55 protein-coding genes and 1 tRNA gene (2 of these 56 running past the window's edge) are annotated in these 57,671 nt (G+C 61.7%); 17 read left to right on the plus strand and 39 right to left on the minus strand.

From position 1 onward, the window contains the following. Positions 1-149 carry the beginning of an oligoribonuclease gene (gene orn / locus BM194_RS01340; protein ID WP_092842834.1) on the minus strand. The gene continues 433 nt to the left of window position 1, outside the view, so 149 of the gene's 582 nt are visible here — the first part of the coding sequence; its start codon is at positions 147-149; its stop codon lies off the left edge, out of view. A 138-nt stretch (positions 150-287) separates the two neighbouring features. Here orn and rsgA point away from each other — a divergent pair, with 138 nt between their 5' ends. The 3 genes from rsgA to asd all read left to right on the plus strand — a co-directional run bounded on the left by rsgA (position 288) and on the right by asd (position 3,181). Further along, positions 288-1,301 carry a small ribosomal subunit biogenesis GTPase RsgA gene (gene rsgA / locus BM194_RS01345; RefSeq protein WP_092842835.1) on the plus strand — a complete coding sequence of 338 codons (1,014 nt, stop codon included), beginning with the start codon at positions 288-290 and terminating at the stop codon, positions 1,299-1,301. A gap of 83 nt (positions 1,302-1,384) precedes the next feature. After that, a complete protein-coding gene (locus BM194_RS01350) occupies positions 1,385-2,215 on the plus strand; it encodes a sulfurtransferase (RefSeq protein ID WP_092842836.1) in 831 nt (276 codons plus the stop codon). A gap of 120 nt (positions 2,216-2,335) precedes the next feature. After that, a complete protein-coding gene (gene asd / locus BM194_RS01355) occupies positions 2,336-3,181 on the plus strand; it encodes an archaetidylserine decarboxylase (protein ID WP_092842837.1) in 846 nt (281 codons plus the stop codon). 6 nt (positions 3,182-3,187) lie between these two features. Here asd and epmA read toward each other — a convergent pair whose 3' ends face one another. Beyond that, complete coding sequence (gene epmA / locus BM194_RS01360; RefSeq protein WP_092843041.1) at positions 3,188-4,159, minus strand: EF-P lysine aminoacylase EpmA; 972 nt, start codon at positions 4,157-4,159, stop codon at positions 3,188-3,190. Positions 4,160-4,360: 201 nt separating this feature from the next. Continuing rightward, on the minus strand, positions 4,361-4,927 hold the full coding sequence (gene efp, locus BM194_RS01365; RefSeq protein WP_092842838.1) for an elongation factor P: 567 nt from the start codon (positions 4,925-4,927) through the stop codon (positions 4,361-4,363). 119 nt (positions 4,928-5,046) lie between these two features. Here efp and epmB point away from each other — a divergent pair, with 119 nt between their 5' ends. After that, positions 5,047-6,078 (plus strand): EF-P beta-lysylation protein EpmB, encoded by a 1,032-nt coding sequence (epmB, locus tag BM194_RS01370; protein ID WP_092842839.1) that lies wholly within the window; start codon positions 5,047-5,049, stop codon positions 6,076-6,078. Positions 6,079-6,097: 19 nt separating this feature from the next. On the opposite strand, the gene BM194_RS01375 is transcribed toward epmB, so the two are convergent. From BM194_RS01375 to BM194_RS01405, 7 genes are all read right to left on the minus strand, one after another. Then, positions 6,098-7,249 (minus strand): MFS transporter, encoded by a 1,152-nt coding sequence (locus tag BM194_RS01375; RefSeq protein WP_177223304.1) that lies wholly within the window; start codon positions 7,247-7,249, stop codon positions 6,098-6,100. 42 nt (positions 7,250-7,291) lie between these two features. Further along, a complete protein-coding gene (gene leuA / locus BM194_RS01380) occupies positions 7,292-9,001 on the minus strand; it encodes a 2-isopropylmalate synthase (protein WP_092842841.1) in 1,710 nt (569 codons plus the stop codon). 376 nt (positions 9,002-9,377) lie between these two features. Beyond that, positions 9,378-9,626: a TIGR02647 family protein gene (locus BM194_RS01385; RefSeq protein ID WP_092842842.1), complete on the minus strand. Its 249-nt coding sequence runs from the start codon at positions 9,624-9,626 to the stop codon at positions 9,378-9,380. Between the two features lie 76 nt (positions 9,627-9,702). Further along, positions 9,703-10,035, minus strand: a complete 333-nt coding sequence (locus tag BM194_RS01390; protein ID WP_143097555.1) for a protealysin inhibitor emfourin — start codon at positions 10,033-10,035, stop codon at positions 9,703-9,705. Then, positions 10,032-11,096, minus strand: a complete 1,065-nt coding sequence (locus tag BM194_RS01395; RefSeq protein ID WP_092842844.1) for a M4 family metallopeptidase — start codon at positions 11,094-11,096, stop codon at positions 10,032-10,034. Before BM194_RS01395 ends, BM194_RS01390 begins: the two co-directional genes overlap by 4 nt. A 41-nt stretch (positions 11,097-11,137) precedes the next feature. Then, positions 11,138-12,013 carry an alpha/beta hydrolase gene (locus tag BM194_RS01400; protein ID WP_177223305.1) on the minus strand — a complete coding sequence of 292 codons (876 nt, stop codon included), beginning with the start codon at positions 12,011-12,013 and terminating at the stop codon, positions 11,138-11,140. Positions 12,014-12,086: 73 nt separating this feature from the next. Continuing rightward, positions 12,087-14,261 (minus strand): TonB-dependent siderophore receptor, encoded by a 2,175-nt coding sequence (locus BM194_RS01405; protein WP_244890840.1) that lies wholly within the window; start codon positions 14,259-14,261, stop codon positions 12,087-12,089. A gap of 179 nt (positions 14,262-14,440) precedes the next feature. On the opposite strand from BM194_RS01405, the gene BM194_RS01410 reads away from it, so the two are divergent. Then, a complete protein-coding gene (locus BM194_RS01410) occupies positions 14,441-15,436 on the plus strand; it encodes a helix-turn-helix transcriptional regulator (RefSeq protein WP_177223306.1) in 996 nt (331 codons plus the stop codon). A 12-nt stretch (positions 15,437-15,448) separates the two neighbouring features. Here BM194_RS01410 and BM194_RS01415 read toward each other — a convergent pair whose 3' ends face one another. The 6 genes from BM194_RS01415 to pgi all read right to left on the minus strand — a co-directional run bounded on the left by BM194_RS01415 (position 15,449) and on the right by pgi (position 25,051). Beyond that, positions 15,449-17,128, minus strand: coding sequence for an HD domain-containing phosphohydrolase (locus tag BM194_RS01415; RefSeq protein ID WP_177223307.1), 1,680 nt, complete (start codon positions 17,126-17,128; stop codon positions 15,449-15,451). An 86-nt stretch (positions 17,129-17,214) separates the two neighbouring features. Further along, complete coding sequence (gene serB / locus BM194_RS01420; protein ID WP_092842848.1) at positions 17,215-18,438, minus strand: phosphoserine phosphatase SerB; 1,224 nt, start codon at positions 18,436-18,438, stop codon at positions 17,215-17,217. Positions 18,439-18,522: 84 nt separating this feature from the next. Then, a complete protein-coding gene (gene parC / locus BM194_RS01425; protein WP_092842849.1) occupies positions 18,523-20,775 on the minus strand; it encodes a DNA topoisomerase IV subunit A in 2,253 nt (750 codons plus the stop codon). A gap of 7 nt (positions 20,776-20,782) precedes the next feature. Continuing rightward, a complete protein-coding gene (parE, locus tag BM194_RS01430; RefSeq protein ID WP_092842850.1) occupies positions 20,783-22,663 on the minus strand; it encodes a DNA topoisomerase IV subunit B in 1,881 nt (626 codons plus the stop codon). 29 nt (positions 22,664-22,692) lie between these two features. After that, positions 22,693-23,355, minus strand: a complete 663-nt coding sequence (locus BM194_RS01435) for a YqiA/YcfP family alpha/beta fold hydrolase (RefSeq protein WP_092842851.1) — start codon at positions 23,353-23,355, stop codon at positions 22,693-22,695. Positions 23,356-23,383: 28 nt separating this feature from the next. After that, positions 23,384-25,051, minus strand: a complete 1,668-nt coding sequence (gene pgi / locus BM194_RS01440) for a glucose-6-phosphate isomerase (protein ID WP_092842853.1) — start codon at positions 25,049-25,051, stop codon at positions 23,384-23,386. A gap of 122 nt (positions 25,052-25,173) precedes the next feature. Between pgi and cmoA the strand changes: the two genes are divergently transcribed. Continuing rightward, a complete protein-coding gene (gene cmoA / locus BM194_RS01445) occupies positions 25,174-25,917 on the plus strand; it encodes a carboxy-S-adenosyl-L-methionine synthase CmoA (RefSeq protein ID WP_092842854.1) in 744 nt (247 codons plus the stop codon). 1 nt (position 25,918) lies between these two features. Beyond that, positions 25,919-26,911 (plus strand): tRNA 5-methoxyuridine(34)/uridine 5-oxyacetic acid(34) synthase CmoB, encoded by a 993-nt coding sequence (gene cmoB, locus BM194_RS01450; RefSeq protein WP_092842855.1) that lies wholly within the window; start codon positions 25,919-25,921, stop codon positions 26,909-26,911. A 54-nt stretch (positions 26,912-26,965) separates the two neighbouring features. Here the strand turns inward: cmoB and BM194_RS01455 are convergent, their stop codons facing one another. The 7 genes from BM194_RS01455 to BM194_RS01485 form a co-directional block, all read right to left on the minus strand. Next, complete coding sequence (locus BM194_RS01455; RefSeq protein WP_092842856.1) at positions 26,966-27,445, minus strand: 20S proteasome subunit A/B; 480 nt, start codon at positions 27,443-27,445, stop codon at positions 26,966-26,968. A gap of 236 nt (positions 27,446-27,681) precedes the next feature. Continuing rightward, complete coding sequence (gene cysN, locus BM194_RS01460) at positions 27,682-29,109, minus strand: sulfate adenylyltransferase subunit CysN (protein WP_092842857.1); 1,428 nt, start codon at positions 29,107-29,109, stop codon at positions 27,682-27,684. Continuing rightward, on the minus strand, positions 29,109-30,020 hold the full coding sequence (gene cysD, locus BM194_RS01465; RefSeq protein WP_092842858.1) for a sulfate adenylyltransferase subunit CysD: 912 nt from the start codon (positions 30,018-30,020) through the stop codon (positions 29,109-29,111). The genes cysN and cysD overlap by 1 nt, the downstream gene beginning before the upstream one ends. 188 nt (positions 30,021-30,208) lie before the next feature. Beyond that, the gene (locus BM194_RS01470) at positions 30,209-30,943 is read right to left on the minus strand and encodes a phosphodiesterase (RefSeq protein WP_092842860.1); all 735 of its coding nucleotides are present in this window, start codon (positions 30,941-30,943) and stop codon (positions 30,209-30,211) included. 35 nt (positions 30,944-30,978) lie between these two features. Next, a complete protein-coding gene (locus BM194_RS01475) occupies positions 30,979-31,422 on the minus strand; it encodes a DUF1249 domain-containing protein (protein ID WP_092842862.1) in 444 nt (147 codons plus the stop codon). Between the two features lie 4 nt (positions 31,423-31,426). Continuing rightward, positions 31,427-32,056: an NUDIX domain-containing protein gene (locus BM194_RS01480; protein WP_092842864.1), complete on the minus strand. Its 630-nt coding sequence runs from the start codon at positions 32,054-32,056 to the stop codon at positions 31,427-31,429. 129 nt (positions 32,057-32,185) lie between these two features. Beyond that, on the minus strand, positions 32,186-32,824 hold the full coding sequence (locus tag BM194_RS01485; protein ID WP_092842866.1) for a tetratricopeptide repeat protein: 639 nt from the start codon (positions 32,822-32,824) through the stop codon (positions 32,186-32,188). Between the two features lie 123 nt (positions 32,825-32,947). On the opposite strand from BM194_RS01485, the gene greB reads away from it, so the two are divergent. After that, positions 32,948-33,481: a transcription elongation factor GreB gene (greB, locus tag BM194_RS01490; RefSeq protein ID WP_092842868.1), complete on the plus strand. Its 534-nt coding sequence runs from the start codon at positions 32,948-32,950 to the stop codon at positions 33,479-33,481. Positions 33,482-33,493: 12 nt separating this feature from the next. Here greB and BM194_RS01495 read toward each other — a convergent pair whose 3' ends face one another. Together BM194_RS01495 and BM194_RS01500 are read right to left on the minus strand one after the other, a co-directional pair. After that, on the minus strand, positions 33,494-34,489 hold the full coding sequence (locus BM194_RS01495; protein ID WP_092842870.1) for a class I SAM-dependent methyltransferase: 996 nt from the start codon (positions 34,487-34,489) through the stop codon (positions 33,494-33,496). Then, a complete protein-coding gene (locus tag BM194_RS01500; RefSeq protein WP_092842872.1) occupies positions 34,486-35,265 on the minus strand; it encodes a methyltransferase domain-containing protein in 780 nt (259 codons plus the stop codon). The genes BM194_RS01495 and BM194_RS01500 overlap by 4 nt, the downstream gene beginning before the upstream one ends. Before the next feature lie 147 nt (positions 35,266-35,412). Between BM194_RS01500 and BM194_RS01505 the strand changes: the two genes are divergently transcribed. The 3 genes from BM194_RS01505 to BM194_RS01515 all read left to right on the plus strand — a co-directional run bounded on the left by BM194_RS01505 (position 35,413) and on the right by BM194_RS01515 (position 38,647). Further along, a complete protein-coding gene (locus tag BM194_RS01505; RefSeq protein WP_092842873.1) occupies positions 35,413-37,482 on the plus strand; it encodes a putative bifunctional diguanylate cyclase/phosphodiesterase in 2,070 nt (689 codons plus the stop codon). Positions 37,483-37,573: 91 nt separating this feature from the next. Beyond that, a tRNA-Arg gene (locus BM194_RS01510) sits at positions 37,574-37,650 on the plus strand. 253 nt (positions 37,651-37,903) lie between these two features. Continuing rightward, on the plus strand, positions 37,904-38,647 hold the full coding sequence (locus tag BM194_RS01515) for a sulfite exporter TauE/SafE family protein (RefSeq protein ID WP_092842875.1): 744 nt from the start codon (positions 37,904-37,906) through the stop codon (positions 38,645-38,647). Positions 38,648-38,846: 199 nt separating this feature from the next. On the opposite strand, the gene rloA3 is transcribed toward BM194_RS01515, so the two are convergent. Both rloA3 and BM194_RS01525 read right to left on the minus strand, forming a co-directional pair. After that, the gene (rloA3, locus tag BM194_RS01520; protein WP_092842878.1) at positions 38,847-39,416 is read right to left on the minus strand and encodes a retropepsin-like aspartic peptidase RloA3; all 570 of its coding nucleotides are present in this window, start codon (positions 39,414-39,416) and stop codon (positions 38,847-38,849) included. 82 nt (positions 39,417-39,498) lie between these two features. Next, on the minus strand, positions 39,499-40,542 hold the full coding sequence (locus BM194_RS01525) for a CNNM domain-containing protein (protein ID WP_092842880.1): 1,044 nt from the start codon (positions 40,540-40,542) through the stop codon (positions 39,499-39,501). 258 nt (positions 40,543-40,800) lie between these two features. Here BM194_RS01525 and BM194_RS01530 point away from each other — a divergent pair, with 258 nt between their 5' ends. The 6 genes from BM194_RS01530 to BM194_RS01550 all read left to right on the plus strand — a co-directional run bounded on the left by BM194_RS01530 (position 40,801) and on the right by BM194_RS01550 (position 43,960). Next, positions 40,801-41,058, plus strand: coding sequence for a hypothetical protein (locus BM194_RS01530; protein WP_092842882.1), 258 nt, complete (start codon positions 40,801-40,803; stop codon positions 41,056-41,058). Positions 41,059-41,215: 157 nt separating this feature from the next. After that, on the plus strand, positions 41,216-41,461 hold the full coding sequence (locus BM194_RS01535) for a hypothetical protein (protein ID WP_092842884.1): 246 nt from the start codon (positions 41,216-41,218) through the stop codon (positions 41,459-41,461). A 546-nt stretch (positions 41,462-42,007) separates the two neighbouring features. After that, a complete protein-coding gene (locus tag BM194_RS01540; protein WP_092842886.1) occupies positions 42,008-42,427 on the plus strand; it encodes a hypothetical protein in 420 nt (139 codons plus the stop codon). A gap of 162 nt (positions 42,428-42,589) precedes the next feature. Then, positions 42,590-42,739 (plus strand): hypothetical protein, encoded by a 150-nt coding sequence (locus BM194_RS20565; protein WP_166670955.1) that lies wholly within the window; start codon positions 42,590-42,592, stop codon positions 42,737-42,739. Positions 42,740-42,926: 187 nt separating this feature from the next. Then, positions 42,927-43,430 carry an Hsp20 family protein gene (locus BM194_RS01545; RefSeq protein WP_092842888.1) on the plus strand — a complete coding sequence of 168 codons (504 nt, stop codon included), beginning with the start codon at positions 42,927-42,929 and terminating at the stop codon, positions 43,428-43,430. A 215-nt stretch (positions 43,431-43,645) separates the two neighbouring features. Continuing rightward, the gene (locus BM194_RS01550) at positions 43,646-43,960 is read left to right on the plus strand and encodes a hypothetical protein (protein WP_092842890.1); all 315 of its coding nucleotides are present in this window, start codon (positions 43,646-43,648) and stop codon (positions 43,958-43,960) included. Positions 43,961-44,411: 451 nt separating this feature from the next. On the opposite strand, the gene BM194_RS20570 is transcribed toward BM194_RS01550, so the two are convergent. The 12 genes from BM194_RS20570 to BM194_RS01605 all read right to left on the minus strand — a co-directional run. Further along, a complete protein-coding gene (locus tag BM194_RS20570; RefSeq protein ID WP_177223308.1) occupies positions 44,412-44,561 on the minus strand; it encodes a hypothetical protein in 150 nt (49 codons plus the stop codon). A gap of 130 nt (positions 44,562-44,691) precedes the next feature. Continuing rightward, the gene (locus BM194_RS01555) at positions 44,692-46,698 is read right to left on the minus strand and encodes a sensor domain-containing diguanylate cyclase (RefSeq protein WP_092842892.1); all 2,007 of its coding nucleotides are present in this window, start codon (positions 46,696-46,698) and stop codon (positions 44,692-44,694) included. Positions 46,699-46,819: 121 nt separating this feature from the next. After that, entirely contained in the window at positions 46,820-47,620 is an 801-nt protein-coding gene (locus BM194_RS01560; protein ID WP_092842894.1) for an ABC transporter permease, read from the minus strand. A 10-nt stretch (positions 47,621-47,630) separates the two neighbouring features. Further along, a complete protein-coding gene (locus BM194_RS01565; RefSeq protein WP_092842896.1) occupies positions 47,631-48,518 on the minus strand; it encodes an ABC transporter permease in 888 nt (295 codons plus the stop codon). After that, the gene (locus tag BM194_RS01570) at positions 48,502-49,671 is read right to left on the minus strand and encodes an ABC transporter ATP-binding protein (RefSeq protein ID WP_092842898.1); all 1,170 of its coding nucleotides are present in this window, start codon (positions 49,669-49,671) and stop codon (positions 48,502-48,504) included. Before BM194_RS01570 ends, BM194_RS01565 begins: the two co-directional genes overlap by 17 nt. A 143-nt stretch (positions 49,672-49,814) precedes the next feature. Continuing rightward, entirely contained in the window at positions 49,815-50,933 is a 1,119-nt protein-coding gene (locus BM194_RS01575) for a substrate-binding domain-containing protein (protein ID WP_092842900.1), read from the minus strand. Between the two features lie 314 nt (positions 50,934-51,247). Continuing rightward, entirely contained in the window at positions 51,248-52,411 is a 1,164-nt protein-coding gene (locus BM194_RS01580; RefSeq protein WP_092842902.1) for a porin, read from the minus strand. A 503-nt stretch (positions 52,412-52,914) separates the two neighbouring features. Then, positions 52,915-53,688 carry a ProQ/FINO family protein gene (locus BM194_RS01585; RefSeq protein ID WP_244890841.1) on the minus strand — a complete coding sequence of 258 codons (774 nt, stop codon included), beginning with the start codon at positions 53,686-53,688 and terminating at the stop codon, positions 52,915-52,917. A gap of 35 nt (positions 53,689-53,723) precedes the next feature. After that, on the minus strand, positions 53,724-54,281 hold the full coding sequence (locus BM194_RS01590) for a dihydrofolate reductase (RefSeq protein WP_092842904.1): 558 nt from the start codon (positions 54,279-54,281) through the stop codon (positions 53,724-53,726). Then, on the minus strand, positions 54,278-55,051 hold the full coding sequence (locus tag BM194_RS01595; protein ID WP_244890844.1) for a thymidylate synthase: 774 nt from the start codon (positions 55,049-55,051) through the stop codon (positions 54,278-54,280). Before BM194_RS01595 ends, BM194_RS01590 begins: the two co-directional genes overlap by 4 nt. A 139-nt stretch (positions 55,052-55,190) precedes the next feature. Further along, entirely contained in the window at positions 55,191-56,021 is an 831-nt protein-coding gene (lgt, locus tag BM194_RS01600; protein ID WP_092842907.1) for a prolipoprotein diacylglyceryl transferase, read from the minus strand. 37 nt (positions 56,022-56,058) lie between these two features. Further along, positions 56,059-57,671, minus strand: the 3' portion of a protein-coding gene (locus tag BM194_RS01605; protein WP_177223309.1) for a response regulator. It continues 565 nt past the right edge of the window; 1,613 of the gene's 2,178 nt are visible here — the last part of the coding sequence; the start codon falls outside the window, past its right edge; the stop codon is at positions 56,059-56,061.

Genomic DNA, 57,671 nt, shown 5'->3' on the forward strand with positions numbered 1-57,671 from the left:
ACCGGCCCTTCGGCGATCAGATTCAGCTCGCCATCGGTGATCAGCGTCGCTACCTCGATGATACGTTCCTTGTTCGGGTCGAGGCCGGTCATTTCCAGATCGATCCATACCAGCAGGTCCTTGCGTGGCGCATCGGGCTGTTCGGGCATGCGTAACTCCTGCAATGTACTAATAGCTTCGTGAATTGACGGTAAATGCATAAAAAGCCAGCCTCGACCGGTGTCCCGGGCGGACATGACGGAGCGTGCTGGTTACAATGCCCCCATTGTACGCCCAGCCGAGGTTGCATGAGCAAACGCAAGCTGTCGCGCCAACAACGTTGGCGTATCGAAAAGATCCAGGCCGAGCGCGCCGCCCGGGCCGAAAAGCAGGCAGCCCGCGAAGCGGGCTCGCTGGAAGCCGGTGAATATGGCCCCGAAAAGCCTGGGCGGGTGATTGCCCACTTCGGCCGCACGCTCGACGTCCAGGCCCCCGACGACACCATGACCCACCGCTGTCACCTGCGCGCCAATCTCGAGGGGCTGGTGACCGGCGACCGGGTGATCTGGCGCCAGGCCCAGGATGGCAGCGGCGTGGTCGTGGCCCGGGATTCTCGCGATAACGTGCTCGAGCGTCCCGACCCTCGTGGGCAACTGAAGCCGGTCGCCGCCAATATCGACCAGATCCTCATCGTCTTCGCGGCCGAACCCGCCCCCTTTGCCAATCTGATCGACCGCTACCTGGTAGCAGCCGAAGCGACCGGCATCACGCCGGTGCTGGTACTCAACAAGGTCGACCTGTTGCCCGAGGATGGCGGCGAGCTGGGCGCCCTGCTAGAGCGCTACGCAGCGCTGGGCTACGCCGTGGTACGCGCCACGACGCGGACAACGCATGGCCTCGATGCCCTGCATGGCCGCCTACAGGCCAGGACCTCGGTGTTCGTCGGACAAAGCGGGGTCGGCAAGTCCTCACTCATCGATCGTCTGCTGCCGGACGAGGCCTTGCGCATCGGCGCGCTCTCCGAGGACTCGCGCAAAGGCACGCATACCACGACCACGGCGCGCCTGTACCGGCTGCCCGCCGGTGGCGAACTGATCGACTCGCCGGGTATCCGCGAGTTCGGGCTGACCCATCTCGATGAACAGCAGGTGACCGAAGGCTTCGTCGAGTTCCGCGATGTGCTGGGCCACTGCCGCTTTCGCGACTGCCGCCACCGGGACGAGCCTGGCTGCGCCCTGCTCGACGCGGTGGGCCGTGGCGATATCGCCGAAGCGCGCTTTGCCAGCTATCGCCGCATTCTGGACAGCCTGAAATCGTCGTGAGCAGGCTCGCCATTCGCCGGAACCGCGCGGGTTGTGCCATGATCGATGCCAATACCCGAATGTCCGCGCAAGGAGAGTCACTCATGAGTTCGGAATCCAACCTCCTGCCGTTGATCGTCGAGCCGGAACAGCTGGCAGAGTACATCGACGACGCCCAACTGCTGATCATCGATGTGCCACTGAAGGCAGAAAGCTATGCGGCAGGCCACGTTCCCGGCGCGGTGTTTCTCGACCACCGCCGCCTGCTGCACGGTACCGGCGAGGTGCCCAATGACGTACCCGACGAGGCGGCCCTGTCGGCGCTGTTTTCCTCGCTGGGCCTGACCCGGGACACCCACGTGGTGGCCTATGACGACGAGGGCGGCGGCTGGGCAGGCCGGCTGCTGTGGACCCTCGAACTGATCGGTCATACCCGCTATTCCTACCTTAACGGCGGTATTCATGCCTGGCGTGCCGATGGCCTGCCTCTATCGACGGAAGAGCACGTAGCGCAACCCAGCGATTATCAGGCAGAGTATCTTCATTCCCAGGCCTTGATCGAACGCGAGGAACTCCTCGAGCGCTTGGGCGAGAAGACATTAGCCGTCTGGGATGCGCGCGCTCCCGAGGAGTTCCGGGGCGAAAAGGGCAAGAACAAGCACCTGGGCCACATCCCCGGTGCCGTCAACATGGAGTGGACTGATGCCATGGATCGTGACCGTCAGCTGCGCATTCGCGATTATGCCGAGCTGATCACCGAACTGGAGGCTCTGGGGCTCACGCCTGACATGGAAGTAATCACTCACTGCCAGAGTCATCATCGCAGCGGATTCACCTGGCTGGTCGGCAAGGCCCTGGGCTTCGACAGAATGCGCGCCTACGCCGGTTCATGGCAGGAATGGGGCAATCGCGACGATACACCGGTCGAAAGATAGCGTCGACAACCATCGTTTGCCGGAGCTTGGTCGTACCGTTTTCCGCAAACGCATTGGCACCTTGCCTCCCGAGCCCGCTGCGACTATGGTGGCGGGCTGTTTCATCATGGATACCGAGCCGTGGATCGCGATCAGCTGTTTTCTCTCATCCAGTATCCCTTGCCCCATCACCTGATTTCCCGTCTGGTGGGACAACTCGCCGAGTGCCGTACGCCCTGGCTGAAGAACCTGCTGATCGAGCAGTTCATTCGCATTTTCGACGTCGACATGAGTCAGGCGAGCGAGCCCGACCCACGCGCCTATGACTGCTTCAACGCTTTCTTCACCCGCGCCATGCGTGACGACGCTCGCCCCATAGGTGACGGCCTGGTCTCGCCCACCGATGGCGTGCTGTCGCAGTCGGGACGCATTGAGCACGGCACACTGATCCAGGCCAAGGGCCAGGCCTACTCGCTGACCGCCTTGCTGGGTGGTGACTCCCGGCGCGCCGAGCCGTTCCGCAACGGCAGTTTTGCCACCATTTATCTGTCGCCGCGTGACTATCACCGCGTACACATGCCGCTCGGCGGCACGCTACGTGAAATGGCCTATGTCCCGGGGCGCCTGTTCTCGGTCAACCTGGCCACGGCGGCCAACGTTCCCGGCCTGTTCGCCCGCAACGAGCGCCTGGTGTGCATCTTCGATACCGAATTCGGCCCGATGGCCATGGTGCTGGTCGGCGCAATGATCGTGGCGGCCATCGAAACCGTGTGGGCGGGTCAGATCACGCCCAAGTCGGGGCAGGTCCAGACGACCCGCTACGACGAAACCATTGAACTCGCCAAGGGCGCCGAGATGGGACGCTTCAAGCTCGGCTCCACCGTGATCCTGTGTTTTCCCGGAGCGGTCGACTTTCGCGAGGACCTGGCAATCAACGACAGTATGGTCAGCATGGGTCAGCCACTCGGCCAGTTCCACGACAGCTGATTGCTGTCAGGCCCTGGGCGTGGCAAACGCCATCACCTCGGCCACTCTCGACTTGCCTAGCGCCAGCTGGATCAGCCGGTCCATGCCCAGCGCCACGCCACACCCTTCCGGCATACCGGCCTGCAGGGCCGCGACCAGTCGCCGGTCGCTATCCACCATCGGCTTGCCGAGACGCTCACGCTCGCGATTGTCCTCGGCGAAGCGTCTGGCCTGCTCAGCGGCATCGGTCAGCTCATGGTAGCCATTGGCCAGCTCCAGCCCCTCGACATAAGCCTCGAAGCGCGCCGCCACCTCGACGCCGTCCTCGGGGTCGTGGCGCCACCTTGCCAACGCGGCCTGGCTGGCCGGATAGTCGATGACCATATCGATACCGCCACGGCCCAGCCCGGGCTCGATAACCAAGCTCATCAACAGATCCAGACAGCCATCGCGTTCACTCTCACGCATGTCGATCTGACCATGCCGGGTCGCCAACTGGCGCAGCGTGTCGAGCGGCGTCGAAAAGGGGTCGACCTGCAACGTCTCGCGGAACAGGTCGCGATAGCGGCGCTGACGACACGGCCCGACGCCGGGAAGCACTTGACGGATCAGCGCATCGGTCTCGCCAATCAAGCCATCCAGGGTAAAGCCGGGGCGGTACCACTCGAGCATGGTGAACTCGAGGTTATGCCGCCGCCCCACTTCGCCATCGCGAAAGCTGCGCGCCAGCTGGAAAATCGGCCCACTGCCGGCGGCCAGCAGACGCTTCATGTGGAATTCCGGCGAGGTCTGCAGCCACAGCCGCTCACGCCCTGCCGGCGTGGCTGCTTCCAGGCTCAGCGAATCGAGATGAACGTCGGTACTCCCGCCATGCCCCAGCACCGGCGTCTCCACCTCCAGCACCCCGCGCTCGGCAAAGAACGCCCGCACCCTCGCCAGCAAACGCGCCCGCTCGCGCAGGGTCTCGATGCTCGCGGAAGGCTGCCAGTCATCAGCCATGTGTATCACCTCCCCCTGAAACCAGAAGGCCACGCTCTCAGCGTGGCCAATCATGCTAACGCGGACTCACTTTGCCCAAAGCCTCTCCAAGCGAAGCTCAGGCAAGGCGAATCCTGGTGAGGCGGCGGAGTTTAGCAGCGCTAAATGAGCATAGACGAGCCAGGATTCAACACCGCATGAGCGAGCACAGGAAGGCTGTCTTTAGGCTCGCGAGACATATTCGCCAGAGCGCGTATCCACCTTGAGCACCTCGCCCTGGTTGATGAACAGCGGCACACGCACCACCGCTCCGGAGGACAGCGTCGCCGGCTTGGAGCCGCCCTGCGCCGTGTCGCCCTTCAGGCCAGGGTCGGTCTCGACCACTTCAAGCTCGATGAAGTTGGGTGGCGTCACGCTGATGGCATTGTCGTTCCACAGCGTCACGGTGTAGGCCACCTGCTCCTTGAGCCACTTCTCGGTGTCGCCAAGGGCCTTTTTCTCCACTGCATACTGTTCGAAGGAGCCATCGGTCTTCATGAAGTACCACATGTCGCCGTCGTTGTAGAGATATTCCATCTCCAGGTCCATGACGTCGGCGCCTTCCAGCGATTCACCGGACTTGAAGGTGCGCTCCCAGACGCGACCAGTGATCAGGTTGCGCAGCTTGACTCGGTTGAAGGCCTGGCCCTTGCCAGGCTTGACGAATTCGTTCTCGACGATGTTACAAGGATCGCCGTCCAGCATGACTTTCAGACCGCCCTTGAATTCATTGGTAGAATAGTTCGCCATGATTCCTCGCTGAAGATTTCGTCGCCCGGCCTGTCGGTCGGACGTGCATGAACTGACTCGCGAAGCGCCCCCTGCCCCGGCAAGGAGCCTGCGACCTTCGCATTGATATAGTGTGGCGCATGATAACCCGAAGCCCCGACCTTTTGCAGAGCGTTATACCCACAGTGGCGAACGACGCTCGGGACTGGCAGACACAGCTCGCCCAGGCCATCCGCGACCCGCGCGAGCTGGTTGCCCGCTTGGGTCTGGACAATCATTGGCTACCAGGCGCCAACCAGGGTCACGCGCTGTTCGAGGTACGCGTTCCCGAGGCGTATCTGGCACGGATGCGTCCGAATGATCCCCAGGATCCACTCCTGCGCCAGGTCCTGCCCGTTACCGCCGAGACCGACAGCGTCGTAGGCTTCGTCAGTGATCCGCTGGAAGAGGCCGTGCACACCCCCAGGCGCGGCCTGATCCACAAGTATCATGGCCGGGTGCTGCTGATTGCCAGCCCGACCTGCGCCATCAACTGCCGCTACTGCTTTCGGCGCCACTTCCCGTATGCCGAGAACTCGCCATCCCGCGCCCAATGGGAGGAGACGCTGACGTACCTGCGCCGTGACCCCAGCATCCAGGAGGCCATTCTGTCCGGTGGTGACCCTCTGGCGTCCAGCGACAAGCGCCTGGCCTGGCTGGTCGAGCGTCTCGGCGAGATTCCGCATCTGCGTCGGCTGCGCATCCATACCCGGCTGCCAGTGGTGATCCCCGACCGGGTGGATGACGCCCTGCTCGCCTGGCTTCAAGCCACCCGGCTGCAGACCGTCATGGTACTGCACATCAATCATCCCAACGAGATCGACGCTGCCGTCGTCGATGCCTGCACGCGCCTGCGTGGCGCGGGGGTGACGTTGCTTAACCAGAGCGTACTGCTGCGTGGCGTCAACGACGATGTCGAGACGTTGGCGGCACTCTCCGAACGGCTGTTTTCCGCCGGGGTGCTGCCCTACTACCTGCATGTCCTCGATCCGGTAGCCGGCGCGGCGCACTTCGATGTGCCTGACAGCGAGGCGCTCACACTGGTCGATGAACTACGCACACGCCTGGCCGGCTTCCTGCTGCCGCGCCTGGTTCGCGAAGTACCGGGCGAGGCCAGCAAGACTCCCCTATGAACGAGGATTGTGGCCCCGCTCAGGCATGCCGAATGATCGGGGCAAAGACGATCACCGACAGCATGGCCACGATCAGCATCGCCAGCGCCGTGGACAGGTTCGTCCACTGTGCCACGAAGCCGATCAGGGGCGGCCCGGTGAGCAACCCGGCATAGCCCAGCGTGGCCACGGCAGCGATTGCCGGGCCACGACGCATGGTTCGGGAGTTGCCCGCGGCACTGAACAGGATGGGAATCATGTTGGCCAGCCCCAGGCCAATGATGCCGAAGCCGACCAGCGCCACCCAGAACGCCGGCGCCAGCAAGGTCAGCGCCATGCCGCTCGCTGCCAGCGTCGCACTCAGCCGGGCTGCCGGAACGCGACCGAGACGTGCCACCACGCGGTCGCCCGTTAGCCGACCCAGAGTCATGGTCAGCGAGAAGCTGGCATAGCCCATCGCCGCCAGCCCCGGCCCCAGCGAGAAGGCATCGCGCAGGTAGACGGCACTCCAGTCATTCATCGCGCCTTCACAGAACAGCGTGAACAGCGCCAACGCGCCGACGCCCAGCAAGGCGCCACGCGGCAGCACGAAATGCGGGCCGCTCGCTTCGCCCTGGCCGCGCAGCGATACACGCAGCGCCGGGACGCAGGCCAGCAGCAGTACCACAGCTAGCGAGGTGACGTGGGTCCACGGCGCCACGCCCATCTCCAGCAGCAGCCCGCCCCCCCCGGCCCCGATCAGCCCGCCCAGGCTGAAGAAGCCGTGGAACGACGACATGATCGGCCGGCCGTAGCGTTTTTCGATATCCACCGCCTGGGCGTTCATGGCGACGTCCATGCTGCCGTTGCCCAGGCCAAACAGGACCAGCGCTGCAAACAGCGTGGGCAAGGACGGCGCGACGATCGGCCCGATCAGCGCCAGGCAGTAAATCGGCGTGGCCACCGTGACGACGGTACGGCTGGTATAGCGCTCGATGAACTGTGCGGTAAGCGGCATGCTGACGATGGCACCGATGGCCACTCCCAGCAGGGCAATGCCCAGCCAGCCGGGACTGAGGTCGAGCCGGGACTGGAACAGCGGAATGTGTGGCACCAGGCTGGCCGTGACCAGCCCGTTGATCAGGAACAGACCGAGCACGCCGCGGCGCGCCAGGCGCGCATCGCGGTCGTCGGCAACAGCTAGCTCAGACAAGGTTCGGCATCCTTTCCGAAAAGATACGCCTCCCGGCATCGATTACTTGAGCGTTTCGGCCGTGACGTTGGGCGCCGCTTCCTTGTGCGTGGCCAGGTGACGATTGAGCGCCCCCATGACGGCTTTCATCGAGGCACTGGTGATGCTCTCGTCGATGCCGACACCGAACACCGCCTTGTCGTCGATGCGCACCTCGACGTAGGCGATGGCTTCCGCCTCGGCGCCCTGCCCTCGCGAGTGCTCATGGTAGTCGATGATCTCGATACTCACGCCATGTGCGCCAAGCGCCTTGATGAATGCGGCCAGCGGGCCATTGGCGGTGCCATGGATCGTTTCGCGGCTGCCACGTTCCTCGATGACCGCCTCGAGATGCACACGCGGGCTGTCCGGTTCGGAGGACAGACGATGATTGACCAGGGCATACGGCGACGTATTGTCCAGGTACTCGTCGGCGAAGGCTTGGTAGATCATTTGGGAGGTGATTTCCTTGCCGGTACGCTCGGCGACTTCCTGCACCACCTGGCTGAACTCGATGGACAGCCGGCGCGGCAGCTCGATGCCGTGCTCCTCTTCGAGCAGGTAGGCAACCCCGCCCTTGCCGGACTGGCTGTTGACACGAATGACCGCCTCGTAGCTGCGCCCCACATCGAGCGGATCGATCGGCAGGTACGGCACCTCCCACATGGCGTCGGGATGCTGGCGCCGCTCGGCCATGCCCTTCTTGATGGCGTCCTGGTGCGAACCCGAGAACGCCGTGAATACCAGGTCGCCCACGTAGGGGTGACGCGGGTGCACCGGCAACTGGTTGCAGTGCTCCACCTCGCGCATGATCGGCGTGATATTCGAGAAATCGAGCTGCGGGTGCACGCCCTGGGTGTAGAGGTTCATAGCCAGGGTAACGATGTCGACGTTGCCGGTACGCTCGCCGTTGCCGAACAAGGTACCCTCGACACGGTCGGCGCCGGCCATCACCGCCAGCTCGGCAGCCGCCACCCCGGTGCCGCGATCGTTGTGCGGGTGCACACTGACGATCAGACTGTCGCGTTTGGCGACATGGCGACAGAACCATTCGATCTGGTCGGCATAGTGATTGGGCGTGGCTATCTCCACCGTGGCCGGCAGATTGACGATCATCGGCTTGTCGGAGGTCGGCCCGTAGGTGGCCGCCACAGCGTCGACGATCTCGACGGCGAATTCGAGTTCGGTGGAGGTGAACAGCTCCGGCGAGTACTGGAAGGTCCAGTCGGTCTCGGGACACTCCGCCATGCGCTGCTTGATCAGCGCGGTGGCGTCGGTGGCGATCTTGATGCACTGCGGCTTGTCGACATTGAACACCACACGGCGGAATACCGGGTCAGTGGCATTGTAGACGTGAACGATGGCCTTCTTGGCGCCCTTGAGGGCCTCGAAGGTGCGTTCGATGAGGTGCGGGCGGGCCTGGGTCAGCACCTGGATACTCACGCCGTCCGGCACCAGATCGTTGTCGATCAGCTCGCGCACGTAATCGAAATCGATCTGCGAGGCCGAAGGAAAGCCCACTTCGATCTCCTTGAAGCCGATCTTCACCAGCATCTCGAAGAAGCGACGCTTACGCTCGAGATCCATGGGATCGATCAGCGCCTGATTACCATCGCGCATGTCGACACTGCACCATATCGGCGGCTGCGTGAGTCGCTGGTTCGGCCACTGGCGATCGGGCAGGTCGACGGCGACGAAGGGACGATACTTGACGGACGGATCAGGCAACATCATGGCGGAGTCTCCTCGGCTGGCGGGGGTCACTGAATTCGGGACGGAAAACGAAATGCCCCGCTGAACCGGAGCTCAGCGGGGCATTTGGGAAATTCATGGTGAAGGCATCACGAGAGGCTGCCACCCAGCGCACCACGAGAATCCCTCGCGGACAAGTGGCAACCAACGACGATGGCGAAACATCTTGAAAGCGGGTGACCGACATAGGTTCTCTCTCATGTGACTTGGCGGAAAATCATTGCCCAGAGGCACGCTACGGCTCGTTCAAAGGCCGCCTAGTAGTCGTAGCGATAGTGAGAGAGTGGCAATGTCGGTAATCATGACTCCAAGAAAATCAACTTAGCAAGGTCTTGTCAACTCGACATGATGCCCGGCTTCAGGTCTCGATGGTCTCCGTGGTCAATATCGTCAGCAGGCTCTGGGCATGCTCGGCGGCGTCGCGGCCCAGGCCGGTCAGATACCCCCCGTCCTGCTGCGTGACCAACCCTCGCGCAAACAGGCGTTGCGTGGCGGCAATCTTTTCCGGTGCTGCCGAGGAGTGCACCTTGATGCCCTCCTGGGTCGTCGCCAGATTGAACAGGCAGAGTACGTTGAGCTCTTCCAGCATTTCAGCGGTATAGACCATGGCGTGCCTCATAGTGTTGTTATGCCGTCATTCACTGTAGGCCAAGGCCGGCCAGGACCGCCATACCTTGCACCGTTTAAACTTGCCACTCCCCATGACGCCAGAGCGCGACCAGCCCTTCGGGAGCCTGAGCTTCATCAAGCGACAGCGACCAGACCGGCAATGTACCGGTTGCCGACTCTCCTTCCTCGATCTCGATGAACAGGCGCCGCCGGTCGGCACCACCCTCCGTATCCGGACATTGCGCGGCGCGTTCGAGCAGATCCTGCAGCCACTGCCGCTGGGCATCGGAGCATTGCCCACAATGGATGCGACGTGGCGAGGCCAATCCAGGGAAGTGCGCCACGCCACCCTCGCGCCGGATGCACAGCACGCTATGCGTTTCCAACCGCGGCATAGTCCGGCTCATGATGTGACACCCACGGCTCGCCACGCCTCGCGGATAGCGACCACTTCCCGGCTCTGCCTGCCGAAACGGCGATCGGCATTGTCTTCGGTCAACCAGGCAAAGGTCGCGAAATCACAGTCGGCAGCCAGCCGTGGATCGCGCAGCGTGTCGTACCAGATATGCCCCGGTGCTCGCCAGGCATAGCCTCCCAAGGCCATCGCCACGAGATAGAAGGCGTGATTGGGAATGCCCGAATTGATGTGTACACCGCCATTGTCGGCCTGGGTTTCGACATAGTCGTGCATGTGCCCAGGCTGCGGATCGCGCCCGAGCACAGGATCGTCATAGGCTGTCCCGGGATCGGCCAGCGAGCGCATGGCCCGGCCATTGACCTGATCGGTCAGTAGCTCGGCACCGATCAGCCAGTCGGCCTGCATCGCCGTCCTGTTCAGGTAGTGCTGACGCACCAGGCTGCCGAACACATCGGAGAACGACTCGTTGAGCGCGCCGGACTGATAGGCATAGACCAGGCCAGCTTCGCGTTCGGTCACGCCGTGGGCGAGCTCGTGGGCGACGACATCGAGCGAGGCGGTGAAGCGGTTGAACAACTCGCCGTCGCCATCACCGAAGACCATCTGTGCACCGTTCCAGAAGGCATTATCGTAATCCTGGCCATAGTGCACCGTGCCGATCAACGGCATGCCCCGCCCATCGATGGCATCCCGCTCGAAGACCTCCCAGAAGAAGCGATACGTCGCGCCCAGCCAGCGGTAGGCCTCATCCACCGCTGGGTCGTTGCTGGCCTCCTCACCCTCCTTGCGTATCAGCCGGCCAGGCAACTCCTGCCGGTGCTCGGCGCTATGGATGTAGCGGGCGGGCTGGCCCGGCGTGGCTCGCGGCAGCGGAGCCGTCAACGGCTCGACAACTTGTTGCGGCCCGCGCTGGGTTCGAAATGTCTGATCGGTGGTCAGGGTGTGCCGCGCCACATTCCGTAGCCGCTCTGACCCTTGCACGGCGACCCGCTCCAGCACATAGGGCGGCATGAAACCGTAACGGCATGAACGACAATGCAATGACCCCATTCCAACCCTCCACTGACAAAGCCTGTACCTTGCAGTGTGGCTCAAGATCGGTCGTTCGTGTCATGTCCTGCCATGTCCCAAGGCGTCAGGAACTCAATGGCCTGGCGTGCGGCTGGCCACATGACACTGCCATGGTGCGTTCCGGGGTAGACTTCAAGGCGTGTTTCCCATTGGGGGCGAAGCCGTTGCAGTAACTTGGCGGCCTGGCGCGCGTTGTCTACCATGGCATGCGCCCGTTTGCGCTGTCCGCGTGGCGTATTGGCCTCACTAGCCGACGGTGCCTGCTCGAACTCTCCCACACCGATCAGGACATGACGCGCCGGGGCATGACCTGGCAAATCGCGCTGTGTCGTCAGTGCCTCCATGACTTGACCGTGCTGCCACCAGAGTGATGGACTGATGGCAATGTAGCGCTCGAAGCTGTGGGGTGCCGTTTGCAGCACGTGCATCACGAACAGTCCGCCGTAGGAGTGTCCCATCAGCGCTTCACGCGATGTATCGATCGGAAAGCGCTCGGCCATGGCCGGCTTCAGGGTCTGCTCGATGAATGCCAGGAAGCGCTCGGCCCCACCCTGTTCACGACCATCCTCGTTCGGCCCCGAGATCGGTGGCGTATAGTCAAGCGTCCGACGTGGAACGTCGAAGCGTTCGGTGTCCGGGTATCCGATCCCAACGATCAACAACGGGCTTCCACCGCCGTAAGGGCCTTGCCGCGTCAGGGTGTCCCGCGCCAAATGCAAGAGCGGAAAGCGTGCGTTGCCGTCCAGCACGTAGAGTACGGCATAGCCCCGCTCGGGGGCAGGCGTGTCGGGCACCGACACCTGAATGCGATAATCGCCCCCTGTCTGGGGCGAATGCAGCGTGAACGCCTGCGTTCCCGGCAGGGTAACGGCAGGCGTGTCCTGACTGTGAGCCATGGCCGATACCAGTAGCAGGCAGTAGAGAAAGCGCGAAAGAAAACGGGAGCGCGATAGGCGCTCCCGAGACGGCTTAGAAGTCATAACGCAGCGAGGCGACGACGTTGGAGGGAGCCCCTACCATATTGAACGTATTCGTACCTCCCACCCGGTTGTAATATTCACGATCGAAAACGTTGTTGAAATTCAACTGGCCGCTGACGTGTGATGTGAAATCGTATCCGAGCATAGCATCGACTACCGCGTACCCTGGCGCTTCGATGTCGTTGCTGGAACTGAAATCGCTCATCGCCGTGATACCGCCACCCACATGCAGCCCTTGCAGGGCGCTACCCGCGAAACTGTACTGAGTCCACAAATTGACGATGTTGTTGGGCATCAGCAGGAAAACACCGTCGTCGCGAGCCGTCGAAGCTTCCTGAACCTCGGTATCGAGATAGGTGTAGCCGGCGATCACGTCCCACTGAGCGGTGAGGCTGCCCACCAACTCAACTTCGGCACCTTGGATACGCATCTCGCCGACCGGCACGACGTAATCGGCCCCCGTGTCGTCCGGCGACGCTGCGCGATTTTCGTCATACAGACGGAAGGCACTGAGACGTGCATTGAGATCGCCGCCGAAATAGCTGCCCTTGATGCCCACTTCGTACTGCTCGCCATCGCGCGGCTCGAGCAGGTCGCCATCGGCAGCGTAATTGGTTTGCGGCTTGAACACCTGCGAGTAGCTGGCATAGAGCGAGTGATTCACGCCGATGTCGTAGACCAGACCGGCATAGGGCGTAAACTCGCTATCGCTGCGGCTGTCTTCGTCACCGTCCGCCCGTTCGGTGTATTCGACATCGTAGCGGCTCAACCGGCCGCCGGCGATCAGTGCCAACGACTGCACGGGACGCAGGGTCAGTTTGGAATACAACCCCGTTTCCTCGAGCGTGGTATCGGCATAACTATAGCCTCGCCCAGTGCTACGCGCGGCGCCCAGGATATCCACGTAATCGAGTTCGTTGAGTTCATCAAGGGTCACTAGACCATTGGCCAGGCTCCGCGAGCGGCCCGATTCGATCTCCGTCTCGTAGCGCTTGTAATCACTGCCAATGACGAATTCGCTGACATTTCCCCAAGTCGCGAACGGCTGGCTGTAGCTGGCATCCAGCGATAGCGCCTGCTGGTCGACTCGGCTGCCGATCCCCGCCACGCTCAGTGTTCCTTCGTCGTCCAGAGCACTGCCGCCAAACGCGTAGTTATAAGTAGCATTACGATCGGAGTAACGCGCCGCGATGCGCCCATATCCTCCGTTAGCAAAGCGGTGAGTCAATTCGGCAATCCAGTCGTTGGCTTGACTCTGGAAATCGTTCCACTCGGCACCATAGAACGCCGAGCGACGGCTATAGAGCAGATCGCCGTCGCTGTCGACCGGCTGCCCATTGTTGACGACGATATCCTTGGCGTTGCGGATAAAGCCCAGCCCCAGCGTCGTGGCTTCGTCGAGATCGATATCCACCGCCGCATAAAAGTCGTTTTGTTCGTTATCGTTATGATCGACGAATTGGGGATGTTCAGTATGATCAATCACGAGCCGGCCGCGAATGCGGCCCTCGGCGTCGATCGGTCCCGACAGGTCGGTTTCCACCGAACCCTGCTCGTAGGTGCCGAGACTGCCGCTGATGTGCCCCTGGAACGCGTCGGTAGGCCGCTTGCGCACCAGGTTGACAATACCGCCCATTTCGCTGGTGCTGTTGAACAGGCCGGACGGGCCGCGCATGATCTCGACGCGGTCGAAGGCCACCAATGACGGCACCGATCCGTTGATGCTGGTCATCGGGGCTGGCAGACCGTCGATATTGTATTCGTCATACTCGTAGCCACGCGCATAGATCGACGAGCGCCCATTATCGTTGCTGAGTACGCGCATGCCCGGCGTGCGACGTCCCAGCTCGTCGAGAGTCGTGAAATTCTGGTCCTCGATGGCATCGCGCGTCACGACCGTGATCGACTGGGGAATGTCGCGCAACGCTGCGGGAATCTTGGTACCTACCGTCGCGGCATCCACGTCGTAACCTTCGGTTTCCTCGGACGGCAACATTTCGTAAAGCCGGTTACCTTCGACGGTAATCGTGGCGAGACGATCATTGGCACTTGCCGACCCCAACTCCTGTGCCCAGCCATAGGAGGATGCATTCATCAACAAGGCGCCGCCAATCGCCAGGGACAACGGCGTTCTTTTCATGTCGCTCAACTTGTTCGTTCCCATTTGTACCTGCCTGATCAAGTAGCAATGATAATCTATTGCAACAACTGCCAATGCCGAGCATTATTCCAGCTACAGGATCACTTCGCCTTTGCGAAACCGGCGAATTGCTTTGCGAGACAGGCGAATACCCATCCCGCCGGGAACCTTTTCCAGTGTCTCTGTGCTACGAGAACTTCGTCATGCCCGCTACCGCCCCGCCGATGATCGACCAGCAACGGCTCCGCGCCCTGGCTTCCCCTCTCGTGACGCATCATCGGTTGCATGCACCGGACTGGGACCGACATACCCCCCTGCTCGAGGGCAGCATGCGCATGATCCAGCCCCAACCGGGCATGCACGTCAGGTTGGCGGATGTGCGGGATCGCTATGACCTGATCAGTGAGGCCGAGTTGACGCCCGGTGTCCGGCTGGCTCTTGTCCTGTCCGGACAGGCACAGGTCAGGTTCGGCCATCATCAGCTTACGCTCGGACCGGAAACCAACGGCAGGACTACGGCGCAGGCCATGCTGGTCTCGCTGCAGAAAGCGACAGCGTTCCAACGTCTTGGCCAGTCCAACGGTCATGAGCGGACCCTGACGATCACACTGACCCCGGAGTGGCTACGCCACTATCTAGCAACGCCTACGACCGAATGGGATTGCCAAGGCGTGCTGGGCCAACACCTTGCCCTGATGACCTGGACACCTTCGTCAGCCGTACTGGCATTGGCACAGCGTCTCTTTACGCCTGCCACCGAACCGGAGGCGGGCCTTGAACTGAGTGAACACCTGATGGCCGAAGGATGTGCGCTGATGCTGATTGGAGAAGCGCTGTCGGCAGGATGCGCTTCGGCGCGAAAGGCACTTGGCTCCTCCTGTCTTCGGGAGGATCGCCGGCTATATCGCCTACGCGAGATGATCGACAGTGGAGAAGCTGATGAATTGACGCAAGATGCCTTGGCCTCGCGGCTGGGTATGAGCAGCAGTAGCCTGCAACGCCAGTTCCGGGCAAGTTTCGGCATCAGCCTGGGACGTTACTTGCGTGAACGCCGCCTGCAGATGTCGCATCAGGCATTGACTGAAAGAGGGATCAGTATCGAACAGGCAGCGGCACTGGCCGGTTACACCAGTGCTGCCAATTTCGCGACTGCGTTCAAGCGCCAGTTCGGTATCAGTCCCAACGCATGTCGCCGATAAGCCGAGGCTGCCTCACTGCCTCGGCAGCAACTCGGGCGACGGTGCGCGGAGAATTTCCTCGACCACGCCTAGCGAGGCCACTTCACCTTCCAGCCGCAATTGCCGGGTCGGACTGATCACGGCGACCTGACGGAGCTGGCCCTTGCTGTCCAGACGCTGGATCCAGCCCTGGGCGCCGCTGGAAAAACGCACCAGGCTGCCAATCGGGTAACGCCCGAAATGGCGGATATAGCGCTGCACCCATTCACGGTCGAACATTGCCGGCTGTCCCAGCAAATACCGATAGGCATCTTCCAGTGACCAGGCCGCACGATCCGGTCGGTGACGCGTCATGGCATCCACAACATCCACTACGGTAGCCATGCGGCTCAGCTCCGACAGGTCCGCCCCCTGCAAGCCGTTGGGGTAACCGCTTCCATCGAGTCGCTCGTTGACTTCACTCACAAGGCTTCGAATCACCTGAGGGGCCAGCCAACGACACCCTGCCAGCCTGTCGCGGAGCAGGACGACATGCTCGCTCAACTGTTCGCGCTGTGCCGCATCAAATGCCGGGCTTTCTCGTAGCGACTCGTCCAGCAGGGACTTGCCCAGGTCATGCACCATGGCAGTCGCCACGATGGCCTTGAGCAGTTCCCGCGGCGCCTTGCGCGCCCTGGCCAGATCGGCCAGGCGAATTGCCACGGCCAGGCCGTGTTGGACCAGAGGTGGCTCATGGTGGAGGCATACGCTGGCGAATACCAAGGCCTCACGATCCTCTTCGAGTAGCCCCAGCAGCATGTCGCTGTAGCGTGACAGCAGGGTGCTGTCCACGATGGCACCCTGCTGCAATTGCAGTATCTGTGCGTTGAGGAAGTCGGCGACCTTGGCGAGTCGACGTGCCATCGGCGTGGCATAGTCGGCACGCAGTCGGCGACCCGGTGGCTCCTGCGCCGCGGTCGGCGACGCCTGGAACAGCGATGAGGGGCCCAGCGGCTTCTCGCCCTGGGTCGCCTTGCGAATCGCCTCGCGCTCAATTTCCTTGACCAGATACCAGATCCAGCGCTCCAGCTTGGGCGATGGCGTATTGAACTCGCAGCCCACCAACGCCCGCTGCCATTTGTCGTCGATACGCACATGGCGTACCACGCCTTGCGCCGTCAAGCGTTGGCCACTGGGAAACACCGCTTCCAGCCGCGACAACGGCTGACCCGATTTCAGCGCGGCCGCCTTGTTCAATGGCAGTTGCACGAGACAGCCACCCAGCGAGAGGTTGACCAGTTCGCCGTGAACTGCCTCGCGCCCGGTCTCGATATCCAGCTCCACGGTTACGGACATGCCGGGGCCGAGCTCGGCCCGGAAGGCATTGCGCCGATGCCACACGTCGAGACGCTCCGGATAGGCGCAACTGAAGCGCAGGCGACCCGGCGTGTCTTTCAGTGGCAGCGCCGTGAGCGGTTGCGTCGTGACCATGGCCCCATGGGCCTGCCCGGTCAGGCGAAACGGGCGCTCTTCCGTCAAGGCTGAGGCGATTTCCGGCGTGCTAGTGATATCCAGGACAAGCTGACGATCCTCGATCACGTCCACCAGCAGGATGGAGAGGGGCGGCATGTCATGCCCTTCGAAGCTCAACGACACGCCACCGGGTTGGCTCATCGCCTCCACCAGCTTGGCGATTTCACCCGCATGCTCAACAGTCGAAGGCGACTCGTTCATTTCGATTCCTACACTACGCGTTCGCTGAGGCCGGAAGGCCATGCCTCCCGGCCCGTTATTCTTTTGTCATTACCGCGATCACCGCATCACTTCGACGACGGCTCCAAGGCTTCCAGATCACCCTGGCGATAACCAATCAGGTACAACACGGCATCCAGCCCCAATGTGGAGATGGACTGACGCGCCCGGCTACGCACCAAGGGCTTGGCCCGATAGGCGATGCCCAGTCCGGCCGTGGCCAGCATCTTGAGGTCATTGGCTCCATCGCCCACGGCGATGGTCTGCTCCAGGCACAGCCCTTCGCGCTCGGCGATCTCCTGAAGCAGCGCCGCCTTACGGTCGGCGTCGACGATCGGCTCGCGCACGTCACCGGTCACCTTGCCATTCTCGATCACCAACTCGTTGGCATGTATTTCGTCAAACCCCAGGTGTTTCTGAAGGTGTCGCGCGAAATACGTGAACCCACCCGAAAGAATCACCGTACGATAGCCCAGTCGCTTGAGGTGCTTCATCAAGCGCTCGACCCCATCCATCAACGGTAGCGACTCGGCTATCTCGTTGAGCACGCTCTCGTCGAGCCCCTTGAGCTTGCTCATGCGTTCGCGAAAGCTCTGCTGGAAGTCCAGTTCGCCGCGCATGGCCCGCTCGGTGACCGCCGCCACCTCGTCGTAAACGCCATGACGCCGTGCCAGCTCATCGATCACCTCGGCCTGGATCAGGGTCGAGTCCATGTCGAAGCACACCAGGCGGCGATGACGACGCCAGATGGAATCCTCCTGGATGGCGATATCCACGCCATGCATGGCGCCCAACGCGAGCGCCTTCTCGCGCAGCGCTTCGAGATCGACCTCTTCACCACGCAGCCAGCACTCGACACAGGCGCCGTACTCGGGCGCCTCGCCGTCCAGCGGCTCGCGTCCGGACAGGCGGTGGATCAACTCGACGGTCAGACCATGCTCGGCGGTCAGCGCCCCCACTTCGGCAAGGATGCCTGCCGGCAAGCGCGGCGCCAGCAAAGTGAGGATGAGGCGCGGCTGCCCTGCCTGGACAGTCCAGTGCTGGTAATCGTCGGCACTGACCTGAACCGCCTGGACATCGAGGCCCAATTCATCGCCAGCTTCGTTCAGGGTCGCTTCCAGTGCGGCATCTTCATCGAGTCCGACCAGGGCTTCCAGCGATACGATACCGAACGTCACGCTCTGGTTGATATCGAGCAGGCGCGCGCCGCAGCGCGCCAGAGCACGCCCCAGACCGGCCAGTTGACCGGGGCGTGCCGTGCCGGTGGCACGAATCAGAATGCGTCGAGTCATGTGTCTCTCGAATCAGGATGAATGGCAGCGGGCCATGGCAACACGGCATGGCCCACCCGACAGGCACCAAGCGAATGCCCGGGATCAGGATTCTACCTCAAGCCGCTCGACTTTCTGGAAGCCACGCGGCAACTTGCTGCCGCGTCGTCCACGCTCTCCCACGTAGTACGCCAGATCGGCCGGCTTGAGCGTCAGCTTGCGCTTGCCGGCATGCACCACCAGCGATGCTCCCTCGGGAAGGATCTGCAAGTCGCGAACGAACTCCTCGCGACGCGCGGCGCGCGCACCGGGAATATCGATCATCTTGTTGCCCTTGCCCTTGGCCATCTCGGGCAATTGCTCGACATCGAACAGCAACAGGCGACCCTCGTTGGATACTACCGCCACGCGCGAGCCTTCGACGCGGGTCACCGCCTGCGGCGGCAGCACGTTGCATCCTTTGGGCACTGACAATACGGACTTGCCCGACTTGTTCTTGCCGGTCAGTTCCTCGAGACGGGCAATGAATCCATAGCCGCCATCGGAAGCCAGCAGGTACCGGGAATCCGGCGGCGCCAGCATCAGACCGACCATGTGCGCCCCGGCAGCGGGGTTGATGCGTCCGGTCACCGGCTCACCCTGGCTGCGCGCACTGGGCAGGTTGTGTGCGGCCAGCGTATAGGTACGACCACTGTCGTCGAGCAACACCAGTGGCTGGTTGGTCTTGCCTCGCGCTGCCAGGTGATAGCGGTCGCCGGCCTTGAAGGCCAGCCCCGTCGGGTCGATCTCATGCCCCTTGGCACTGCGGATCCAGCCTTTTTCCGAGAGCACCACGGTCACCGGATCGGCGCCCATCAGCTCGACTTCGGACAGCGCCCTGGCCTCCTCGCGCTCGACGATCGGCGAGCGCCGCGCATCGCCATGCTCGCGGGCAGCCTCACGCAGTTCTTCCTCGATCAGGTCGGTCAGCGCCGCGTCGTTGCCAAGCAGTTCCTTGAGGCGCTTGCGCTCGGCCAGCAGTTCATCCTGCTCGCCACGGATCTTGAACTCCTCGAGCTTGGCCAGGTGGCGCAGGCGCAGCTCGAGAATCGCCTCGGCCTGTCGCTCGGTAAGCCCGAAGGCCTGCATCAATGCGGACTTGGGCTCGTCCTCCTCGCGGATGATGCGAATCACCTCGTCGATGTTGAGGTAGGCGGCCAGCAACCCCTCGAGGATATGCAGGCGATCCTCGACCTTGCCCAGGCGATGCTCGAGACGCCGGCGCACCGTGGCGCGGCGGTAGGTCAGCCATTCGCCGAGCATGTCGTTGAGCGGCATGACCCGCGGCCGACCGTCGAGGCCGATGATGTTGAGGTTGACGCGAATGTTCTTCTCGAGGTCGGTGGTGGCGAACAGGTGCGCCATCAATGCCTCGATGTCGACGCGGTTGGAACGCGGTTCGATCACCAGCCGGGTCGGCGTCTCGTGGGTCGACTCGTCGCGCAGGTCCGACACCATCGGTAGCTTCTTGGCCTGCATCTGCGCAGCGATCTGCTCGAGTACCTTGGAGCCGCTCACCTGATACGGCAACGCCGTAATCACCACGCTGCCGTCTTCCAGGGTATAGCGCGCGCGCAGCTTGACCGAGCCGCGGCCGCCCTCGTAGAGCTTGCGCAGATCGGCCCGCGAGGAAATGATCTCGGCCTCGGTGGGAAAGTCCGGCGCCGGCACGTACTTGACCAGGTCGGTGACCGTGGCCTCGGGATGGCGCAGCAGATGGCAGGTCGCCTCGACCACCTCGTTCACGTTATGCGGCGGAATGTCGGTGGCCATGCCCACGGCGATACCCGTGGCACCATTGAGCAGCACGTGCGGCAGGCGTGCCGGGAGTACCGCCGGCTCGTTCATGGTGCCGTCGAAGTTGGGCATCCAGTCGACGGTGCCCTGCCCCAGTTCGGCGAGCAGGATCTCGGAAAACTTCGACAGGCGCGCCTCGGTATAGCGCATCGCCGCGAACGACTTGGGATCGTCGGGGCTGCCCCAGTTGCCCTGGCCGTCGATCAGCGGGTAACGGTAGCTGAACGACTGGGCCATCAGCACCATGGCCTCGTAGCAGGCACTGTCGCCATGGGGATGGAACTTGCCCAGTACGTCACCGACGGTACGCGCCGACTTCTTGTACTTGGCGTTGGCAGTCAACGACAGCTCGCGCATCGCATAGACGATACGCCGCTGCACGGGCTTCATGCCGTCGCCGATATGCGGCAAGGCACGATCCAGTATCACGTACATCGAATAATCGAGGTACGCTTTTTCGGTGTATTCGCGGAGCGACAGGCGTTCGACGTCGCCTTCCTCCACGTGGATATCCATGGTCATGGCGTGGCTATACCTCTATGTCCGCCAGATTGCCGTAATCTTCCAGCCAGCTTTTTCTGTCCGAGGCACGCTTCTTGGCCAGCAACATGTCCAGCATCTCGCTGGTGCCGTCGCCCTCCTCACGCGTCAACTGCACCAGACGCCGGGTATCGGTCGCCATGGTGGTCTCGCGCAACTGCAGCGGGCTCATCTCGCCGAGGCCCTTGAAGCGCTGGACGTTGGGCGTGCCGCGCTTGCCTTCCAGGCGCTTGAGGATCGCCGCCTTCTCGCTCTCGTCGAGGGCATAGTGCACCTCCTTGCCAAGATCGATGCGATACAGCGGCGGCATGGCCACGTAGACATGGCCGGCATCGACCAGGGCGGGAAAGTGACGTACGAACAGCGCACACAGCAGCGTGGCGATGTGCAGGCCGTCGGAATCGGCATCGGCGAGGATGCAGATCTTGTGGTAGCGCAGCTTGGACAGGTCGTCGCTGGCCGGGTCGATGCCGATGGCCACGGCAATGTCGTGCACTTCCTGGGAGCCGTAGATATCGTGGGAATCGACCTCCCAGGTGTTGAGGATCTTGCCGCGCAGCGGCAGGATCGCCTGGGTCTCGCGGTCGCGAGCCTGCTTGGCGCTGCCTCCCGCGGAATCCCCCTCGACCAGAAACAGTTCGCTCGACAGCGGGTCCTGTCCCGAGCAGTCGGCCAGCTTGCCGGGCAGCGCCGGGCCCGAGGTGACCTTCTTGCGCGCGACCTTCTTGGCACTCTTCTGGCGACGCTGGGCCGCGCTGATCACCATCTCGGCCAGCGCCTCGGCCTGATCGACATGATGGTTGAGCCACAGCGAGAAGGCGTCCTTGACCACACCGGACACGAAGCCCGCCACGGTGCGCGACGACAGGCGCTCCTTGGTCTGGCCGGCGAACTGCGGATCGAGCATCTTCACCGAGAGCACGAAGGAGACACGCTCCCACAGGTCATCGGGGGTCAGCTTGACGCCCCGTGGCAGCAGGCTGCGGTAGTCGCAGAATTCGCGCAGCGCCTCGAGCAGGCCGGAACGCAGGCCATTGACGTGCGTACCGCCGAGCGGCGTGGGAATCAGGTTGACGTAGCTTTCCATCAGCGGCTCGCCGCCTTCCGGCAGCCACTGGATCGCCCAGTCGACGGCCTGTTCGTCATCCGCGAAGTGGCCGATGAATGGCGAGGCCGGCAGCACCTCGTAGCCGTCGGTGGCCTGAGCCAGGTAATCGCGCAGGCCATCCTCGTACTGCCAGGTGCTCTGGGTGCCATCGGCCTCGGTCAGTACCACCTTGAGCCCGGGACACAGCACCGCCTTGGCGCGCAACAGGTGCTTCAGCCGCGGCAGCGACAGTTTAGGCGAATCGAAGTACTCGACTTCGGGCCAGAAGCGCACCACGGTGCCGGTGGCCCGCTTGGGGCAGGTGCCGATCACCGAGAGTTCCTCAACCTTCTCGCCCTTCTCGAAGGCAATGGCGTGACGCTGGCCGTCGCGGCAGACCTCTACCTCCAGCCGCTGCGACAACGCATTGACGACCGAGACGCCCACCCCGTGCAGGCCGCCGGAAAACCGGTAGCTGGACTGCGAGAACTTGCCGCCCGCATGCAGCTTGGTGAGGATCAGCTCGACACCCGACAGGCCGTGCTCGGGATGCAGATCGATGGGCATGCCGCGCCCGTCGTCGATCACCTCGATGCCGCCGTCATCGAGCAGGCGTACCTGGATCTCGCGCGCATGCCCGGCCAGGGCTTCGTCGACGCTGTTGTCGATGACTTCCTGGGCCAGGTGGTTGGGACGGGTCGTGTCGGTGTACATGCCGGGGCGCTTGCGCACCGGCTCGAGGCCGGAGAGGACCTCGATCGAAGTGGCGCTGTATTGCGTCATGCGTTGTCCATGAGGCTGTCTATTGTCTGTCACAGGGAACGGGTGACGGCCGCCTCGTCGACGGCGGACGGCACATTGTCCAGCCGATGCCCGCCATGCGCCAGCACGGCGGGCAGAAAGTCGCGCAGCCAACTGAAACCGTGGTCGCCACCGGGCAGGATCAGCGTGCGACACCCTGCGTAGGCCTGGAAGGCGTCACGGCAATCCAGCGTCTCGTCGGCCGTGCCGAGCAACAGCAGGTAGCGCTGTGGTGTCAGCCTGCCCGGCGTCAGGGCCTTCAACTCGTCCCGGTGTGAGGCCTCGATCACGAAGCGCTCACCGGTATAGTCATTGACGAAGGCCATGCCCTGCCATTGGTCGACCAACCTTGCCGGCTCCACGGCCGGATTGATCACGACCGCCGGCAACGCAAAGCGCTCCGCCAGGCAGGTGACCAGGAACCCGCCCATCGAGCTGCCCACCAGCAAGGTATTTTCTCCCAGGCTGTGTAATAACCTTTCGGCCATTTCGTAGGCCGCTTGAGGGTGGTGCGGCAACTGTGGCGTAAGGCAGGCCAGTGGCCTGCCGAAATGATTGATGCGCGCACAGGCGGCGCGCATCAATCTGGCCTTGGGCGACTCGCTACCGCTATTGAAGCCATGCAGGTAGAGCACGCCATCGACGGGTGAGGTTGCCGACGGTTGGCTCAGCATACCTCAAACCCTGGACATATAAACAGCATCAATACTCACTTTCTCTCCATACCGTTTCGATCAGGCCACGACTCGAGTCATCCAGCGACTCGACCCCCTCGTGGGTCGTCAGGATTTGCTCGGTCTGGGTGGCTATCTTCTTGCCCAGTTCGACGCCCCACTGGTCGAAGGGGTTGATGTCCCAGATCGTGGCTTGCACGAACACCTTGTGTTCGTAGAGCGCGACCAGCGCGCCCAGGGTTTCCGGGGTCAGGCGGTCGAGCAACAGCGTGGTCGACGGCTGATTGCCACGATAGCGCTTGTGACTGGGCCGCGGGCCGTCGTCCTCGATGGCGTCGTCGCCGAGCATCAATACCCGCGACTGGGCGAAGCAGTTGGCCAGGGTCAGGCGATGCTGGGCCTTGAGATGCTTGCGGGTCGCTTCGTCCTCGACACGGTCGTAGCGCCGAATGGGAGCAATGAAGTCGCACTCGACGGGCTGTGTGCCCTGGTGCAGCAACTGGTAGAAAGCGTGCTGGGCGTTGGGCCCTAACTGGCCCCACAGCACCGGACAGGTGGAATAGTCGATGCTGCGCCCGTCGTTGGTGACCGACTTGCCATTGGATTCCATTTCCAACTGCTCGAGGTAGCTGGCGAAGTATTCCAGCCGCCCATCGTAGGGCAGGATCGAGTGAGCTCGAATGTCGAGGAAGTTGACGTTCCAGATCCCCGCCAGGGCCAGCAGCACCGGCAAGTTGTCGGCTAGTTCGGCGGTGGCGAAATGACGGTCCATGGCATGCGCGCCGGCCAGCAGGGCCTGGAAATTCTCCATGCCTACCGCCAGCGCGATAGGCAGGCCGATCGCGCCCCACAATGAGTAGCGCCCACCGACCCACTCCCAGAATTCCAGCTGATTATTATCGGCGATGCCCCACTCGCTCATCTTCTCGGGACTGGCGGAAACCCCGATGAAGTGCTGGCGCATCACCAGGCCATCGACGTCGTCGCCGTCGGCCAGATGGGAGAACAGCCAGTCGCGGGCGGTCCGGGCGTTGGACAGGGTGTCAATGGTGGTAAAGGACTTCGACGAGATTACGAACAGCGTGGTCTCGGGGTTGAGTCGTGTCAGGTAATCGGCAAGCTGCGAGCCGTCCATGGTCGAGGCAAAGTGCACCTCCACGGGATGCATGTCGCGCGGACGATAGTCGGCTAGCGCGTGGGTGACCATCAATGGACCAAGGTCCGACCCCCCAACGCCCAGGTTGACCACGTCGGTGATGGCCCGACCGGTCGCCCCCCGCCACTGCCCGGCATGGAACTTGGCCACCATGGTCGCCATGTGGTCGAGCGTGCGATGCACACCGGGCACCACGTCCTCGCCGTCCACCTCGAGCCGGGCATCTGCCGGCAGGCGCAGGGCCGTATGCAGCGCGGGACGATCCTCGGAACGATTGACGCGCTCCCCCGAGAGCAACCGACCGATTGCCGCCGGCACATCGGCAGCGCGTGCCAGATCGAGCAGCATGTCCAGCGTCTCTTCACGCCAACGCTGCTTGGACAGGTCGAGCATCATGCCGGCGGCGCGCCGGGTATAGCGCTCATGCCGCCCGTCCCGTTCCTGAAACAGGTCCTTGAGATGGACCTCGCGCATGGCGTCGGCATGCTGGCTCAGCGCTCGCCAGGCCTGCTGCTTGTCGATCGGTTCACGTGCTGTCATCGGTTATCTCTCCTTGAACGCGAGTCGGTCCATCCTGACCTGCAGGTGCAAGCCCGGCTGCGGGCACGTAAAATGACCATTTTGCGCCATGATCGCGCCCCATAGACCGTTTACGAATATCCATGAGTGATTCATCTTACCGTGACGCGATCTTTACGACACCCCTGGATCGTGTCGCGTCGTTTTCCTTCGACGAACAGGTCGTGGCCTGCTTTCCCGACATGATACGTCGCTCGGTGCCCGGCTATGGCCAGATACTGGGCATGCTCGGTGTGCTTGCCGAACGTCACCTGCGCCATGGCGGCCATGTTTACGATCTGGGCTGTTCGCTGGGGGCCGTGGGCCTGGCACTTGCCGGCCGGCTGCCGCCGGACGCCTTCAGCCTGACCGGTATCGACCTGTCGCCAGCCATGGTGAGCCGGGCGCGAGCCATCCTGGCCGAGGAGTGTCCCGAGCATCGCATCGAGATCGTCGAGGGCGATATCCGCCAGGTCGAGTATCGGCCGGCCAGCATGATCGTGCTCAACTTCACCCTGCAGTTCCTGTCGCCGGGAGACCGCGACGAGGTGATTGCCCGTCTTTACGCAGCGCTGGAACCGGGTGGCGTGCTGGTGTTGTCAGAGAAGATTGTCGCCGCGGATGAACAGGAGAACGCCTGGCTGGTTGCGCGCTATCACGACTTCAAGCGAGCCAATGGCTACAGTGACCTGGAAATCAGCCAGAAGCGCACGGCACTGGAGAATGTACTGGTCCCCGATACCCTGGAAGCGCACCATGCGCGCCTGTCCGGCGCCGGCTTCAGTCGGGTGACGACCTGGTTCCAGTATCTCAATTTCGCCTCGATGATTGCCTTCAAGGAGGCCTGACGTGCCGACGCCCGATGCCGCCCAGCAAGCGCTCTACCATGCCTTCGTGGATCATGGCCTGACCCGCTGGCTGGCCCACCTGCCCGAGCAGTTGGCCAGCGGCCTCGACCGCAAGCGCTACGGTGACTTGCCAGCCTGGGAAAAGGCCGTGGCCAAGCTACCTGCCCTGCCCAAGGTGCGGGACGTCGCTCTCGACCGAGACCGGGTCAGCGTCGATGTGGCACTCAGCGACGCCCAGCGACGGCAATCGGAAAACCTGTTGCGCAAGCTGATGCCCTGGCGCAAGGGCCCGTTCTCCCTCGGCGGGATCGAGATCGATACCGAATGGCGCTCGGACTGGAAGTGGCAGCGTGTCGCGCCGCACCTCGCCCCCCTGGCCGGACGCAAGGTGCTCGACGTGGGCGGGGGCAGCGGCTATCACGCCTGGCGCATGGCCGGCGCCGGCGCAGCCTTCGTGCTGGTGATCGATCCTTCGCCGCGTTTCTACTACCAGTTCCAGGCGGTCCGGCATTTCGTCGGCGACGCCGATGATGGGCGCACCCACTTTTTGCCGGTGGGCATTGAAGCCGTGCCCGATGCCCTGGAAGCGTTCGACACGGTATTCTCGATGGGCGTGCTCTATCACCGCCCGTCGCCGCTCGACCATCTATTGCAACTCAAGGGCGCCTTGCGCTCCGGCGGCGAACTGGTGCTGGAAACGCTGGTCGTCGAAGGCGATGCCAGTACGGTATTCATGCCCGGCGAGCGCTATGCCGCCATGCCCAACGTCTACTTCCTGCCTTCTTCGGCGGCCCTGACGCACTGGCTCGAACGCTGCGGCTTTTGTAACGTACGTGTCGTGGACGACGCCGTGACCACGCTCGACGAGCAGCGCTCGACCGACTGGATGACCTTCCAGTCACTGGCCGACTTCCTCGACCCCGAGGACCGCACGCGGACCATCGAGGGCTATCCGGCGCCGCGCCGTGCCGTGATTATCGCCGACAAGCCCTGAAACGCCTCGACCCGCCTACCGGCGGGTCGAGGTGGGTGAAGCGGAAGCGGCAAATTATTCCACGCCGGCCGTGTCGGCCTCACGCATCAGGGCATCGAAGGATTTTCCCGCCTTGGTCATCACATCGACCGACTGCACGTCACCGCCCGTGTCGTGATCGCGGGTGGCCGCGTACTCGACCGCTTCCACTGCGCTCTTGCCGTGGTCGATGGCAGCCAATGCCCACTTCCAGCCAGTGCCATAGGCGACCGGCCCCGTCACCGGCATTCTCACCAGGCGATCGAACATCTCGAACACGCCATTGGGCCCCGCAATGATCATCTCGATGCGCGTGACGTGCGGCTTGGCGTTTCTGGGTGCGCCAGCATTCAGCCATTCCATGACTTCCCACCATCCCTGTTGCTCGCCAGCGAAGGCGACCCATTCGCCATTGTCGAGCTTGAAGAGCTTCTGCGCATGGTTGTACGTCGAGCCATTGACGCTGATCAGCGAATCCGTCGCCAGTGTCGTTCCGTCCCATACGATGGTCGTCATCTGCGTACCTCTAGTTATAGGAATGGCTGCCGGTAGCGTTTCCGACTGGCCGCGCCCGGCATGCGTTACGATATAGACAAAAAAAGGAGGAAATCGTCACCAATCATGCCGCTCCTGCATTTTCTACAATCGCTGAAACAACGCTCGCGGCCATGGCCTAATCCAGCCATCACCCCATAACGAAAGGCCCCGTCGATGAATCGACAGGGCCTTCAGACTAACGATTTCGCCGAATATTACTTGCGCAGCAGCTCGCGCACGTCCTTGGCTTCCCAATGCGGGAAATACTTGCGCACCAGCGCGTTGAGCTCGACCTCGAAGGCCTGCCAGTCGACGCCCCCGCTTGCCGCGCCCGGCCCGTCGGCCACGCCGCGGATCATTCCGGCGCCCACGGTGACGTTGGTCAGCCGGTCGATGACGATGAAGCTCCCCGTGCCGGGGCTCTTGCGGTAGTCGTCGATGGGTACCGGCGCGGTCAACTCGACCCGGCAGCGGCCGATGGCATTCAGGCCCAGTTGCTCGGCGTCATGATGTTCCAGCGTGTTGACATCGATCTGGTAGTCGATGGCACTGACCTGCCCCGCCAGGTCGCGGGTGGCGAGCTTGAGGTCATACAGCTTGCCGGGTTGCAGCGCGTCCTCGTGCATCCACACGATGTCGGCGCTGAAGGCATTCGACAGCGGCACCTCGGCATCCGCCGCGACCAGCCAGTCGCCGCGCGAGATGTCGATCTCGTCGTTCAGGGTCACGGTGATCGCCTGGCCCGGGTAGGCGGCGTCGAGGTCGCCGTCGAAGGTGACGATGCGCTCGACCGTAGAGGTCTTGCCCGAGGGCAGCGCCTTGACCGCCTGGCCGGGACGCAGGATACCGGCGGCCAGCGTGCCGCAGTAGCCGCGGAAGTCGAGGTTCGGGCGGTTGACGTACTGCACCGGCAGGCGCAGGTCGCTGAGGTTCTGGTCGCGGCTGATCTCGACGCCTTCGAGCAGCTCGAGCAGCGGCGGACCGGCGTACCACGGCGTGTGTTCGCTCGGGTTGACGACGTTGTCGCCCTCCAGCGCCGACAGCGGCACGAAGCGGATGTCGCGGGCGTCGAGCTTCTCGGCGAAGGCGCGGTACTCGGCGACGATCTCGTCGAAGCGTGCCTGCGAGTAGTCGACCAGGTCCATCTTGTTGACCGCAATCACCAGATGCTGGATGCCCAGCAGGTCGGCAATGAAGCTATGGCGGCGGGTCTGGGTCTGCACGCCGTGGCGGGCGTCGATCAGGATCACCGCCAGGCTCGCCGTGGAGGCGCCGGTGGCCATGTTGCGGGTGTACTGCTCGTGGCCCGGGGTGTCGGCGATGATGAACTTGCGCTTGTCGGTGGAGAAGAAGCGGTACGCCACGTCGATGGTGATGCCCTGCTCGCGCTCGGACTGCAGGCCATCGACCAGCAGCGCCAGGTCGACCTTGTCGCCGGTGGTACCGCTCTTCTTGGAATCCCGGGTGAGCGCGGCGAGCTGGTCCTCGTAAATCATCTTCGAGTCGTGCAACAGGCGCCCGATCAGGGTCGACTTGCCATCATCGACGCTGCCGCAGGTGATGAAGCGCAGCAGGTCCTTGTTCTCGTGCTCGTGCAGGTACTGCTCGATGTTCTCGGCGATCAGGTTGGATTGGTGTGCCATTAGAAGTACCCCTCGCGCTTCTTGCGCTCCATGCTACCTGCCTGGTCATGATCGATGGCCCGGCCCGAGCGCTCGCTGGTGCGGGTCAGCAGCATTTCCTGAATGATCTCGGGCAGCGTGGCGGCAGTCGACTCCACCGCCCCGGTCAGCGGATAGCAGCCCAGCGTGCGGAAACGCACCCACTTTTCCTGCGGGACTTCGCCGTCTTCCAGCGGCAGGCGCTCGTCGTCGACCATGATCTGCATGCCGTCGCGCTCGACCACCGGGCGCGGCGCGGCGTAGTACAGCGGTACGATGGGAATCGACTCGAGATAGATGTACTGCCAGATATCCAGCTCGGTCCAGTTGGAGAGCGGGAATACGCGGATCGACTCGCCCTTGTTGACCTTGGCGTTGTAGACGTTCCACAGCTCGGGGCGCTGATTCTTGGGGTCCCAGCGGTGGTAGCGGTCACGGAACGAGTAGACGCGCTCCTTGGCGCGCGAGGCCTCCTCATCGCGACGCGCGCCGCCGAAGGCGGCGTCGAAGCCGTACTTGTCCAGCGCCTGCTTGAGCGACTGGGTCTTCATGATGTCGGTGTACTTGGCGCTGCCGTGCTCGAACGGGTTGATGTTCGCGGCGCGCCCTTCCTCGTTGATGTGCTCAATCAGCTCCATCCCGGCTTCCGCGGCCATGCGATCGCGAAACTCGATCATCTCGCGGAACTTCCAGGTGGTATTGACGTGCATCAGCGGGAACGGCGGCGTGCCCGGGTAGAAGGCCTTGCGCGCCAGGTGCAGCATCACCGAGGAGTCCTTGCCGATAGAGTACAGCATCACCGGGTTGCGGAACTCGGCGGCGACTTCGCGGATGATGTGGATCGACTCCGCCTCGAGCTGCTTGAGGTGGGTCTGGCGTTCGGGAGAAAGCATTGCGCGTGCAACCTCTCAATGACAACGGCGCCTTGGCATGGCAAGGCGCCTCGGAAACGTGGTCAGCATGGTCGCCGGGACGCGACGCTGGTCATGGAGAGTACGTTACCGACCCCACAATGATAACGTCAAAGAATTAAGAACTATCCTTTAAGCATTACAAGCTATAAGTCGCACCGAACCCAGCTTCAAAGATCGACACGCTCGACCCAGGTGGCAAGGCTCTCACCGTCTATGTCAACGACTCGCAAGCCTGGGCGCGATGCCTCGTCGATGGCGAAGTCCGGCGAGCCGCCCAGAAATTGATCCGAAGTAGACGGACAGCCGTAGACGGCTATCTCGCCGAACGACGATGCGTGGCGTGCTGCAAAAGCCTGGTGGATATGTCCAAATAGAATGCCCTTCACCTGACCGTAGGCGGCCAGGGTCTGCCACAAGGCGTCACGGTCGGCGAGGCCAATCGCATCCATCCACGCCGAGCCGACGTCCACCGGTGGGTGATGCATGGCCAGCAACGTCGGCCGATCATCCTCTTCCAGACGCCAGGCCAGCTCCTGCAGTTGTGTCTGACCGAGCTCGCCATGAACCTGCCCCGGCACCTGCGTATCGAGGACCAGCAGCCGCCAGCGATCAAGATCGACCTCGTCATGAATCTCGCGCAGCTCGGACATCAGCTGCGGGCGGTCATGGTTGCCGGGAAACCAGAACCACGGACAATCGAACCCCGAAAAGGCATCGAAGGCATGGCGATACGAGGCCGGCGTCTCGTCCTGGCTGATATCGCCCGTCACCAAGACCACATCGGGGCGTAACGCCCGCGCCCGTTCAAGTACGGACTGCAGCTGTCGCAACGGGAACCCCTTGCGGGATTCTGCGTCTGGATCGGCGAAGAGGTGACAATCGGTGATCTGAACCAACCGCATCAAGCCATGGCTCCGGAAAAATGCAACGCCATGACTCAACGCAGTTCCTGTAGAGCGGCATGGCCGTGGGCGAGACCATGCTCCAGCCATTCGCCGAGGAAGCGGTTGAGCTGCAGCTTCTCGTCAGGCTGATGCATGCGTGGGTTAGGGTAGCGGTAACGCCCGCTGAAATGGCGCTGGCGCTGGAAGTCGGTGACTTCTGCCATGCGTACGTCGTGATAGAGGTGCACGAGCATGCGCGGCGTATCGACGATACCGTCGAGCACACCGGTCTGGCAGACACGAACGATGGTAGTGTAAGGCGCCCGCTCGACGACCTCCAGCCACAACGTACCGAAACGTCCGGAATTGCCGGAGAGTGGCACTTCGCGCACATCGCCCGCCTCCAACGAGCTCAGCAGGCGGGACATGCGCACGTAGTTGGCCGTGCACTCCGCCTGAAGGCTCTTGAGATCGGTTACATAAGCGGTTCTTGCCACAGACTTATCTCCTTGCTCGCAATGATGCCCGCTCGCGTGCCAACCAGTAGAACGCGATCAGACACATGGCGTTGTCGAGTCGTCCGGCATCGAGAAGTTCCCAGGCACGTGCAAAAGGTACCACATGGACAAGGATATCCTCATTTTCCTCTTCCAGCCCGTGCACACCGCCAAGACCGCGGGAATCCACCAATCCCAGGAACAGCGTCACCTGCTCGTCACAGGCCCCGGGGCTCGGGTAGTAGGTGTGCAGCTCGATCAGCTCCTGAATGTCGCACCCGGCCTCTTCGATGGCTTCGCGACGTGCCACCTTGGCCGGGTCCTCGCCGTGCTCGACGAGTCCCGCCACCGGCTCGAGCTTCCAGGGGCTTTTGGCATCGTCCAGCGCACCGGCACGCACCTGCTCGACCAACACCACGCAGTCGCGCTCCACATCGTAGAGCAGGACCCCAACGGCATCGCGACGCACATGGACCTCGCGCGTTATCACACCGCTCCAGCCACCCTTGAACAATCGATGCCGCAAGCGACGCTCCTCGAGACGAAAAAACCCCTGCTGAAGCGTCTGCGTTTCCACCCGCTCGACATCGTCGCGACCAAACTGCGGTGAATTCTGCGGACTCTCCTCTGCCATGGCGGCCTCCCTGGCGGTCATCGATCAGCGTACCGGTAGCGTACGCACAATGCGGCACATTATCCCGGCCCGCCTTGCGGATTCCAACCATGGTAGAGAACAGTTACCACGCTCTGCCGCCGAAGCGATCTATCCCAGCTTAGCAACCAATGCCTTCGCTTCTTCCCGAAGCTCTTCGTCGGACGCTTCGCGCCCTTGGCGCGGCGTACCGTCGATGGCACGCCGGGCATGCGTCAAGGCCTCTGCCTCGCGCCCTTCGTCGGCCAGAAAGACGGCATAGTAGTAGTTGACGTCGATGCCTTCCGGACGCACCGACAGCGCTTGGCGGAACATGGATTCTGCCTTGTCGCTATCGCCGAAACCGATCGGCCAGCCTGGCACCTTGTCGTAGAGCGCACCCAGCGTGACGTAAGCCGACGCGTTGCTGCCTCGGGGGTCGAGCTCGATGGCACGCTCCAGCGACGCGCGCGCCTGCTTGACCAGGCTCAGTGCTCCCATGCCTCCCTCGGCCCGGGCCGCAGACGCCTGCACAATGCCCAGCCAGGTAAAGACCTCGGCACTGTCGGGATAGCGTGCGGCCAGGGTTTCCAGCTCCCCGGCCAGGGATTTCATTGCCTTGGCCTGCGCATCCTCGCGCATGGTCGTCGTGATGTTTTCCCAGCGGTTCTTGATGGCAAAGAGTTCGCTGTCCTGCGCAAGCGCGTGGGGTACGCTCAGCGACAGGGTCAGGCTCAACAGACAGGACGGCAACAGACGGTGAGGTAACATGGCAACTCCTTGAGGTACGTTATGCTTGTTAGTCGGCTGCCGGTGATCTCTCACGGCGTCGGCAGTCTGGACAAAATGTAACGAACGTTTGAATTATTCGCTAGCCAAGAGACGCAGTCGACGATGAAAGGCCGCAACATGACGCGTTGGCGAGACCCGGCCAAGGATCCTCGCCAGGAAAAGAAGAGCAACCTGATCACCCCGCAAGGCTTTGCCCGGCTCAAGGGCATACACGACCATTTGTCGCGGGTGCGTCGACCGGAGATCTCCGCCAAGGTCGGCGAGGCCGCTGCATTGGGCGATCGCAGCGAAAACGCCGATTACACTTATAACAAGAAAGAACTCAACCGGGTCATCGCGCGCATCCGTTACTTGGGCAAACGGCTCGATGAACTGCAAGTGGTCGACCGGCTGCCGGCCGATACCGGCCGGGTCTATTTCGGTGCCTTTGTCACCCTAGAAGACGATGAGGGAGAAGAAATGCAGATCCGCATCGTCGGCCACGACGAGACCGACACCGCCAAGCGCTGGATCAGCGTCGATGCGCCGCTGGCCCGCGCCCTGCTCGGCAAGGCACTTGACGATGATGTGACCGTCGCGGCGCCGGGTGGCGAAACCACATACATCATCACCGGCATCGACTATCGCGAGCCTTGATGACCAGGCCATTCACCGCTTGACGGCATGATAGACCCGAAAACGCCGATTGTCGGCCAGTACCGTGAACGTCCCGAAAGCAGCCTCGAGCAGGTCGGGATAGGGCAGGAAGGCATTGGCCACCAGCGTCAGGCTGCCTCCGGCCATCAGCCGCCCGGGGGCTTCGCGAATCAGTCGCGCAGCCGGGCCGTAATCGATGTCGCGCTCCTGATGGAACGGCGGGTTGCTGACAATGGCCGTGAAGCGTTCGCCGTCGGGCAGCCCCGAATAGACATCCCCTTGCACTACCCTGCCCTCAAGCCCGTTGGCCTGCAGCGTGCGTCGCGTGGCCTCTACGGCGAAGGCATTGATATCCGTGGCAGTGACCTTCGCCCCATGCCTGGCCAACCAGGCGGCGATGACGCCGTCCCCGCACCCCACGTCGAGCATCCCCGTGTCGCCCGCTCCCGGCAGGCTCGGTAGATTCTCGAGCAACAGCCGCGTTCCCTCATCGAGCTTGCCGTGCCCGAACACGCCGGGATGACTGACCAGTGTCAGATCGAGCGCCTCGAACCTCGACCACACCTCGTCCGGTGCGATAGGCACCGGTGCGATCAGGGTTTCCAGCAGCAGGCACCGCCTGGCACTGTCGACCTTGCGGCACCCCAACCCCAGCGCAGCCAGTACCTTCAGGGCTCGCTTGATGCCACCCTGGTTTTCACCGACCACCTGCAGCCGGGTACCCACCGGCAACTGAGTACATAGCACCAGCAGCCACCACTCGCCCAAGGCATGCGCCTTGGGCCAGAACAGTACAGCTCCCGGCACGCTAGCGATATTCGGTGACAGGGTATCGAACACCTCGCGGCCGCGCTCACGCCATGCCTGACATGTCCCTAGGTCGGTGCTCCACAGCCGCCCCTGGCCGCTTTCCAGCCAGGGATCACGCGGCGGCGCTACCCATAACCAGCCCCGGTAATCCATATCCTGACGCTCCAACAACTGGCATGGCGGGGTAATGGCGGTCATTCCCGGTTCTCCAACGTCGAGGGTTTGTAAATGCTGTACAGCAGATAGCGTCCGAGCCGCCAGTGCGGGTCGACATCGCAGTAGCGACGCTCGAGCTCGAACAGGCGCTCAAGTGTCGCGTCATCCGGATCGCGTTCACGCAGATAATCGTGAAAGATGCGAATCCCCGCAACATGCCGGATCGCCAGGCCATGCTCACGCAGCCAGCCACTGACCTGTTCGTGGGTCACTGGCGAGATGGGCGTCAGGCGCTGGCGCTTGCCGGTCCCTTCCAGGCGATCCTCGAGCGCCTTGCTCAGATTACCCTTGATCACGTTGGAAAAGCGCAGCGCATCACGGTTGAACACCATCAGCGACAGATGCCCGCCCGGCGCCAGCAGCGATGCCAGCGTGGCGATCGCCGCTCGCGGGTCGACCAGCCACTCCAGCACGGCATGACAGACGATCAATCGCCAAGGGCCTGGAGCCCGCTCGGGCAGGGCCTGCAAGGGTGCTTGCAGAAGATGCACATCGAGCCCGGCAAGCGATTCGCGTGCCCGGGTGAGCATGTCTGCAGATGGCTCGGCAAGGGTGACGGCATGACCGCGACGGGCCAGCCAGGCGCTCATCTGCCCCAGGCCACCACCGACATCCAGGGCAGGCTGGGCCTGAAGCGGCAACGTACGCGGCAGCAATGTATCCAGCAGTGCCAGGCGCAACCTGCCACGAGACGCTCCATACAGGCTGTTGGCAAACTTGTCGGCCAGGCCATCGAAGACCCGATCATTGAGGCTCACGTCGCCCTCCACCGAAAAGCGCCCAGTCTAGCGTTGGCGAGCGTAGCGCTCCAGCCGGAGCCGCCACGACAGGATTAAAGTTTTCGGCACGCTGGCCGATACTATCTCGTTCGCCAGGTTCCACCTTAGAACAACAGGAGTGCCCAAGTGCACCATTTGCCGCCCCTGCTCCATTCGGTTGCCAAAGCGCTGGATATTTCCAGCCTTTCGTTCACTATCGCGGACGTCGAGGCGCCGGGTATGCCTCTGGTTTTCGTCAACCAGGGCTTTGAGCAGTTGACTGGCTACTCCCGGCACGAGGTACTCGGGCGCTCATGCCGTTTCCTGCAGTCCCAGCGCACCGAAAGCGATGTCGTCGAGCGTCTGCGCGAGGCGTTGGCCCGGCAGGAGCCGACCACGGAAACCCTGGAAAATCAGCGCAAGGACGGTTCGTCGTTCTGGAACCGGCTGATGCTTTCGCCTTATACCGCACCTGATGGGCATCGCTACATGCTGGGTTTCCAGCATGACGTGACCGATTACCGACGCCTGAAACTGGCCAAGGCGGTATTCGACAGCACCCACGACGGTATTCTCGTCACGGACGCCAACAAGATCATCATCGACACCAACCCGGCGTTCACCAGCCTGACCGGCTACGAGCGTGAGGAAGCCATCGGCCACAAGCCGCACCTGCTTTCCTCGGGAAAGCACGATGCGGTGTTCTACCAGACCCTGTTTGCCGCCGTGGCCAGACATGGATTCTGGACCGGAGACATCTGGAATACCCGCAAGGATGGCAGCCAGCTCATCGAACACACCACGATCTCGGCCATCCACGACGAGACCGGCCAGGTCATCAATTATGTCGGCGTCTTCCGCGATATCACCCAACTGCGCCTGAACCAGGCCCGGCTGGAGCGCCTGGCCATCTACGACCCGCTGACCGGGCTCTACAACCGCGAGCATTTCAACACATTGCTCGAGAGCCAGTTGGCCGGGCTGCAGTTCAACGAAAGCGGGCTGGCCGTACTGTTCATTGATCTTGATGACTTCAAGCCGGTCAATGACCGCTTCGGCCATGCGGCAGGCGACAAATTGTTGATCGAGATGAGCCGGCGCCTCAAGCGCCTGATTCGCAGCACCGACCTCGTATCGCGCTTCGGTGGTGATGAGTTCGTCATTGCGCTGACGGGCGTGGGTAACGGGGAATGTGCCGTCGAGACGGCCAGGAAGCTGATCGACGACCTTATCCAACCTTTCCTGCTCGACAGCGGCGAGCAGGTGAGGATCTCAGTCTCGATCGGCGTGGCCTTCACCAGCGATTATCGCTTGGGGAGCAATGCGTTGATCGACAGTGCCGATCACGCCATGTACGAAGCCAAGCTGAGCGGCAAGAACCGTATCGCCCGGGCTCGCCACTTCGTCGAGTCCGGCCGCCACGATGCCTATCAGCGCATTCGCGAGGCCTTCGAAGAGGGAGAGCTGGAACTTTACTACCAGCCCATCGTCGATCTGACGACTCAAGAGACGCTGAGTTTCGAAGCCCTGACACGCTGGCAACACCCACAGAAAGGCCTACTCGGGCCTCAGCACTTCATTGATATCCTCATGAACTCCTCGCTGAGCCTGCCCTTCTGCCACTGGCTGATCCGCGAGGCCGGCCGCATGGCCAAGCTCCTGGCCAACCAGGGCTACGCTACCCCCATCAGCATCAATCTTGCCCAGGACCAGATCGAGACAGGCAGCTTCCTGCGCGCCATCACCGAAACGCGCGATGCATTGCAGTTGAGCCAGCCGTTCCTGACCATCGAAGTGCTGGAGTCGACTCACTTCCATGACCTCGACCTGGCCTGCAGTCAGCTTCTGGAAGCCAAGCAACTGGGTACCACTATCGCTCTCGACGACTTCGGCTCGGGCATCTCCTCGATCACCTATGCCAGCCATCTCCCCATCGACACGATCAAGATCGACCGCAGCGCGATCATCAATATCGATACCCGTGAAGATCAACGGCAGTTCGTCGGTGGCATTATCGGCATGGGCCATGCCATGCAGCGTCGCGTACTTGCTGAGGGGGTGGAACGCGAGAGTCAACTGGTCGAGTTACGCAAGCTGGGCTGCGATCTGGCCCAAGGTTTCCTGTTCGGCAAACCAATGCCGTCGGCCAGCGTGCTGGAGCGCTATATCGGGCCGACGGCTCCCGGCGATTACCCCATGCGGCGCCTGACTGGCTGACCTGCCAGCCCCTGCCTGTCGCGGGCCGTTCCGCCGCCATGGGTTTATCTCGTCCGGTCAACGGCTTATAATGCGCTCCGTCCTGCGCATGGCCCCCATAGCTCAGCTGGATAGAGCGTCCCCCTCCTAAGGGGAAGGTCTCAGGTTCGAATCCTGATGGGGGCACCATCTAAACCAATAGCTTAAAGGTAGCCATCAAGCTTCGAGTTATTGTAAATTCCGATTCGCTCTCATAACCGCCCCCACACTCGACGCAGCTCAGGCCAGGCATGAACCCCGCGCATTGAAAGCCGAGCCCGAGGCACTTTTCCGCTACTGCTGGTATCGCACTTGAAGGTTGGATGTGCGGTCGGGGAAAATTGCCAGACCGTGAAAGCCATCGCACACTCTTACTCGTTCCCTTGTCGCGTATGGTCGCCCTGTGAGTGTCGAGACACTTGTCATCATTGCCTGTGCCTATTTCGTGGCTGCCTTTGTCAAAGGGGCGACCGGCTTGGGGTTCTCGACTTCCGCGCTGCCCATCCTCGCGCTGGGCTTGGGGCTGAAAGCCGCTATGCCGCTCGTCATCATTCCCTCGCTGGTCAGCAATGCCATCGTAATGAAGCAGGCAGGACACTTCAGCGAGACGATTCGGCGCTTCTGGCCCATGTTTCTCGCCACCATTCCCGGCTTGTTGCTGGGTCTCGCCATACTTGATGTTATCGACAGCCTCATTGCCGGGGCGACACTTGGGGTCGTCCTGATCGGCTACGGGGCATTCACGCTGCTTCGCCCAGGTCAACCTATGTCGGATGCCCTGGGCCGGAGGCTTGCGCCGGTCTCAGGCTTTCTTACGGGGCTGATCAATGGCATGACCGGATCGCAAGTGATGCCGGTACTGCCATTCCTGCTCGCGCTCCGACTCGATCCCCAGCGGTTCATTCAGGCGATCAATATCTCTTTCAGCCTGTCGAGCGTCATCATGGCGCTGGGCCTGGCAAAGCTCGGCCTCATGACGGCCGAGTCGGTCTGGATCTCGTTGCTGGGGTTGGTACCGGTTTATGCCGGCACAAGAGTCGGCGGCATCGTACGCCAAAGGATGAATGCCGCCACATTCCGCCAAGTGGTCCTGTTGGTGCTGATCGCCTTCGGCATGGTCCTGGTCAGCAAGACCGCTCTGGCCTAGTGCGTGGCGGTTGTCGGGGCAGCATTGTCTGGAAGCGCCTTGCTCAAGCATGGCAATACGAAAGCCGATAGGGAGAGAAAGGCTCCCGAATCGACCCGGGGAAGCCGGAAGGCCCCAAGGAAGGCACAGTAGATGCAGCATGGCTGTTCAAAGCCAGGCGAACGCTTCACCAAGCGCAGCCTGCCCCGTGCCTCAGATATCAGTCCCCGATATCGTCGTCGTACGTTTTCTGATCATAGGCATGCACTGTCGCGTCCTCACTGCACTCGGGATCGCGTGTGAACGTCTCGGTGACATCCACAGGGCCCAGGTCCTGGATCGTACGACGTCCAAGCAGCACGGGATAAAGCATGTCGTCACGATCTTCCAGGCTGAACTGCTCTTCGTAGATGGTCTGGCCGATACAGAGCTTCATGAGCACGACAGGACGGTCTTCCTTGCCGCCTGCTCCACGCACGGTGAGGTCCCGATACAATGGCCTTTCGAAGCGCTGCTCCACGACATCGCCACTGGCCTCGTCCTCGACCTCTACCGTGAACCGGACCCACGTTTCACCATCATTTTCGTACTGTTCGATGTTCTCGGCATGCATGGACGAGGTCAGAGCCCCAGTATCCAGCTTGGCTTTCACCTCGGTGCCCCACGGTTCGATCGTGGCCTTCTCGATCCATCCTAGAGCGTGCGGCGCCCCGTCGGCCTGGGCACCAAAACTGACCAGCCCCAGGCTGGCAAACGCAGGAAGTAGAGCCGCTTTGATTCGTTTATGCATAACGTCCTTATCGAGCTGGTTCGCTTGTCCACAAAGAGAAGGCAAGGCCTAGCGACGGCCCTGCCTTGTCGAAAAGCAGCATTCACTCACTTGTCTGGCGAGGAGACGCTTTTTCTTCTCGCTTCAGACGTTTCAGCCAGCGCTGCTTGGCATAACGCCTCAGATTCTGAACATTGTCAGTCTCGTCGACAATGTCCTGCCCAAGGATGGTCTCGATCACATCCTCCAGCGTGATCAAGCCAACCCAGGTACCGTGGTCGTCGTAGACCACCCGAATGTGGCCACGATCCCTGAGCATGGCGGTAAACACGTGCTCGACGCTGTCCGTGTCCCTGACCGACGCGATGGGATGCATCAGCGCCTTCATGGTCTTGTCGTCGTCGGCATGATAAGTGTCTGCCTTGTGAACGTACCCGAAGGCTTGCTCGCCAGCATCCATGACCGGGAAGCGTGTATGTGGCGATCGTCCATACTGCGCGTCGAACTCCGCCACGGTCATGGACGGCTCAACGGTATTGCAGACGGTACGTGGCGTCATCGCGTTTCTGACGTGAATCTCATGCAGGTTGAGGATATTGGTGATCGTTCGCGCCTCGTCGCTGTCCAGGGCTTTCTCTTCCAGGCCGATCTGCGCCAGTGCCTTGATTTCACCACGCATGTCCACATCGTGTTCCGACTTGCCGATGCGGTTGGTGATCAGTTCCGACAGCCAGATGAAAGGCAGCAGCGCCCCGATCATGAAGCGCAACACCGACGGCAGTAGCGGCGCCAGGCTTCGCCAGTAGGTTGCGCCGATGGTCTTGGGGATGATCTCTGACATCACCAGAATCAGCAGCGTCATGACGGCGGACGCCACCGCTATGTACGTTTCTCCAAACAGCACCGAGACCTGGGCACCGACACCGGTAGCGCCGACCGTATGGGCAATGGTGTTCAGGGTCAGTATCGCGGCCAGAGGCCGATCGATGTTGGACTTCAAGTTGGCAAGCGCCTCATGCAGCTTGGGGCGGTTGTCCTTGAGCTGGGCGATATAGCTGGGAGTCAAGGAAAGCAAGGCCGCTTCGAGGACCGAGCACAAGAAGGAGAAACCAATAGACAGGATAACGAAGGCCGCTAAAAGGACCATGGGGACTCACGGTTGGGATTGAAGCGCTATTTATCCAAGCCCGCCCCACCATGTCAATAGGTCAAGCATTGCTGAGACGCTTTCTATCCATGCCACAAGGCGCTTGCATCTGGCTCCGCTGATTCCGCCTCGCACCGTGAATAGCCACCATGTTTGGTAAGCGAGCCGTCGTTACTTGGCAGTCGGGGGTACGATGCCCTACGTTGGAGGAGCGGGACGCTACGGATGTGCGTCCAGGTTCTGACATGGAGAGTATCGATGACTGAAAAACTGACCATTGATGAGGCTGCACGTATCGCTGAGGAGGCTTTCGCCCCCTACGAATGCAAAACGAAGGAAGTCGACGATGGAGACCTGCTCAAGGTCGCAGTTGATGTCAATGGTCACCTCGTGGATGTGAATGACCTGCACAAGGACATCTTTACGGACAAGGAAGTATTCCTGTCCAAGCTGGAACTTGCCCGACAGCGTATGAGTGACATTGGCGCCGACTTCGGCGAGTGGCGTACAGGCTAGGCCTCGTTGCCAGTGGCCCGGTCGCAGACCGGGCTCATCGTGCCGGTAACGGTGTCACTTGCCAGCCAGCCCAAGGGAGAGGCTTGCCCTTGTAAAATACTGTGTGCATAAGATACATTTATGAAACATAAATAAACATTGCACGCAGGGATCGCCGATGCATAAATCGTTTGCGCTCGTCACCACGTGCGGCATCGCCATTGCCGCCAGCACCACGGCGCTTACCTTCCCCGAGAAACAGCCGCTGCCCGTCAACCCTGACCAGTTGACTCCCCAGCAGCAACAGTACTGCAGGGATGTGGCACTGTGGTACAGGGAAGAGATGTTGGATATCCAGGTTCGGCAACGCCAGGGCAGGCCCGATACTCACGGCACCTACATGCAGTGGTGCACGAGCCGTTAGGCACGTTCTTCTCGCAATCCTTCATGAAAAAGCCCTGCACAGAGCAGGGCATAATCACGTGACGCGGCTAATCAGACGAAACCCAAAGACAGGCACGAGTCATTCGAGGCGTCACTCACCGGTACGGCAAGGCAGGTAACGTTCATGGAGAAATAATCCGTTACTTCTCGTTGCGTGCCCTCGCTCCGGCAAACCAAAAAAACAGCCCGACCACAAGGGTCGAGCTGCATAGCGCTGCGTATCCTTGCTTCCTTCACAGGCATCCTGCCCGTGCATCCTTGGCGCATGAGCCATCCATGTGCTCGTCTTCCTTGCTAGGGCTTCCTGCCCAATGACACTAAGGATGGCAGCTCATAGCATTCATTGCAGTAATCCATGTATATGGCGTTTGTAGGAGATCGCTGACGTCTTTTGTGAGACATCACGGTGGGCCTCGTCGAAGCCAGTCATCCTGAACACATCGGGCTATTGCAACGAGCGTTGAGCCAGAAAGACCTTCTGCCATTACACTGTGTTGTCTGACCTTGGCAACGACGGGAGATCAGCATGAGCGATTTCGACAGATTGATCAGGAATCTGGCCCGGGCCGGTGCACTGGCTGCCCGAGCAAGACAAGGCGACAAGCAAGTCATCGATGAACTTATCGACTCCCTGCAGGCCTATGTGGGGGCCAGCGCCGAAACCTACGAAGGCGAAGCCTCTACCAGGCAGGAGCAGGAGCCGGCACAGCCCGAGGAAAGGCCGAATGCCGGCATCGACAAGACCATTGACGGCTACCGGGCCACCAAGGAGGCCATGGCAGCGATTATCGACAAGCATATGCTGGCGGCATTCGAAGAGATCGAATCCCTGTACGGCGCGACACCAACCGATGTGACGCTCCGGATCGATGCGCAACAACCACTTGAGAGTAACTACCCGAATGGCAGGTATGCCGGAAGCGACGTGCGACTAGGCGGCGATTAAGCGCTGACAACACGCCGGCGGCGCAGGGACGCTTGTCGCCGGGACTACGGTGGGCAAGGCCCGGCATTGCGTTTCGTAACCAAATCCACCATTGACTCGCTGTGTACCAGCCTCCATAACTGAATGGATGACGCTGTGTCTGATCCCAGACAGGGAGGTAACATGAGGAAGTTCATAGGAATGGCAGTCGCCAACTGGCTGCGCAAGCCGGAGAATCAGGACAAGGTCAAGCGTACGGCAAAGCGCTTGTGGCACAAGCACCAGAGTCGCAAGCAGACCACGAGTCGCCACGATCACACCCCGCCCCGGTGATTCCCCTGCCCCGGTCAATGACCGGGGCATTCATGTCGAGACAAAAAATTTCTTGCTCCCTCTTGAACCGGTTGTAATCGACCCTATTTTATGTTTTGCCAACCGGCAAGACTCTAGCCAGGGATGCTGCCAAGCGGGTCCCGCTGCGCAAGAGTCCGACTTCGCTAGACATTAGGGAGTACTTGTCATGACTACCGCATCATTCTCTCTGGCACCGCTGTTTCGTCATTCCATCGGATTCGATCGGTTCAACGACTTGTTCGAGCGGGCTTTCGAGGGGGACGCCACCACCAGTTATCCTCCGTACAACATCGAAAAGCATGGCGAAAACGAATATCGCATTGTCCTGGCCGTGGCCGGCTTCACCGAGCAGGATCTGAGTATCAGCGTAGAAGGCGGCGTGCTCAGCGTCTCCGGTGCCAAGCCAAACACTACCGAGGAAGGCAAGACGATCGGCTACATGCACCAAGGTATCGCCCAGCGTTCCTTCAAGCTTTCCTACCGCCTGGAGGATCATATCGAGGTGCATGGCGCCAGGCTCGAGAATGGCCTGTTGACCATCCACTTGCTGCGCGTCATCCCGGAGGCGGCCAAGCCCCGCCAGATTCCGATCGGCTCCGACGCTAGCGCTTCGACACAAGTACATCAGTTGGAAGCCAGCAAGGACGACACCAAGGTCGAGTCCGCATAAACGGTAGCGCTTGATCTGGGATGTCAGTCTGCAAGAGCCCCGCTTCGGCGGGGCTCTTGCGTGTTAGCCAGGGATGCTCGACCACCATTGCAGCAGCCAGAATTAAAGTAACTTAACGTAACATAATGAGAAGAATAGCCTCGCAGCCCTGCGGCGGCCGGCTAAACTCATAGGAACTGCTACGCTTACCTATTCATGGAATGACGAGGTGTACCATGGCACAGGGACATGTATCTTGTGGACACAGCTTCGAGAAGCTGATGGCGTCCTTGGGTGGCGCCAGGAACGAACCGGAAGCAGCGCTGAAGCCGACTGATCCAGCGACAAGCACGCTGGATATACGCACTCCCATTGAGCGCATGCAGGAAGCTAACCGACGTCTTCAGGAAGCCACCGCACGCCTGAAGCAATCCAGTGCCCGGCTCGAGTATAGCGTGTCCAGCCTGCAGACCGCAGTGGCCCAACTGCTGGAAAAATACCCCGAACTGCGCCGGGAGCTGCCGCCCGAGGCAAAGACCAGAAAGTCCTAAGCTCTATCTGAAAAATCGACGAGCGATAGCCAGACAAGGCAAAAATTGACGAAAAAGCGGAGTTTACGTGGGTAAATGAGCATCTTGAGTCGATTTTTAACGCCGTATGGTTGAGCGCAGACATTTTTCAGACAGAGCGTAGCTCTCTGGCACGACTCGCCCAGCCTCGACAACAACGGCCGAGGCTGGGATTGCCAGCCACCAACCGACCGGAGAACCATGATGCCGCTAGCCCAGCAACAGCCTCCGCCGGAAGACCCTCCCCTTCACGACCCGCCTTCACCGGAACCTCCCGATGAGGAGCCACAGCAACCCCCTAGACCGGAAGACCAGCCCGGGGACACGCCACCGGAAGAAGCCCCACCGTATCCCGAGCCACCATTGCCACCCGGTTGAAACAATCAGCGACACCTGACGAACGAGGCCGCTCTGTGAGCGGCCTCGTTGACGATCAGGCGGACCCTCCCCCCGTCGAGTCCTGGAATGATTCCTCGTCCGGGGTGGGATTGACAGGCTCATCCTCGCCACAAGCCGAGAGTGTCAGTGCGCCGAGAATGGCCAGTGAGATCAAAAGAAACTTGCTGCGCTTAGTGGTCTGCATTGCTTCTCTCCATGAAGTCGTTAATGCGGTCGAGCCGACTCAGGCATCTGTCATTCGGCCCCACGGCCGGTCGAACTCTTAGTTATAGAAGCCATACCCGCAGAAGCCAATCGACACATGCCGCAACGCCTCAGTCGGCAGTCACACGATTGCGCCCGGCGGCCTTGGCCCGATAGCTGGCCTGATCGGCGCGCTGCATGAGCGTGTCAATATCCTGGTCGCCAGGCCGGAAGGACGTCACGCCGAGGCTCAACGTCACTCGATAGGCCTTGCCCTGATGCTCGACACTGACCGCCTCGACGGCCTTGCGCAGGGCTTCCGCCGTCGTCATGGCCTGTTCCCTGTCGCAACCGGGCATCAATAGCGCGAACTCGTCACCACCATAGCGAGCAAGGTTGTCACTCTTGCGTACTCGGGCGGCGGCTGCCTGTGCCACACGCTGGAGCATGTCATCGCCCAGGGCATGGCCACCCTCGTCGTTGATCGGCTTGAACCGATCCAGGTCGAAGAACACCAGCGCCGAGGGCTTGCCGCTTTTTACCCAGTCGGCCAGTGCCTCTTCCATGCGGCGCTCGAAGCCACGCCGATTGAGCAGGCCGGTCAATGGGTCGTGCTCTGCCTCCCAGCGCTGCAGGGCTTCCACCTCGCGCGTGTGGGTGATGTCCTTCATCGTGCCCACGAAACCGAGCGGGCGGCCATCGGTCAGGCGTACCAGACTGGCATGCGCCTCGACCCAGATCGTCTCTCCCCGGGCGGTAAGGTAACGATACTGGCGCTGGAAATCGCGCCCGGTAGTCAGCGTATCCTGCCAATGATCCCTGACGTCCTGCCTGTCGCTGGCATGGACATGCGCGCCGAAACTGCGCTGACGATATGCCTTGAGATCATAGCCGGTCAGTTGCGTCATGGCCGGGTTGATGTAACGCAACTGACCTTCGAGGTCGTAGATGAACATGCACACCGGCGAAGACGCCAGTACGGCATCCAGGAAGGCCTGACGGTCGAGCAGTTCGCCTTCGGTCAGGCGCTGTTTCTCGACGACACGGTTGAATGTCTCCATGACCTGATTCAGTTCGGTAGCACCAGTGCGCAACTCGACACGTTCGCGCAAGCCTTGCCCCACGGCATGAATCTGGCGCTCCAGGCGCGTCAACGGCCACAGGGCCAGGCGCAGGAGCCACCATAACAATGCCAGCATGACCACGACGGTAACAGTACCCACCAGCCACATGTGGCGGACGAACCACTCCAGCGGCGCAAACGCCTGCTCGCGAGGCACCATCACGCTGACGACCCAGTTGGCCGGCCAGACCTGGCGGTAGGCCTGCAAGGCCATCTGTCCATCGGCGAGCGGGCCAACGGCATTGCCCTGCCACCCGGCCAGCGCCAGGTCCAGCCAAGGGTTCTGCTCAGCCGGAGGGGCATCCTCCAGGATCCAGCGCAGGTCCGGGTGCACCAGGATCTTGCCGGAGGCAGTCGTCAAGGCGGCAAAGCCCTGGTCGCCGATACGAATACGACGCAGCTTTTCGAAGAAGCTGCCCTGCCGGATGTTGACGACACCGCCGACGAGTCCCTCGAACGCTCCATCAGGACCCGTCAATGGCACGCTGAGCATGAGCAGGGGCACTCGGCTGGCCCGGCCGAAGAAGGGCTCGCTGACATAAGGACCACCGACCTGGCGCTGGAAAGCAAAATATCCCTTGTCGGATACATCCAGCCCCTGGCGACCGGCAACCCGGGGCCAGTCAGCCAGAACACGGCCATCCCTGCCAACCACCACCAGGCCATCGAACAGGGCCAGCAGCGCATCGTTGTGACGGAGTGCGGTACGCAGCAGTGTGGCACTGGCGCTGCCTGTCGCCGGTAACTGGCTCGCCAGTCGATCGAGCGAATCGAAGCGCAACAGAATCTCTCGCTCGATCATCTCAGCGATGATTCTCGCCTCGTATTCGAGGTGCTCATCGCTGACTTCCCGGATCAGGCGCTGCCCCGAATCCCAGGTCGACAGCAGAATGGCGGCAATCACCACGATCCAGCCGATGGCCAGCCCTAGCAATAAACGCTTGTGCAGCGAGCGGACACCCAGCGTCAGGACCCGGCCGACACGCTGGAGCCCTGCGGCAAGCCTCCCTTTCAAGGATTTTCCTCAGGCAAAAAAGCGAAAGGCCTAGGATATAAGCCTGAGGATAGGCCTGGCTATTGTACGATCAGTTAAAGTCGCGCTTACGTTCAACGCTGTCTGCCCGACTCTCGCCAGACTAGACCCCTTTGGGCTTCAGTTCGCGACGTCTCTTCAGCTCGTAGACGACGGCAATCAGGATCGTGATGACAATCAGCACCAGCCCCAGCGCATTGACGGCAGGCGTCAATCCGGTGCGCACCTTGGAAGCGATGTAAACGGTCAGGGTGGTGTCGTAGCCGACCACGAACAGCGAGGTGTTGTAATTCTCGAAGGACTGCAGGAAGGCAATGACGGCTGCCGACAGGATGGCCGGCTTGAGAAACGGCAGCAGTACCCGCCGAAACGCCTGCCAGGGCGTGGCTCCCAAGTCCAGCGCCGCTCGCTCCAGGGTACGGTCGAAGCGCTGCAAGCGCGCCATGACCATCAACATCACATAGGCCGAGATGAACGTGGCCTGCCCCAGGACGGTGAGGAAAGTGCCGCCGCTGACCCCGAACTCGCGCCAGAAGATCAGTGTGGATATGCCGATGATGACGCCGGGTGTCAGCAATGGCGACAGGATGAGGCCGTAGACGAAGGGCTTGGCCCGGCTCTCGACAGTCGTCAGGAACAGCGCACTGGCCACGCCGATAGGCACGGCCAGGCACAGCACCCCGCCGGCGACCAGCAGGCTGTTGCCCAGCGCTGCCCACATCCTGCCATCGGCCCACAGCTCCGCAAACCACTTGAGCGTGGTCCCGTTCCACGGCGTGATGGTCGGAAAGCGACTGTCATTGAAGGTAGCCACCGCCATGATCGCCAGCGGCAGGAACAGGTAGACGAAGAACAGGCCGATATACAGCCGCAGACCCCAGTCGAAAAAGCGCTGCGCACTCATGTGTGCTTCCTTATTTTGCAATGTCCGCCAGGCCCACCTTGAACAGGCGCATGACCAGTGCCATGAAACCGATGCACAGGATCAGCAGCAGGAAGGCGTAAGCAGCCCCCTGGTTCCAATCCCCGCCTTCGAAGAACCAGTTGTAGATGATCTGCGTGAACCAGCGACTGCCCGGCGAGCCCAGCAAGGCCGGCACGGCATAGCTGCCCGCCGCCAGCATGAAGGTCATGATGCAGCCCGTGGCAATGCCGGGCTTGGCATGCGGAATCACGATGCGCCAATGGGTACGCAGGCTGCCCGCGCCCAGGTCGCGCGCGGCGCGAATCTGGTTGCCGTCCAGGCTCTCGATGGCGTTGTAGAGCGGAAACACCATGAACAGGATGTAGGCATAGACCATGCCGACCAGCACCCCGGTGTCGCCATTGAGAAAGCGGATGGGCCGCTCGATCAGCCCCAGGGTCAGGAGGATCTCGTTGAGGGGCCCGCGGAATGCCAGCAGAATGAACCATGAGAAGGTGCGCAGTATCTCGTTGATCCAGAACGGGATGATCAGCAGCAGCAGGCACAGCGCCGCCTGCCCGGGGGTGGCAGTCTTGGCCAGGTAATAGGCCAGCGGATAACTGACCAGCAACGTCAGGGACGTGACCAGTACGCTCGACCATAGCGTCTTGAAGAAGATCGATAGGTGGATGTCATTGTTGAACAGGGTGACGTAGTTGATCAGGGTCCAGCCATCCTTGGGCCCGCCGATTTCCGCTGGCAGCAAGCTGGGCCGCAGCGAGTAGTCGATCATCTGCAACTGGGGTAACGTCACCATCAGGATCAGCCAGATACCCAGGATGCCGGCGATGGCCATGGCCACCGGGGCACCGAATCGCGCCTTAAGCTGACGAAACATGCGGGCTCTCCCTGTCGGGGCGTGTGGCGGCTTCCTGTATCTCGCCCGTCTCGGCATCGAGCATGGGCGAGCCGTCATCGGCCATCACGATGGCCTTGTCCGGGGCATAACCGAAGCTTGCGGTCTGGCCCGGTTGCAGGGCGCTGCCCTCGCCTTGCCCGGCCAGGATGCGCAGCGTGTCGCCTGTCGCCACGAGGCGGGCCTCGAGCATGCGCCAGGCCCCTTCGAAACTGACCGTCTCGATGCGAACCTCCAGCCGTGGCGCTTCCGTTTCCTCCTCGGCACTGCTTGGGGAAAGATGCTCGGGGCGCACGAACAGGGCTGCCGGCTGGCCAGGGCTGAGTTCGCTTTCGCAACGCCCGGTGAGCCGTCCTAGCCCGGGGACCTCGAGCACCGCCAGCCCCGCATGACATTCCACCACTCGCCCGGGCAGACGATTGTTCTCACCGACGAACGTCGCCACGAACGGTGTCTTGGGCCGGTGATAGAGCGTTTCGGGGTCGGCCACCTGCTGGATGCGCCCCGCCGACATCACGGCGACCCGGTCCGACATGGCCAAGGCCTCGCCCTGGTCATGGGTGATGTAAATGAAGGTGATGCCGGTCTTGCGCTGGATGGCCTTGAGTTCGTTGCGCATGTGCTGGCGCAGCTTGAGATCCAGCGCCGAGAGCGGTTCGTCCAACAGCAGCACACGCGGCTCCACGGCCAGGGCCCGGGCGATGGCCACCCGCTGCTTCTGGCCACCCGAAAGCGCCGACACAGGCTTGTCACCGCTTCCACCCAAGGCAACCAGGTCAAGCAATTCGTCCGCCTTGCGCCGCCGGGTAGTGCGATCCACACCACGCACTTCCAAGCCGAACTCGATGTTCTGATAGACGCTCATCAACGGGAACAGCGCCAGGTTCTGGAAGATCATCGCCGTAGGGCGATGGTTCACCGCCACGCCACGCATCGAGGCATCGCCGATGCGCACATCGCCTTCGCTCGGCGTCAGAAAACCGCTGATGATGTTCAGCAGTGTAGTCTTCCCGCACCCCGACGGGCCGAGGAAGCTGAAAAACTCGCCCGAGCGAATCTCCAATGAAGTCGGCTCGATAGCCGTGAAATCGCCAAAGCGCATGACGACCCTATCCAGGGTAACGCTGCTATCCATCCAGGTTCCTGTTGTTATTGGTCACGAAAAGTCAGGGCAACAGTATCGCGAGATGCCGAGACAAGGCGGATAGCGATGCGAAGACGGCGTTGTCCGCCAACGTCCGCATCGCTATGCCATTTTCAGGGCAAGCGTTGTCGGTCCTAGGCGGACAGGTAGCGGTCCTGATACTCGTTGCGCAGCGCCACGTACCAAGGCTCCTGGATCGGCCACCACCACAGGTTGGCCAGGTCCTCCTGGGTATAGGATTGCTCGAAGAAACGCCGCGTCGCCTCGGGCAGCAGCTTCTCTGCGCCCACCGAGGTGGAGTTGTAGCCGGTGGACTTGACGAACATGGCACCCGCCTCGGGCGTGTAGTACCAGTTGATCAGTTCGTAGACAGCATCGACGTTCTGGGCATTGCGCGGAATCACGAAGCCCTCCATCCATGCCAGCGCGCCCTCCTTGGGTGCGGCATAGCCGATATCCATGCCCTCGCTCTGCAGGCGGAACGCGGTACTGTCCCACGTCTGGCCTATCACGGCCCCATTGGTGCGGAACGCGGCCTGGGCTTCGTTCTCGGTATTCCAGTACTGGGCAATGAGCCCCTTGTGCTTGACCGCTTCCTCGAGAATCACATCGAAGTTGGCGCGCATCGCCACTTCGGATTGATAGGATTCCAGCAGCGGACGCGGCAGCTTGCCTTGCGCCTGCAGCCAGAGCCCAATGCCGACCAGGGCGGAGTGGCCACGCACGGTCACGCCCTGCCCATTCTCGGGGTTCCAAAGGTCGCCATAACTCAGATTGGCAGGATCGATAGCGGCATACTGGCGATCAAACGCGATTGCCTCGGTGCCCCAGTCGCTGGGTGCGAAGTAACGCTTGCCATCGACTACGCCGCCGACCCGCGAGCCTTCGATCGCGCTTTCCAGGCACCCGGCCCACTTGATGCGCGACTCGTCGAGCGGCTGGACCAGTTCGTGGTCGAGATAGCCCGGTACACGGTCCACCGTGGGCATGATCACGTCGAAGCCGCTGCCGTCGCTGGCACGCAGCGAGTTCATCAATTCGTCGTTGGTGCCATACGGCGTGAAGGTCGCGTTGATCCCGGTCTTGTCGCGAAAATCGGCCAGCATTTCGTCAGTGAAGTACCCCGCCCAGGCATAGATACGCAGGTTCTGCTCCTGCGCCAGCGCCTTGTTGATATAAAAACTTGGCAGGCTGGCGGCAGCCCCTGCAGCCAAGGTGCCCTGCAGGAAACGACGACGCGAGATCGACGACATGGAAGTGTTCCTCGTTCTTCTGGTTATGTTCGGGTGGGGCTAACAGCCCAACGCCGCTAATGATGGCTGGCGTAACACGACAGTCCGATGACAATTGAATGACAGTTCAATTATGACCGGGTTGGAGGCGATTGCCGCTCAAGGTGGGCCAGAATGTTCAACGCTGGGTAAGCGGAAGAAGGCAGAAGGCAGAAGGCAGAAGGCAGAAGGCAGAAGGCAGGTAGCTTTGTAGGAAACTTTCAGGCAATAGAAAGCCGGCCCCAAAGGGCCGGCTTCAGTATCACGAGAAAGTCGTGAAAGGGTGTTCTGTCCGCTTAGAACGCGTAGACAGCACCAACGGAGATACCGTCGTCTTCATCTTCATCACGATCGTACCAGGCAGCTTCAACGTAGGTGTACATGGCAGAAGAGAGGTTGTAGGTGGCACCCAGCACGACTTCGTTGTATGACTCGTCGCTGGTATCGGTCGGCAGGTCCGCATCGTTCACGGCATCGCTGAAGGTATCGCCGAAATCGGAGCCACCTACGTCAACATATTGGTAGGCACCATAAACATCACCGAAGCCGTAACCATAACGAGCTCCGAGGGCGTAGCGATTCTGATCGGCGAACAGATCAGAGTCCCCTGACTCGTAACGCTCATATTTGGCAGCTACAAGAAGGGCGTCGATGGAGTATTGGAAGGTCACACCAAACTGGTCGCCAGCATCGAACTCTGTCTCACCTGCAACGAGTTCACCGTCTACGCCTTCTTCCAAGTAGGTAGCACCAGACACGTCGCCATCGTAGATAGCAAGGTTGTCGTAAACAGCGGCAACGGAGAAGGCACCGACTTCATACTTCACACCACCGAAGAAGGAAGCGCTACCGGAGCTATCGACGTTTTCGCCCTCAGCGTCGCCCTTGTACTGGGTACCGACGGCGAACTGGAAACCACTGAAGGACGGTGACAGATACTGGAGCTTGTCGCCTTCACGATCACTGTCTGAGTTCTGAGTATTAACACCATCATCGCCAGTGACGAGGCTATTGCTGTCAGTGACGTCAAAATATTCGTTGTTGGAGATCGGATCCTGGACCCAGTCATCGATCAGCGCATCCCAGGAACCCAGGCGAACGTCACCAAAGTTACCTTTCAAACCCATGTAAGCCTGATCGCTGCGTGACAGGCCGTCTTCAGCGTCATCACCTTTCGACTCGTCAGCATTGAATTCCCACTCAGCCTTGAAGTAACCGGTTAGGCCTGGGTTGATGATATGCTGACCAGTCACACCGAAGGTAGAACCATTGTCGAAGATATCATCTTCAGACTCTACAGATCCGTCATCTTGTGCAGTTTCGATGCTGCGGTAAGCGATCTGGAGGTTACCGTAGATGTCGAGCTGAGTACCGTCCTGGTTGTAGACAGTCGCGGCCTGAGCAGCGGCGGAGGCACCCAGGGCACCGGCAATAGCAGTCGCTAAGAGCGTCTTTTTCATCGCGATAGTTCCTTAACTAGCTTACTGTTCGATCGTTGTCTGCGTTATGCAGCCGGCTTGCCAGGCGCCCTCGACAGAAGTTAGGAAGGACTGCCTTAGCGAAGCCTTGTTATTGTCCAATGCTCGCAGGAGAAACCTTATACCGGGTCCATTCGGAACGCAACAAGAAAAAAACACTGTTTTTAATCCTTGTGCACGAAAGTCGAATAGTGCCCTATCGCTAGTGTTGCCCTGCGTGCCAGGCCATGGTCATCGTGATGCAACCACGCCTTGCTCGCACCGTAATCCGCCTTCATGACAGCAAGATGACGAATGCGAACGCCGTTCATGATGAGCAGCCACCGGCTGAGTTGCAAGGGCTCGCCAAGCGCTAATAGACACTTGCTGACCAACGCCCAGCCAACGCAGCCCCAGCGGGCAAAATAAAGCGCATGGCTATCAGCTACTTAACACAAAAAAACCGGCAAAATTGCCGGTTTTTCATGCCAAACTGAACGCACCGATTACTGTCGGCCACCATGCTTGGCCAACAATTCGCTCAATTTTTCATCAAGCCGTGCGTGACGCTTGGCTTCTGTCTTGTCCTTGCGACCCTTGTCGCGCTCACGCTGGCGGGCCTGAAGACCGTCGAGCTTCTTGCGGGCGTGCTGGGCCTCTTCATCATTCACCGTCCCCGCCGGCTGGCCATCCAGATCGACACGCTCGATACCGGGCCTCACGGCCTTGAGGTAACGCGGCAGGTGGACATAACAGGCCAGCGCCCGGCGCACCAATTTCTCTGGCCAGGGCTCACGCGCCAGCAGGTCCTCGTGGATACCGACCTTGAGTGGCCGCGTATGCCCCTTGAAGAAGGTGTTCGTGTAACGACGGTACCATTCGTTGAGCAGCGCCTGGGGAGACGGCAGCTCTTCCTCGGCCTGGGGCGCTGCATCGGCCGGTGGCTCGGGCTTGGAGGTGTCCGACACCGGCGGTTCAGGCGCTTCGGTTTCGGCTTGGGCTTGGGCTTGGGCTTGGGCCTCGACAACGTTAGCGTCATCGCTGCTGCCTGTAGCTACCGCTGCCCCTCGCTGGGGTGACGGATAGTCACGCACTGCGGGCGTTGGCGGTTCTTCGACCGATGAGACCAAGGCCTGCTGGGATTCCAGAGCCTCGCGCAGGCGCCGGTTTTCCGCTTCCAACGTGGCGACACGCTGACGTAACGAGGCAATTTCGCTCAGGCCCAGGCGGGCCTGCGCCTCCAGCAAATCGAATAGCGCGGTGGTGCGTTCGTTGATCAAAGCTCGGTCTCCCCCTGAAACCCGCCCGGATGAACTTATGACTGGCGTCGCTCATAAGCCACGAAGGCATACTCGGGACGGCATCTGCCCTGTGAATCGCCGGTACCGCTCTCCTCGCCCACGACACGCTGGACCTCCTGCCACGCTTGCGAATCGAACGCCGGAAAGTAGGCATCACCTGCGATATCCACCTCGACTTCGGTCAGGTAGAGGCGTGAGGCACTCGGCAGTGCCTGACGAAAGATCTCTCCTCCACCGATTACGGCAATTTCCTCGGCGCCATCGATCGTCGCCTGTTGGTCGGCCAGCGCCAATGCACTTGCCAGATCATGACAGACACGCACGCCCTCGTGGTGGAATTCGCGGCTGCGGGTAACGACGATATTCAAACGCCCCGGCAAGGGCCGCCCAATCGACTCGAAGGTCTTGCGCCCCATGACCAGCGGCTTGCCCAATGTGATGCGCTTGAAGAACTTGAGATCCTCGGGCAGATACCAGGGTAACTGGTTGTCCACGCCGATCACGCGATTGCGCGACATGGCCGCGACCATGGCCACCGGCACCAGGGTATCGATCGTCTGTCGTTCGCTCATACGGCGACCTCGGCCTTGATGTGGGGATGCGGATCGTAATCCTCGATGGATATGTCCTCGAAGCGGAAGGCAAACAGATCCTTGACCTCGGGATTCAGGCGCAATTGGGGCTGCGACTGCGGGGTGCGCGACAGTTGCAGCTCGGCCTGCTCGAGATGATTGAGGTACAGGTGGGCATCGCCCAGGGTGTGCACGAACTCGCCCGGCGCCAGCCCGCAGACTTGGGCGATCATGCGGGTCAGCAAAGCATAGCTGGCAATATTGAACGGCACGCCCAGGAAAATGTCCGCGCTGCGCTGATAGAGCTGGCAGGACAGCCGCCCCTCGGCAACATAGAATTGGAATAGCGCATGACAGGGTGGCAGGGCCATGTCCTCGATCAGCGCCGGATTCCAGGCCGAGACGATCAGCCGCCGCGAGTCGGGATTGTGGCGAATCTGTTCGACGACGTTGGCGATCTGGTCAACATGCCCGCCGTCCGGTCGCGGCCAGCTACGCCACTGGTAACCGTAGACCGGCCCCAGCTCGCCGTCTTCGTCCGCCCACTCGTCCCAGATGCGCACCCCGTTTTCCTTGAGGTAGGCAATGTTGGTCTCGCCACGCAGGAACCACAGCAACTCGTGAATGATCGAGCGCAGGTGCAGTTTCTTGGTAGTGACCAGAGGAAACCCGCGCGCCAGGTCGAAGCGCATCTGATGGCCGAATACGCTACGGGTGCCTACCCCGGTACGGTCATGCTTGGTCACGCCATGCTCGAGCACATGGCGCATCAGGTCGAGGTAGGGCTGTTCCAGCGCGGGTCGAGAAGTCGCCGTTGCGGAAGCCGTCGGTGCGGAGGAAATCAAGGACACGGTTTCGTCGGACATCGATCAAGTGGACCCACAGTGTAGCGACCCCTTCCACCAGCGACTAGGCTTGCGGCCCTGTCTTTTGCGCCGCTGCCTCGGGCTCGGCACGAGCACCGTCCACCGGCTGGCTGCGCGACCAGGCCATCAGTGCCAGGCCCGCTGCGATCATCGGCAGGGTGAGCAACATGCCCATGGTCAGCCAGTCGAAGGCAATGAACCCCAGTTGCGGATCGGGCATTCTCACGAACTCGATGGCGAAGCGGAAGACCCCATAGAGCACCAGGAACAGGCCCGAGATCAAACCACGGTGACGGGGGCGACGCGACACGAACCAGAGAATTGCGAACAGCACGACGCCTTCGAGCAGGAATTCATAGAGCGACGAAGGATGACGCGGCTCGGGCCCCATGCCCGGAAACGGCATGGCCCATGGCACCTCGGCAACGCGCCCGGGCAGCTCGGCATTGATGAAATTGCCGATGCGACCGGCCCCCAGGCCAATCGGGACCAGCGGCGCAATGAAGTCAGTAAGCTGGAAAAAGGCCAGCCGATGCTTGCGGGCAAACAGCCAGGCAGCGATCAGCACGCCGATCAGACCGCCATGGAAACTCATCCCGCCATCCCAGACCTGGAAAATCCATAGCGGCTCGGCCAGCAGGCGGTCGAACCCGTAAAATAGCGCGTAGCCAATTCGCCCGCCCAGCACGACGCCCAATGCGCCATAGAACAGCATGTCGCCGATATCGTCCTTGGTCAGGCCCAGGCGATGCGCCCGCTTGCGTCCCAGCCACCAGGCGCCGATGAACCCTATCACGTACATCAGGCCGTACCAGTGCACCTTGAACGGCCCCAGGGCTATGGCGACCGGGTCGATTTGCGGGTAATCAAGCATGGCTCTCTCACTACATCGGGAAACGGAAAAACGCCGATCAGGTCGGCCTGGGCAAGGTTCCGGGCAACCAGCGCTGGATCATATCGATCAGCGCCTGGGGGCGATAGGGCTTGGCCAGATAATCGTCCATGCCGGCGGTGAAGAACTGTTCACGATAGGCATCACTGACGTTGGCAGTCAGGGCAATCAGCACACTGCGCCGCCCATCGCCACGGGATTCGCGCTCGCGCCAGCGCCGGCTGGTCTCGATACCGTCGGGCGCCGGCATGAAGATATCCATGAACACCAGGTCATAGAAATGCTCCCCCGCCAATGCCAGCGCCTCCTCGCCGCTGGCCGCCGTATCCACGTTCAGGCCATGGCGCGAGAGGACATTGTGGGCCAGCGCCGTGTTGACGGGACCATCGTCGACGATCAGCACCCGGGGCGGCACAGCCTTGACCGACGTTTCGCTGCGCTGCCCCCCTGCCTTGAGCAACTCGGCCTGCGGCGAGTCGCTGAGGCTATCGAGCATTTCCATGAGCCCCCAGAAGCGCTCACGGGTCGGGTTACCGACATCGACACCACCCTGCCGTACCTGCGTGGCCAACGCCTCGAGTTCGCTGCGCAGCAGCTTCAGGTAACGCGTCTTCAACTGCGATTCCTGGCGCGCCCGGTCGCGGGCCATGGTCATCTGTTGCAGCCGATGAAGTGCATCGGAATCATCCAGCAGCAATAGCAACTCGTGCCCCTGCCCATCCCTACTGCGCAGCAGACGCAATCGGCGCCAATGCCCACTGCCATCGCGCACCCGTACCTGCTGGCCACTCTCGGCGTCGCCTTCAGGCAGAATGACCAGCTCACTGGCCATGCCCTGCAACTCTCCGCGTGGCCGGCCATTGAGTCGTTCGAAGGCAGCATTCACCGCCACCAGCACTCCCTCGTGGCTTAATACGACGGGCACCTCGAGGCCATCGATCAGCGCTTGCAACCGGGGGCGCACCGCGAGGCGCTGGGAGGCCCGCTCCAGGGAGTCCAGCGAGTGTTCAAGTCGCGCCAACGACGAATGGCCCAATAGGGCGCCTGGCGATGTGGCCTCTTGGGCCGAAGGCAGCCAGGCGGGCATTTCAGCCTCGAGTCGCTGTCGGATATGCGCCATTCGCGCCATGGGAACGCGCATCTCGCCCTCCCAGCGCTGCATGCGGTAGTGCGACTGCATCTGAACCAGAGCCAGCACGATCAGGCTGCCGGCAGCCCAGAACAGCACGACCCAACCCAGAGAAGACATTGGCCAGGAAGGTGGCAAGGCCGGCAACCGGCCGACCATTCGCCAGCCGGTGGTAGACAGCGTGACCCAGGCCAACAGCCCCTCGCCCTGCTGGGCATCGTCGAGCGGACGGATACCCCGCGGCCCCGCACCGTCAGGCAGTTCGGCAGTGGCGTTGCCTGTCAGCGGCATGCCACGGGTATCGACCAGCCAGACGTCACGACTGGCCCTGACATAGGCCTGCATCAGCCGCAGCAGACGATCGCTGTCCAGCGTGACGCCCAGCAATGCCTGCCGATCGGTACCGAAGATATTGAAATTCAACTCGATGGCAGGCCGGGAAACTTCCTCGCTGGCTGCCTGCCACGGCAGTTGCATGCCCGGTGGGACTTCGCCGGTACCCA

The sequence above is a fragment of the Modicisalibacter xianhensis genome (genome assembly GCF_900113605.1).
In the GTDB taxonomy this organism is placed as follows: domain Bacteria; phylum Pseudomonadota; class Gammaproteobacteria; order Pseudomonadales; family Halomonadaceae; genus Modicisalibacter; species Modicisalibacter xianhensis.

Bases quoted from the DNA above. Each gene is read 5' to 3' on its own strand.
- BM194_RS01535 (WP_092842884.1), top strand. From the start codon at position 41,216: ATGCATAAATCGTTTGCGCTCGTCACCACGTGCGGCATCGCCATTGCC.
- BM194_RS01570 (WP_092842898.1), bottom strand. From the start codon at position 49,671: ATGGATAGCAGCGTTACCCTGGATAGGGTCGTCATGCGCTTTGGCGAT.
- BM194_RS01525 (WP_092842880.1), bottom strand. From the start codon at position 40,542: ATGGTCCTTTTAGCGGCCTTCGTTATCCTGTCTATTGGTTTCTCCTTC.
- epmA (WP_092843041.1), bottom strand. From the start codon at position 4,159: ATGGCTGATGACTGGCAGCCTTCCGCGAGCATCGAGACCCTGCGCGAG.
- BM194_RS01415 (WP_177223307.1), bottom strand. From the start codon at position 17,128: ATGAACGAGTCGCCTTCGACTGTTGAGCATGCGGGTGAAATCGCCAAG.
- BM194_RS01545 (WP_092842888.1), top strand. From the start codon at position 42,927: ATGACTACCGCATCATTCTCTCTGGCACCGCTGTTTCGTCATTCCATC.
- epmB (WP_092842839.1), top strand. From the start codon at position 5,047: ATGATAACCCGAAGCCCCGACCTTTTGCAGAGCGTTATACCCACAGTG.
- BM194_RS01595 (WP_244890844.1), bottom strand. From the start codon at position 55,051: ATGCGCCATGTGCTCGAGCATGGCGTGACCAAGCATGACCGTACCGGG.
- BM194_RS01590 (WP_092842904.1), bottom strand. From the start codon at position 54,281: ATGAGCGAACGACAGACGATCGATACCCTGGTGCCGGTGGCCATGGTC.
- BM194_RS01540 (WP_092842886.1), top strand. From the start codon at position 42,008: ATGAGCGATTTCGACAGATTGATCAGGAATCTGGCCCGGGCCGGTGCA.
- BM194_RS01575 (WP_092842900.1), bottom strand. From the start codon at position 50,933: ATGTCGTCGATCTCGCGTCGTCGTTTCCTGCAGGGCACCTTGGCTGCA.
- BM194_RS20565 (WP_166670955.1), top strand. From the start codon at position 42,590: ATGAGGAAGTTCATAGGAATGGCAGTCGCCAACTGGCTGCGCAAGCCG.
- leuA (WP_092842841.1), bottom strand. From the start codon at position 9,001: ATGATGTTGCCTGATCCGTCCGTCAAGTATCGTCCCTTCGTCGCCGTC.
- BM194_RS01405 (WP_244890840.1), bottom strand. From the start codon at position 14,261: ATGGGAACGAACAAGTTGAGCGACATGAAAAGAACGCCGTTGTCCCTG.
- lgt (WP_092842907.1), bottom strand. From the start codon at position 56,021: ATGCTTGATTACCCGCAAATCGACCCGGTCGCCATAGCCCTGGGGCCG.
- parE (WP_092842850.1), bottom strand. From the start codon at position 22,663: ATGACGCAATACAGCGCCACTTCGATCGAGGTCCTCTCCGGCCTCGAG.
- parC (WP_092842849.1), bottom strand. From the start codon at position 20,775: ATGACCATGGATATCCACGTGGAGGAAGGCGACGTCGAACGCCTGTCG.
- BM194_RS01455 (WP_092842856.1), bottom strand. From the start codon at position 27,445: ATGACGACCATCGTATGGGACGGAACGACACTGGCGACGGATTCGCTG.
- rloA3 (WP_092842878.1), bottom strand. From the start codon at position 39,416: ATGCATAAACGAATCAAAGCGGCTCTACTTCCTGCGTTTGCCAGCCTG.
- BM194_RS01550 (WP_092842890.1), top strand. From the start codon at position 43,646: ATGGCACAGGGACATGTATCTTGTGGACACAGCTTCGAGAAGCTGATG.
- BM194_RS01395 (WP_092842844.1), bottom strand. From the start codon at position 11,096: ATGGGGTCATTGCATTGTCGTTCATGCCGTTACGGTTTCATGCCGCCC.
- pgi (WP_092842853.1), bottom strand. From the start codon at position 25,051: ATGACAGCACGTGAACCGATCGACAAGCAGCAGGCCTGGCGAGCGCTG.
- BM194_RS01480 (WP_092842864.1), bottom strand. From the start codon at position 32,056: ATGGCAGAGGAGAGTCCGCAGAATTCACCGCAGTTTGGTCGCGACGAT.
- BM194_RS01400 (WP_177223305.1), bottom strand. From the start codon at position 12,013: ATGGCTCACAGTCAGGACACGCCTGCCGTTACCCTGCCGGGAACGCAG.
- BM194_RS01560 (WP_092842894.1), bottom strand. From the start codon at position 47,620: ATGAGTGCGCAGCGCTTTTTCGACTGGGGTCTGCGGCTGTATATCGGC.
- BM194_RS01410 (WP_177223306.1), top strand. From the start codon at position 14,441: ATGCCCGCTACCGCCCCGCCGATGATCGACCAGCAACGGCTCCGCGCC.
- efp (WP_092842838.1), bottom strand. From the start codon at position 4,927: ATGGCGAACTATTCTACCAATGAATTCAAGGGCGGTCTGAAAGTCATG.
- serB (WP_092842848.1), bottom strand. From the start codon at position 18,438: ATGACTCGACGCATTCTGATTCGTGCCACCGGCACGGCACGCCCCGGT.
- cysN (WP_092842857.1), bottom strand. From the start codon at position 29,109: ATGGCACACCAATCCAACCTGATCGCCGAGAACATCGAGCAGTACCTG.
- BM194_RS01530 (WP_092842882.1), top strand. From the start codon at position 40,801: ATGACTGAAAAACTGACCATTGATGAGGCTGCACGTATCGCTGAGGAG.
- BM194_RS01580 (WP_092842902.1), bottom strand. From the start codon at position 52,411: ATGAAAAAGACGCTCTTAGCGACTGCTATTGCCGGTGCCCTGGGTGCC.
- BM194_RS20570 (WP_177223308.1), bottom strand. From the start codon at position 44,561: ATGCAGACCACTAAGCGCAGCAAGTTTCTTTTGATCTCACTGGCCATT.
- cysD (WP_092842858.1), bottom strand. From the start codon at position 30,020: ATGCTTTCTCCCGAACGCCAGACCCACCTCAAGCAGCTCGAGGCGGAG.
- BM194_RS01565 (WP_092842896.1), bottom strand. From the start codon at position 48,518: ATGTTTCGTCAGCTTAAGGCGCGATTCGGTGCCCCGGTGGCCATGGCC.
- BM194_RS01385 (WP_092842842.1), bottom strand. From the start codon at position 9,626: ATGGTCTATACCGCTGAAATGCTGGAAGAGCTCAACGTACTCTGCCTG.
- rsgA (WP_092842835.1), top strand. From the start codon at position 288: ATGAGCAAACGCAAGCTGTCGCGCCAACAACGTTGGCGTATCGAAAAG.
- BM194_RS01485 (WP_092842866.1), bottom strand. From the start codon at position 32,824: ATGTTACCTCACCGTCTGTTGCCGTCCTGTCTGTTGAGCCTGACCCTG.
- BM194_RS01390 (WP_143097555.1), bottom strand. From the start codon at position 10,035: ATGAGCCGGACTATGCCGCGGTTGGAAACGCATAGCGTGCTGTGCATC.
- BM194_RS01435 (WP_092842851.1), bottom strand. From the start codon at position 23,355: ATGCTGAGCCAACCGTCGGCAACCTCACCCGTCGATGGCGTGCTCTAC.
- BM194_RS01350 (WP_092842836.1), top strand. From the start codon at position 1,385: ATGAGTTCGGAATCCAACCTCCTGCCGTTGATCGTCGAGCCGGAACAG.
- BM194_RS01495 (WP_092842870.1), bottom strand. From the start codon at position 34,489: ATGACCGCCATTACCCCGCCATGCCAGTTGTTGGAGCGTCAGGATATG.
- greB (WP_092842868.1), top strand. From the start codon at position 32,948: ATGAAAGGCCGCAACATGACGCGTTGGCGAGACCCGGCCAAGGATCCT.
- cmoA (WP_092842854.1), top strand. From the start codon at position 25,174: ATGAGTGATTCATCTTACCGTGACGCGATCTTTACGACACCCCTGGAT.
- BM194_RS01470 (WP_092842860.1), bottom strand. From the start codon at position 30,943: ATGCGGTTGGTTCAGATCACCGATTGTCACCTCTTCGCCGATCCAGAC.